The sequence below is a fragment of the Nonomuraea sp. K271 genome (assembly GCF_009908215.1).
Lineage (GTDB): Bacteria > Actinomycetota > Actinomycetes > Streptosporangiales > Streptosporangiaceae > Nonomuraea > Nonomuraea longispora.
Map to the genome: position 1 here is coordinate 1 of NZ_JAAAHR010000068.1, position 44,092 is coordinate 44,092.

Below are 44,092 nucleotides of genomic sequence, written 5' to 3' on the forward strand. Positions count from 1 at the left end.
GCCTCGACGTGTACGCCAAGGAGCCGTGCACCGACAGCCCGCTGTTCGAGCTCGACCAGGTGGTCGCCACGCCGCACCTGGGCGCCTCCACGCACGAGGCCCAGGAGAAGGCCGGCACCCAGGTCGCGCGGAGCGTGAAGCTGGCGCTGGCGGGCGAGTTCGTGCCCGACGCCGTCAACGTCCAGGGCGGCGTCGTGGCCGAGGACGTCAAGCCCGGCCTGCCGCTGGCCGAGAAGCTGGGCCGGGTGTTCACCGCGCTGGCCGGCGAGGTCGCCACCAAGCTCGACGTGGAGGTGCGCGGCGAGATCGCCGCCCAGGACGTACGCGTGATCGAGCTGGCCGCGCTGAAGGGCGTGTTCGCCGACGTGATCGAGGAGCAGGTCACCTACGTCAACGCGCCGCTGCTGGCCAAGGATCGCGGCATGACCGTCGAGCTGGTGACCAGCTCCGAGAGCCCCGACTGGCGCAACGTGGTGACCGTGCGGGGCGTGCTGGCCGACGGCCGTCACGTCTCGGTGTCGGGCACGCTCTCCGGCCCTCGCCAGATCACGAAGATCGTCGAGGTCAACGGCTACGAGATGGAGATCGAGCCGACGGCCCACCTGTCGTTCTTCACCTACACCGACCGTCCCGGCATCGTGGGCGTGGTCGGCCGCCTCCTCGGCGAGCACGGCATCAACATCGCCTCGATGCAGGTCGCCAGGTCCGTCAAGGGCGGCAAGGCGCTCATCGCGCTGACCGTCGACACCGCGATCCCGGCCGACGTGATCGAGCAGATCATCTCCGAGATCGGCGCGGAGAGCGGCCGCTCGGTCGACCTGGAGGACTGACGCCCTCCGCTCGTACGAGGCCGCCGTCCCGCCGGGGCGGCGGCCTTCCGTGTCTCAGCATGCAAGATAGTAGGACGTCCAACGAGACGGCTGAGGTACTGTGACGGAGATGCGCCAGGTGCTCGTACTTATTACCTGCCGCGGCGGGGCCTGTTAGGGCAGGTCGACGACTCGCCGCGGTGAGTGGCGCTGCGTCGGCCGTTAAGACCCTTTCCTCCGGTCCGTCACCCCGGACCACGAGAGCAGACCCGCCCGGATTCGTGACCGGAGTCCGGCCTTTCATCGGAACGTTTCCGCGAAATGAGATGAGTCACATGTACGAGATGTATGCCTGGAATGGTGCCGAGGAGCACGACGACGAGGCCGCCGAGGCCGTGCAGATCGCGCTGGACCGCAGGGACAATGGCGGCGTCCCGCAGAGTTCCACCCGCTGACGCCGGATGTGGCCTGGGGCACGACGTCCCCCGGCGTGCCCCAGGCCGTCGAAACGTCCGTAGTCTGAGATGATGTGTTCGTCAGCCGAGACGAGCCGGTAAGGTGACCACCCATGGACTCGCGTAACATCCGCTTGGCCGTCATCCCGGGTGACGGCATCGGCACCGAGGTCGTGGCCGAAGGGCTCAAGGTCCTGGAGGCCGTGGGCACGAAGCTCGAGCCCACCCACTACGACCTGGGGGCGGCCCGCTATCACCGCACCGGTGAGACCCTGCCCGACGCGGTGCTGGAGGAGTTGCGCGGCTACGACGCGATTCTGCTCGGCGCGGTCGGCGACCCCAGCGTCCCGCCCGGCGTCCTCGAGCGTGACCTGCTGCTGCGGCTCCGCTTCGCCTTCGACCACTACGTCAACCTCCGCCCGGTCAAGCTGTTCCCCGGGGTGCCGACGCCGCTGGCCGGCTCGTCGGCCGACGACATCGACATGATCGTCGTCCGTGAGGGCACCGAGGGCCTCTACGCCGGCACCGGCGGCGTCATGCGGCGCGGCACGCCCCACGAGATCGCCACGCAGGAGTCGCTCAACACCGCCCACGGCGTCGAGCGCGTGGTGCGCTACGCGTTCGAGAAGGCGCGGTCACGGCCGCGCAAGAAGCTCACCCTGGTCCACAAGACCAACGTGCTCACCTACGCCGGCGACCTGTGGCAGCGCACGGTCGACCGCGTGGCAGGCGAATACCCCGAGGTCACCACCGACTACACCCACATCGACGCGGCCTCGATGTTCTTCGTGAGCCGGCCCGAGCGGTTCGACGTGGTCGTCACCGACAACCTGTTCGGCGACATCATCACCGACCTCGGCGCGGCCATCGCCGGCGGCATCGGCCTGGCGGCCAGCGGCAACATCAATCCCGAGCGCACCGCGCCCAGCATGTTCGAGCCGGTGCACGGCAGCGCCCCCGACATCGCCGGGCAGGGCAAGGCCGACCCGACCGCGACCATCCTGTCCGTCGCCATGCTCCTCGACCACCTCGGCCTGCACGCCGAGGCGGCCAGGGTCGAGCAGGCGGTCGCCGCCGACATCGCCGAGCGGCGGAGCGGCCGCAGCACCCACGAGATCGGTGACGACATCACCGCGCGAGTATCCGGCTAGGACCGCCTAGCCCCGCGAGCGCCTGGCGATCCGACACGGACCGCCAGGCGCTTTTTGCGTGCCGACGGCCCAACCACGCCATCGGCCGCTTGCCATCCCATATAGCGAGACAATAGGAAGTACGGGCTGCCCTTCGCGGGCGGCTCCGCTCGACACCGCACCTGCGGCCACCCCCGGCCGCCGGCACGTTTCGCAGATTCGCAGAGAGAAGGACCGCCGTCATGACCATCGCTCAGAAGCTCAGCTTCGACGTGCAGCTATCCGACCACGCTCGCACCGCGGCCGAGCGGGAGCAGGTACTGGCGAACCCCGGTTTCGGGCAGACCTTCACCGACCACATGGTCTCGATCGACCACACCGAGGGCGAGGGCTGGCACGACGCCCGGCTCATGCCGTACGGGCCGCTCTCCCTCGACCCGGCCACGTCGGTCTTCCACTACGCCCAGGAGCTGTTCGAGGGGCTCAAGGCCTACCGGCAGGCCACGGGCTCGATCGTGACCTTCCGCCCGTACGCGAACGCGGGCCGCTTCAACCGCTCCGCGGCCCGCATGGCCATGCCCGAGCTGCCCGAGGAGACGTTCGTCGAATCGCTGGAGCTTCTCGTGCAGACCGACAGGGAGTGGGTGCCGACCACCGAGGGCCACAGCCTCTACCTGCGGCCCTTCATGATCGCCACGCAGGCGGGGCTCGGCGTCAACTACCCGTCCAAGACCTACAAGTACATGGTCATCGCCTCACCCGCGGCCTCCTACTTCACCGGCGGACTCAAGCCCGTCTCGGTCTGGCTCTCGACCGAGTACACCCGCGCCGCCCCCGGTGGCACCGGCTTCGCGAAGTGCGGCGGCAACTACGCGGCCGCGTTCGTGGCGCAGCGGCAGGCGGTCGAGAACGGCTGCGACCAGGTGGTGTGGCTGGACGCCCACGAGCACAGGTACGTCGAGGAGATGGGCGGGATGAACCTGTTCTTCGTCCTCGGCGGCAAGCTCGTCACCCCCGCCCTGACCGGCACCCTGCTGCCCGGCATCACCCGCGACTCGATCCTGCAGCTGGCCGGCGACCTCGGCCTGGAGACCGAGGAGCGGCTCGTCTCGGTCGACGAGTGGCAGGCGGGTTGCGAGTCGGGCGAGATCACGGAGGTGTTCGCGTGCGGGACCGCGGCCGTGGTGACGCCGGTTGGCACCGTCAAGGGCGCCGACCGCTCGTGGACGGTGGCCGACGGCGCCCCGGGGCCCGTCACGCTGCGGGTGCGCGACGAGCTGGTGGGCATCCAGTACGGCTCCCGCCCCGACTCCCACCACTGGGTGCACAAGATCGTGTGACCGGATGAGCCCCCGGGCGACGCGCTCCCGGGGTCACATCAGCCGGGCCGTGTCGACGGCGAGCCCCCACGGCGCGGGCAGCGGCAGCGGCTCTCCCGCGGCGACCACGACCTCCGTGGCGTAGCCGCCGCGCGAGGGGTCGCAGAAGAGCTTGACCGACCGCTGGAAGGGGTCGATCAGCAGGTAGAGCGGCACCCTCGCGGGGGCGTAGCCGCAGGGCTTGACGTAGTAGTCGTCGTAGCCGCTGCCCATCGAGACGACGTCGGCCAGCAGCAGCGTCGCGTCGCCGTGCACGGCGTGCTCCTCGTGCATCCTCGGCGAGGCCGGCACCACGGCCAGGTCGGGGACGTACCGGTCGGCGTGTTCGCCGAGGTGGACGGTGATGTTGGGCCAGATCTCCCAGCCCTGCCTGGCCGCCGTGCCGACCAGTTGCAGCAGCAGCCGGAAAAGGATCGTGTTGTGCTGCCAGGTGCCGGGCTCGTTCACCACGATGCGGTCCTGGACCGTCTCCACCCGGCACTCGGGAAACAAGTCGCGGGCCGTACGGAAACGCTCGTCGAGTGGCCTGACCATGCCGCCGTCCTCTTGTAGTCACGGGATCACCAAGCGTAAGGCCTGGCGCTCCCGCCGGGCGGCGATTCCGTGGTACGGCTATCTTTTCCTGATCATGGTCATCCCGTCCGCGACCGGCAGCATGTACACCGTCACCCGCGGGTCCTTGACCACCCGTTCGTTGAACCGGCGGATGTGCGCGGTCGTGGCCTCGTCATGCGCGGGGTCGGCGACGTGCCCCCGGCGCAGCGTGTTGTCCACGATGAGCAGCCCGCCGGGCCGCATGCGGCTGATGAGCAGCTCGTAGTAGCCGGGGTAGTTCTCCTTGTCGGCGTCGAGGAAGGCCAGGTCGATCGTCTCGTCGAAGGCGGCGAGCGTCTCCAGTGCGGGCCCGAGGGTGAGCGTCACCCGGTCGGCGACGCCGGCGTCCTGCCAGTAGCGGCGGGCCATCGACGTCCATTCCTCGCTCACGTCGAAGCAGTGCAGCCGTCCGCCGGACAACCCGCGGGCGATGCACACCGACGAGTAGCCGGTGAACGTCCCCACCTCGACGGCCACCGTGGGCGCCACGATCTGAGTGATCATGGTGAGGAAGCCGCCCTGGTCGGGCGAGATCTGCTTCGCGGCGTCCTCGCCGGTCGCCTCGGCCGACTCCTTCTCCAGCCTCTCCAGCAGAGGATCGGGCGGCGTGCTGTGCTCGAATACGTATCGCGCGATGACAGGGTCAAGCAGGTATGCCTTCATGCGGCCATTGTTTCGGTTTCCGATAGGGTCTGCGCGATCAACGAGGTGGAGTGGCTGATGGTGAAGCGGTTGGTGGCAGTGGCGGTCGCGTGCGCGGTGATCGCCGGTATCTCGGTGCTGGCCTTCGCCGAGCCGGGCGTGTCGTCCGGCGAGGTGCGGCTGACGCGGCAGGCGGACGGGTCGATGGTGCTGGCGGACCGGTCGAGCCAGGCGCCCGTGCTCGACGTGTACGAGGACTTCGACTGCCCAGTTTGCAAGAAGATGCACGACACCGTGGACGGCACGCTGCAGCGCCTGGCGAGGGAGGGCAAGGTGAAGATCGTCTTCCATTCGGTGACGGTCTTCGGGGACGAGCCCATGCGCTCCAACTCCATCCGCGCCGCCGCGGCCGCACGCTGCGTCCCCGAGGAGAACTGGCTGGCCTTCAGGGACCAGCTGTACGCCATGCAGCCCGCGCCGCACGGTGTGGCCTCGGGCTTCACCGTCGAGGAACTGACCGCGGCGGCCAGGAAGGCGGGGGCGGCGGTGGACGAGTGCGTCACGTCGCAGGCGTACGCGCAGGCACACCTGGAGCAGACGGCGAAGGCGCGCATCCAGGGCACGCCGACCGTGCTGCTCGACGGGCGGATGCTGGGCGACGAGGCGTTCGACCCGACCGCGCTCGAACGCGCCATCACCGGCGGCGACGGCGTCGTCGTGTGACCCTCCGGGCGCGACACGAGGTGTCCAGTCGGTGAGACCCGCGTGCCGGATGGTGAATGCGTATGGCAGACTGGTGAGCATCATGTTCTACGGTCTGCTCATTATCGGCAGGCGCGCTGGCTGACTAAGGACACCGCCAGCGCGCAGACCTCTCACGTCCGTGAGGGGTCTTTTTGTTTTCCGAGAAAGACCACATCCCAGCGCGAGCCTTCCGGAGAGAAGAGAACACCCATGGCCGACGACCGCTTCCACGTATACGACACGACGCTGCGTGACGGCGCGCAACAGGAGGGGCTCAACCTCACCGTCGCCGACAAGATCGCCGTCGCGCGGCACCTGGACGGCCTGGGCGTGGGCTTCATCGAAGGGGGCTGGCCGGGCGCCAACCCCAAGGACACAGAGTTCTTCAGGCGGGCTCGAACAGAGCTCGACCTGAAGCACGCGCAACTGGCCGCGTTCGGCGCGACCCGCCGGGCCGGTGTGAAGGCAGCCGACGACCCATTGGTAGCCGCTTTGCGCGAATCCGCCGCGCCGGTCGTGACCCTTGTCGCCAAGAGCCACGACCGGCACGTGGAGCTGGCCCTCCGCACGAGTCTCCAGGAGAACCTCGCGATGATCCGCGACACGGTCTCTCACCTTCGTGCGGAGGGACAGCGAGTCTTCCTCGACGCCGAGCACTTCTTCGACGGCTACACGTCCAATCCAGCCTACGCGCTGGAGGTCGTCAGGACCGCCGCCGAGGCCGGGGCCGACGTCATCGCCCTGTGCGACACCAACGGCGGCATGCTCCCCGACGAGCTCGCCGAGATCGTCCACGACGCCGTCCAGACCGGCGCACGCGTCGGCATCCACTGCCACGACGACACGGGCTGCGCCGTCGCCAACACCCTGGCCGCCGTCAAGGCCGGAGCCACCCACGTGCAGGGCTGCGCCAACGGCTACGGCGAACGCTCCGGCAACGCCAACCTCTTCACCGTCGTGGCCAACCTCCAGCTCAAACGTGGCTTCGACCTGGTGCCGCGGGGGGCGCTGGCCGACATGACCCGCATCGCCCACGCGATCACCGAGGTCACCAACGTCACGCCCAACTCCCACGCCCCCTACGTCGGCATGTCCGCCTTCGCCCACAAGGCCGGCCTGCACGCCAGCGCCATCAAGGTCGACCCCAACCTCTACCAGCACATCGACCCCGCCGCCGTCGGCAACGACATGCGCATGCTCGTCTCCGACATGGCGGGCCGGGCCTCGGTCGAGCTCAAGGGCAGGGAGCTCGGCTACGAGCTGACCCCCGACACCACCAAGACGCTCGTCGAGCGGGTCAAGGACCTCGAGTCCCAGGGCTTCACGTTCGAGGCCGCCGACGCCTCGTTCGAGCTGCTGCTGCGCGACACCCTGCACGGCTCGCGCAGGCGGCACTTCGAGGTCGAGTCCTGGCGCGTCATCGTCGAGCGCACGAAGGGCGGCGAGCTGGTCAGCGAGGCCACCGTCAAGCTGCACGCCAAGGGCGAGCGCATCGTCGCCACCGGCGAGGGCAACGGCCCCGTCAACGCCCTCGACAAGGCGGTGCGCCTGGGCCTGGAGCAGCTCTACCCCGAGCTGGCGAAGCTGGAGCTGGTCGACTACAAGGTCCGCATCCTCGAAGGCACCCACGGCACCGACGCCATCACCCGGGTCCTCATCACCTCCAGCGACGAGACCTCCGAGTGGGCCACGGTCGGGGTGGCGGAGAACATCATCGACGCCTCGTGGCAGGCGCTGGAGCAGGCGGTGACGTACGGCCTGCTCCGCGCGGGCAGGGAGGTCTCCTGACGGCCTGACGGGCGCAGGGGGCCGCGAAGCCCCCTGCGCGAGTCGCTAGAACAGGTCCGAGCGGAACGACACGCCCTCGACCGTGACCTTCCCGCCGGAACACGACACCTTCGGCGAGTCGGTGCCCGGCACGATCACCGTCAGCAGCGACTTCGCCGACGGCGACACGACGACGTTCGTGCGCTTCTTCGACAGGTACGTCGGCGACACCCAGCCCAGCTTGCCGCCACGCTGCACCTTCTGCCCGCCGACGCGGCCGCACGACGACAACTGCAGCAGCGTGGCCTTGAAGTCGCCGTCGCCCAGCACCACCTTGCCGCCGCCCTTCGACACCAGCTTCAGCGACGGGTCGAAACGCCACACGTTCCTGACCTTTTTGCCGCCGGAGGCGGTGTCCAGCACCGCCATCAGGTCGTCGCCGTGGTTCACGAGCACCGACCTGGTGCGGCTCGTGCCGTACGCCTTGTCGGTCAGCCTGAACGCCTGCCGGCCCTTGCCGTACGACGTCTTGACGAGCTTGCTCGGCGTGCGCGGCCGGAACTTGCCGCCGACCACCGTGGGCACGTTGTGCGCCTCGGGGGAGAGCGTCCAGTAGCGGTAGGCGGTCTTCTCGTACGAGTGGAAGCCGCCGTCCACCAGGATGTCGCGCCCCTTCGCGTAGTACGTCACGCCCAGGTGGTCCTCGTGGCCGTGGAACTTCATGCCCGGCCCGAACCGGATCGAGTAGTAGGCCGACTCCCGCTCGCCCCAGGCCGTGCGGCCGAACACGTACCCGGCGCGGTAGGTCCGCACCTCCTGCTTCGGCGTCCCCGCGTCCATCTTCGGCTCGGTGTCGGCGCTGCCGTCGCCGATGGGGACCATGTAGCCGTTGGGCATGGTCGAGTGGGCGATGAAGTCCTTCAGCGCCTCTGCCCGCCGGGTGATCTCACCGGGCACCTTGCGCTTGCACTCCTTCATGCCGGCCATCGCGACCTGCAGCCTGCCGTACACATAGACGGCGTAGCGAGGGGCCTGCTCCATGAGCGCGCCCTGACCGTCGACGTCGAGCTTCACGGTGCCGGTCAGCCGGCGGGAGGCCAGATTCGCCCAGTCCGTACGGCCGTACCTGCAGCCGATGCCCAGGAGCGCGATGTCCTGGTCGATGCCGTGGTTGTGGCCCTTCTTGTACAGCCGGGGGTCCGACAGGAGCTTGGCGTGCTCGGCCAGGCTGTCCTTCAGCCAGCCGGCGTTGACGTGCCGGCTGAGGCAGAGCAGCGGCTGCGTGCGCAGGGAGACCGGGTGGTCCTTCCACACGTACGGTTTCGTGCCGCGCGCCCCTCGTTTGTTCTCGGCCACCCAGTCCTTGGTGATCTCGGTGGCACGATCCAGGTAGTGCCGCTCGCCGCTGTTCTCGTACTCGACGACCAGTGTCCCCATCCAGCGCAGCGACTGGAACACGTACTCCCACGAACGGTTCCCGTACGGGCTGGCCGACCAGTTGATCTTCTTGCCGATCTTGTACGGCGGCAGGCCGACCAGCGAGATCTCACCTTTCATGACGTCGCCGGCCGTGGGGGAGCCGGGCAGCCAGTCGCCTTGGCACTCCGCCGTGCGGGCCACTTTGCCGGCCCGGGAGTCGGCCCGGGAGTCGGCGCTGGAGTCGGCGCGGGCGGGGCCGGTTAACCCGCTGAGAGTGAGCATGAGGGCAAGAGGTAACGCAAACCGGCGCACGCCAGTTCCTTCCGGGACAGAACAACGAGGGCGGCACATGCTTTCGCTCCCGCGATCACCGGGTCAAGCCGAGTGTCCGATTCGTTAGCCGCTCGATGTGGCGCCGGTGCCCCGGCTGGCGAGCCGGCCCCGAAGGAGGGGATGCTGGTGCCGTGAGAATCGACGACCTGACGATCCCCGATACGCCCGCCTGCCGCGGCGCGCTCGAAGTGGCCACCCGCTACCACACGCCCTCGCTGCTCAACCACTCGATCCGGGCCTACCTGTTCGCCGCCGCCTACGGGCAGGCGCGCTCCATCGCCTTCGACGCCGAGCTGCTGTACGTCGCGGCCATGCTGCACGACATCGGCCTGGTCGCCGAGTACGACAGTCACACGGTGCCGTACGAGGAGGCGGGCGGGCACGTCGCCTGGGCCTTCTGCGCCGGAGCCGGCTGGTCGCCGGAGCGCAGGGAACGCGCGGCCGAGGTGATCATCCGGCACATGTGGGCCGAGGTGCCGGTGGAGGACGACCCCGAGGGGCATCTGCTGGAGCTCTCGACCGGCATGGACATCTCGGGCAGGCGTACCGACGAGATCCCCGAAGGGGTGCGCGCCGAGGCGCTGGAGCGCCATCCGCGGCTGGAGATCGCCAAGGAGTTCAGCGCGTGCATCGCCGACCAGGGCGCGCGCAAGCCGTCGAGCTTCGCCGGCGGGTTCGTGCGTGACGGCATCGTCGACCGCATCGCGCGCAACCCGCTCGACGCCTGAGCGCTCAGCCCTTGGGGCCGGCGCTCTCCGCCACCTCGAACGACCACACTTCCGAGCCGGTCGCCGCGGGGCCCTGGCCGTGGCCGTGACCCTGCGCCGCCTGGGCGTGCCCGCGCTGGAACGCCTGGCCCTGCTGCCAGTTCTGGAAGTCCTCCTCGCTGCGCCAGCGGGTGTAGACGAGGTAACGTTCGGTGCCCTCCACCGGCCTGAGCAGCTCGAACCACTCGAACCCGTCGGCCGACTCCACCATCCCGGCCCGCTTCGAGAACCGTTGCTCCAGCTCGGCGCGCATGTCGGCGGGCACGGTCAGCACGTTGATCTTCACGACGGACACCACAGAACCCCTCTCGTCAGCGCACCACCCGGTGCGGCGAAGGTGAGGGCTCAAGGCTAACGCGGGCGATCGCCGGCACCTGATCCCGCTCCAGCGCGTCGCGTACGTGCCGCAGCACGACCGTGGACAGGTGCCGGCTGAGCTCGTGCAGCGGGGCCGACTCGTCGGCGACCACGCGCAGCCGTACGGAGGGGCCGCCACGCCCGTCCACGACGTCGGCGTGGGCGCTCAGCACGGCAGGGCTCGACGCGACGTCGTCGGCCACCGCCTGCGCCATCCCGGCGGGCGACACCTCGGTCACCCCGGTCGGCCCCGACTCGACGCGCAGGGGACCGCGCGGCTCCGCGCGCGCCTGCGCGAGCAGCCACCACAGCGCCACCAGCGCGACGGCGAGCGCCACGAGCGCCACCACCCACCAGATCCACGGGCTGGTACGCACGAAGAAGGCGCGCACGCCGCCGTCCACGACCGGCTCGCCGGCCGGGCCGAACGCGCCCAGGCCACGGGCCAGCGCGAGACCGCCCAGCGCCGTCAGCACCAGTCCCACGAGTGCCAGCCCCCACCGGTTGCCCCGGCCGATCCTCTCGCTCACCTGGTCTCCTTGACGTTCACGACCACCCGGTACGGCTCCACGGGCTCCATCGCCGCGAGCCGGGTCAGCACGGCGTCGCGCACCTCCGTACCGAAGCGTTCCTTGTCCCACCCGGACGTGGCCGCCGTGACGACGACCGTGCTCCCGCGCATCCTGGCGCGTGCCGCGTGCACGCCCGGCACCTCCTCGGCGGCATGCGCGAGGGCCCTGGCGACGGTCCTGGTCCGCAACCCGACGATCAGCCCGGGGTCGCCGCTGCGCACGGGCACCATGCCCGGCCGCCCCGGCACCAGCGCCGCGGCCAGCAGCGCCAGTCCGAGCAGCGTCACCACGGCCGAGGCGAGCAGGAACAGCGGGTTCGACCACAACGTCGCCGACGCCCACGCGAGCATCCCGTCGTAGGGCACCAGGCGCAGCGGGCGGCCGACCAGCCCGGAGATCGTCTCGGCGGCGACGAGCAGGCCGAGGAGCATGAGCAGGAGGCCGGCCACGATGGCGGGGATCCTGCGCCGGGGACGGAACGCCCGCACCGCCGCCCTGTCGGTGGCCCTGCCGGCTGGGCGGGCCCTCCGCGACGGCGCGGCCCGGTGCGAGCCTCCCTCGTCATCGGGAGGTACGGTGCACATCTCCTGCGTGCTCATCCCGGTTCACCGCCAGGTCCGTCGTTGTGCGTGGTCCTCATCGGGGCCCACCGTCGAGGTCGGTCACGATCACGTCGAGGCGGGTGACCTCCAGCCCGGTCTGGTCGGCGACGCGGCGGCGCACGTGCTCACGCAGCCGGGCGGCCACGGCTCGCAGAGGCGCGGGATAGGCGACGACGACGTGCAGGCGGATGGTGGCTCTGCCGCCCCGGACCTCGGCGCCCGACGAACGGCCCGGAGCCATGCCGCCGGACGTACGGCCCCACGGCCTCGTCGCACCCGGTGAGCGGCTCCAGGGCGCGGTCCTGACCCGTACCTCGTGTACCTCGGGAAGCTCCTCGGCCGCGACACACGCGATCTTGAGCACCACCTGGTCCGCCACCTCGGTACGGCCCCGCCCTTCCGGCGGCGGCTGCGGAGGACGGCGCTGCGCGGGCACCGCCACGGTGGCCGCGCCCTCGGCCGGCGAGACGTCGGTCATCTCCGCCTCGTGGACAGGCTCGACAGGTTCACCTCGCCCGTCTCGACGACCCGCCCGACGACGAAGCCGGCCGCGCCCAGCACGAGGACGAGCAGGAACGCGGTCAGCCCGCCGAACGCCGCCGTGAGACCGAGGATGATGCCGACGGCCAGGCCGATCAGTGTCGGCCAGTGGGCGTTGTTCATGGTTCCTCCATGATGTCGTCGATACGCACGTTGACCCGGCGGTCGCCCGCCAGGTCCGTCACGGCCCGCCGTACGTCGTCGGCGGTCTCCGGCAGTGGGCGGTCCATCCTGGCGACGACGGCGATCTCCACCTCGCGGTCGTTCACCGACACACCCAGGAGCCGCTCGCCCGGCATGTACGTGGCCACCGTCCCGAACGGCCCCCCGGACAGCCCGACCACCCCAGGACACGCCCGCACCCGCTCCGCGATCATCCGCGCCTCGCCGTCCCCCGTGCCAGGGCCGGCCGGGTCACCGCGTCCGGGCTCGGCGTCGGCCGGGCACTCGCGTCCTGGTCCGGCGTCGGCCGGGTCACCGGCTCCGGACGTGGTCACGGAGCCCGGTCTTTCGTCCTCCGGGGTGGTCATTGGACCCTGGGTTCCTGCTCCGCGTCCCGTTGCTCGCCCGTGTCCCGGTCCTTGCCCCGCTCCTGGCCGGGCAGGTGTACGTCGTCGACGCGGATGTTGACCTCGGTCACCTCCAGTCCGCACATCCGTTCGATCGCCGCGATGACGTTGCGCCGTACGGCCGCGGCCAGGTCGGGGATCGCGGTGCCGTACTCGGCCACCAGATCCATGTCCACGGCGGCCTGCCGCTCGCCCACCTCGACCGACACGCCCTGGGAGACGCTCGCGTCCCCGCCGACGATCCCCTTCATGCTGCCGAGGGCTCGTGCCGTGCCCGCCCCCATGGCATGCACGCCGGACACCTCGCGTGCCGCGAGACCTGCGATCTTGGCGACCACTCCGTCGTTGATGCTCGTGGTGCCCTTGTCGGTGACCAGCGAGGTGGCCGGGCCGCCCTCGGACGTTCGTGCCCGTGGCACCGCGCCCGTCTCTGTGTTGGACATCGTGTCCATCTCGTCACCCTCCGATGTGTCGCTATTGGGGGCAGCTAACCCGCAGCACACGACGGATACCCGTCAAAACGGACTTTTGGGGTATTCGACGGCGAATCCTGGCCTCCGCCTGGTGGCGGAGGCGCAGATGGGCGGACTCCTCCGACGGCGGCGATAGCCTTGTCGAGTGCGTATAGCGAGGTTCTCCACAGGCGAAGGCGTGTCGTTCGGCGTGGTCGAAGGCGGTCCGGGCGAGGAGTTCGTCTCCATGGTCGCCGGTCACCCGTTCGGCCAGGTGCAGTTCGCCGGCGAGCGGTTCCCCCTGTCCCAGGTGAAGCTGCTGTCCCCGATGCTGCCGAGCAAGGTGGTCGCCATCGGCAGAAACTACGCCGAGCACGCGTCCGAGCTGGGCAACGAGGTGCCCGACGAGCCGCTCATCTTCATGAAGCCGTCCACCTCCGTGATCGGCCACGGCGAGGACATCGCCTACCCGACGACGCTGTCCGACCGCGTCGACTACGAAGGCGAGCTGGCCGTGGTGATCGGCAGGCTCTGCCGCGAGGTGCCGGTCGAGCGGGTCAGGGACGTCGTCTTCGGCTACACGTGCGCCAACGACGTCACCGCCCGCGACCTGCAGAAGAAGGACGTGCAGTTCACCAGGGCCAAAAGCTTCGACACGTTCTGCCCGCTCGGGCCGTGGATCCAGACCGACCTCGACGCGAGCGACCTCGCGCTGACGACCTCGGTCAACGGCGAGATCCGGCAGAGCGGGCGCACCAGCCAGCTCATCCACGACATCCCGGCGCTGGTGGCCTACGTCAGCGCGGTCATGACCCTGATCCCCGGCGACATCATCCTGACCGGCACCCCGGCGGGCGTCGGCCCGCTCGAGATCGGCGACGAGGTCAGCGTCGGCATCGAAGGCATCGGCACACTCACGAACAAGGTGGTCTCCCGTGACTGACGTACGGGTGCGGTTCGCCCCTTCTCCTACCGGCATGTTCCACGTGGGCAGCGCCCGGGCCGCGCTGTTCAACTGGGCGGTCGCCGAACGCGCCCAGGGGCGGTTCATCCTGCGCATCGAGGACACCGACGCCTCCCGCAACCGGCCCGAGTGGACCGAGGGCATCATCGCGGCGCTCGACTGGATCGGCATCAACGGCACCAACCCGGTGTTCGAGGGCCCCTACTTCCAGTCGGCCAACGAGCCGCAGCACCGCGAGGCGGTGGCCAAGCTGCTGGCCGACGGCAAGGCCTACCACTGCGACTGCACCCGCGAGCAGGTCCAGGAGCGCACGGGCTCCAAGGACAAGGGTTACGACGGCCACTGCCGCGAGCGCGGGCTCACCGCCGGCGCGGTCCGCTTCCGCACCCCCGACGAGGGTGTCACGGTCGTCGACGACCTCGTCAGGGGCAGGGTCGAGTTCCCCAACAAGGCCCAGGAAGACTTCGTGATCGCGCGCAGCGACGGCTCGCCCCTCTACGTGCTGGCCAACGCCGTCGACGACATCACGCAGGCCATCACCCACGTCGCCCGCGGCGAGGAGCACCTGCCCAACGCGGCCAGGCAGGAACTGCTGTGGCCCGCGCTCGGCGCGACCACGCCCGTCTGGGCGCACCTGCCGGTCATCGTCAACGAGCAGCGCAAGAAGCTCTCGAAGCGCCGCGACAAGGTGGCCCTTGAGGACTACCGCCGTGAGGGCTACCTCGCCGAGGCCATGGTCAACTACCTCATGCTGCTCGGCTGGGGCCCGGGAGACGATCGCGAGATCATGCCGTGGACGGAGATGGCGCGGCTGTTCCGGCTGGAGGACGTCAACCCGTCCAACGCGTTCTTCGACGAGAAGAAGTTGCGGGCGTTCAACGGCGAATACATCCGTGCGCTGCCGCTGGAGGTCTTCGAGGAGCGCTGTGAGCCCTTCCTCGACCCGTCGTGGGACCGCGAGCTGTTCAGCAAGGTCGCCGCGCTGGCGCAGACGCGCATCGCGGTGTTGTCGGAGATCCGGCAGAACGTCGACTTCCTCTTTCTCGAAGAGCCGGTCTTCGATCAGGCGTCCTGGGACAAGGCGATGAAGAACTCCCCGCTGGAGATCCTCACCGGCTACCTCGACCGCATCGAGTCGATCAACTGGGACCCCGAGTCGCTGAAGCAGGCGCTGGAGGAGGTGGGCGCGGCCCAGGGGCTCAAGCTGGGCAAGGCCCAGGCCCCCGTGCGGGTGGCGGTCACGGGCCGTACGGTGGGTCTGCCGCTGTTCGAGTCGATCGAGGTGCTCGGCCGTGAGCGCACCCAGGAGCGTCTGCGCGCCGCGCTGGCCCGCCTGCGAGGCTGATCGCCCGGCGTCGAGCCCTGGCGGAACGGCCGCGGAGCCGCGGCCAGTGCGCAGCGGGCCGCCGAGACGGTCAGGCCCACTGCGCTCCTCGGCTAGGCCAGCCCGCGGCGGACGAGCAGCGGCTGGATGCTCGGCTCGCGGCCCCGGAAGTTGCGGAACGCGGTCAGCGGGTCGATGCTCCCGCCCCTGGAGAGCAGCTCGCGGCGGAAGCGGTCACCGTTCGCCCTGGTGAGCCCGCCGTTCTCCTTGAACCACTCGACGCTTTCCGCGTCGAGCACCTCGCTCCAGATGTAGGAGTAGTAACCGGCGCTGTAGCCGCCGGCGAAGATGTGCGCGAAGTAGTTCGTACGGTAGCGCGGCCTGATCTGCGGCATGGCGATCCTGGCGGCCTCCAGGGCGGCGGCCTCGAACGCCTCGGGGTCGTCGACCGTCTCTCCCGGCGCCAGCTTGTGCCACGCCCAGTCGAGCAGCGTGGCGGCCAGGTATTCGACGGTCTTGAAGCCCTGGTTGAACGTGGACGCGGCCGTCAGCTTCTCCACCAGCTCCGCGGGCATGGGCTCGCCCGTCTCATGGTGCTTGGCGTAGTTGGCCAGAATCTCGGGCCAGGTCACCCACATCTCGTTGACCTGCGACGGATATTCCACGAAGTCGCGGGGCACGCTCGTGCCGGACACCCGCGGGAAGCGCACCTGGGAGAACAGCCCGTGCAGCGCGTGACCGAACTCGTGGAAGGCCGTGTTGACCTCGTCGTACGTCAGCAGCGTCGGCCCGGAGGCGGGCTTGGTGACGTTGAGGTTGTTCATGACCACGGGGAGCAGCCCGAACAGGAACGACTGGTCGACCAGGTTGTTCATCCACGCGCCGCCGCGCTTGCCCGCTCTCGCGTACGGGTCGAGCACGAACAACCCCAGCCGGCTCCTGTCCTCGTCGAACACCTCGAAGACGGTCACGTCGGGGTGGTATCCGCTCAGGTCGGGCCGCTCGGTGAAGGTGATCCCGTACAGCTTGCCCGCGGCGAAGAAGATGCCGTCGCGGTAGACCCGGTCGAGCTCGAAGTAGGGCCGCATCGCGGCGCCGTCGAAGTCGTAGCGGGCCTGGCGGACCTTCTCCGCGTAGTAGGACCAGTCCCACGGCTCGATCGGGAACCCGGCCTGCTCGGCCAGCGCCTCCGCCTCCTTGCGCGCGTTGCGCACGGCGGGGCCGACGAGCTGGCCGAGCATCTCCTCGACCGCCTCGACCGTCTTGGCGGTCTGGTCGGCCACGGTGTAGGCGGCGTGGTTCGGGAAGCCGAGCAGCGCCGCCCGCTCGGCGCGCAGCGCCGCCATCCGGGCGGCCCGGTCGAAGTTGCCCGGCGCCCGGCCCACGCTCAGCTCGTAGAGTCTGCGGCGTACGTCACGGTTGGTGAGCTGGGCGAGGCCCGGCTGGTTGGTGTAGTTCAGCAGCGGCAGGGCGTACGTGCCGTCGTCCTTGCGCAGAGACTCGACCTTGGCCTCGTCGAGGCCGTCGAGCTCCTTGCGGTCCGTGACGACCAGCGCCGACTCGGTCGTCGCCTTCATCAGGCTCTGCGCGAACTCCGTGCTGAGCTTCGACAGCTCCTCGTTGAGCTCGCGCAGCCGGTCCTGCTGGCTCTCCGACAGGTCGGCGCCGGCCCTGATGAAGTCGTCGCGGTACTTCTCCAGCAGCCAGGACTCCTCCGCGTCGTCCGTGGAGACCTGCTTGATGCGCGCCCACAACGCCCGGTTGAGCCGGATGGCGTCGCCGTGCCTGGTCAGCTGAGGGGAGATCTGCTTCTCGATCTCCATGATGGCGTCGGTCGAGTTGGAGGACGCGATGCTGGAGAAGGCCGTGGCCGCACGGGTGAGAACCTGCCCCGATCGTTCGAGTGCGGCGATCGTGTTGTCGAAGGTGGGCGGCTCTGGGTTCTCGGCTATCGCGTCGACCTCGGCCAGCTGCTCGGCCATGCCGCGCTCGAAAGCGGGCACGTAGTGCTCCTCGCGGATGTCCGCGAACGGCGGCAGCTGGTAGGGCAGATCACTAGGGGCGAAGAACGGATTCTCGGCCAACGCTCGGGCTCCTCCACGTGGTGTTTTGTCCCCTTCAGCTTGGCATGACCGGGCGGGCGCCGCAGGCGGCGGAGGGCGGGTTGGCCGTTCGTTTTGGTCTTACCCCTCTGCCTGGGCTATTCTTTCGGACATCGCCGAAGCGAGCCCGAGAGGGTCCGCCCGGTGGGGTATGGTGTAATTGGCAGCACGACTGATTCTGGTTCAGTTAGTCTAGGTTCGAGTCCTGGTACCCCAGCATTTGATGGACGCCTCCCGGTGAGGCGTCCTTTTTTATTTCGCCAGCCGGTGCAGAATTTCCGTGATCTGCTGATACGCCTTCGTGGTCGGCGCGTGCGAGGTGTCGACAGTGAACACCTTGAACTTGTTCTTCGGCGTCGCGGCGTCCGCCTCCCTGATCATGCGGTCCTGCAGCGCGATCGGGATCACCCGGTCCCGCGCGTGCCTGATGTACACCCGCGGCACCCGTCCCCACTTGTCCTTGCGCCCCCGTCCGTCGGCGTACGACACCTGCATCGACTCGTCGGGCAGCAACGAGTTCAGCAAGGCGAGGAACTCGCCGTCGCTCGCTTCGGCCATGTAGGCCGCCTTGACGCCGTCCAGGAACTTCTTGTCGTTCGAGCGCCAGTTGACGCGGATCGCCTTGATCACGCGGGGGTCGGCGATCACGCCCGCCACCAGGTTGCCCGACAGGCTCGGCTTGCCCTCCGGAGTCTCCAGATACTCGGCCGGCGACTTCAGAGCGGTGCAGCAGTAGGCCGTGTCGTAGACGAGCCGGTCGATCAGGTCGGGCACCTCGTCGGCCGCCTTCGTGATCGCCGCGCCGCCCAAGCTCCCGCCGACCAGGATCACGGGACCGTACCGGGAGACCCTGCGGACGGTGTTCACCGTCGCTTCGACGTAGTCGTCCAGCGTCACGCCCGCGACCGGCGACGGCATCGTGGCCAGCTTGTTCAGGTCCTGCGGCGTCTGGTACGCGCGGCTGAACTGCTCGGCGGGGCCGTGCCCGGGCAGGCTCACGCCCACGGAACGGTGACCGCGCATCGTCAGCTCGTCATCGCCGCTGGCCGTGCCGTTCGCGCCGGTCACGAAGACAAACGTGGTCACCTCCTTGCGCTTGGGCGCGATCGAGGCGGAGGCCGTCGCGGTGGCGGCACTCGCGCCCGCGACCGCGGCGAACTGGAACATCTTTCGTCTGCTCGGTCTGTTCATGGAAACGATGCTCCCGGGAAGTGCCGGGCCCGCACATCGCCCGCCAGGCTCGACGTGCGGTCGATGCCTGGCATCCACCGATCGGTGGATGTCATGCCAGGCTTGACCCATGAGCCGGCTCGACGGGCGCGAACGCTGGGTGTATCTGGCGCTCGCCTACGCACTGCTCGCGATCTCCCCGATCGCGGCCGCCGTCATGGGCGGCGACACCCCCACCCCGGCGTGGACGCCCGGGTGGCCCGTCCTCGTGCCGGCCGCCGCCGTGTGGCTGGCGCCGATCGCCTGGCTCCACTCCCGACGCGACACGCACCGCGCGCTCGTCGTGGGCCACTACCTGGTGCTCATCGCCCTCGCCGGAGCGCTCACCGCCGAGCACACGGCCTTCATGCTGTTCGCCTCGGTCGGCTACCCGCTGGCCATCGGAATGTTGCCGGCCCGGCTGGTCATGCTGGGCGTGACGGTGACAGCCGTGGTCAGCGTGGCCGCCCAGTCGAGTCCCGGCGCTCGCGGTTCCCTGCTGAGCGTGATCGCCGCCGTGGCTTTGCCGCTGGCCATCGCCGGCTGGTACGTGTCCGCAGAGCACGACAAACGCCGCCGCCTGGTCGAACGGCTGCGCGCCGCCATGGAGGAGAACGCCGACCTGAACGCCCGCCTGCTCGACCAGGCCAGGAGCGCGGGCGTGCTGGACGAGCGGCACCGCATGGCCGGCGAGATCCACGACACGGTCGCCCAGGACCTCGTCGCGCTGATCGGCCGGCTCCACGCCGCCGCGCGCGTGTCCGACGGCCCGGCCCGCCGCCACCTCGACCAGGCCGCCGAACTGGCCCGCCGCAGCCTGTCCGAGGCCCGCAGGTCCGTACGCGCGCTACGGCCCGAGCCGCTGGAGGACGCCCGGCTGCCCGAGGCCGTCGACCGCATGGCCCGGTCCTGGTCCGAGTCGTCCGGCGTCGGCCTCGCCCTGGAAGTCACCGGCACCCCGGTCGCCCTGGCCGACGACGTGGAGGCGGCGCTGTTCCGCGTCGCCCAGGAGGCGCTGGCCAACGTCGCCAAGCACGCACGCGCCACCAGGACGGCCCTCACGCTCTCCTACACCGACGAATCCGTGCTTCTCGACATCCGGGACGACGGAGCCGGCTTCGACCCGCAGAAGCCCGCTGAAGGGTTCGGCCTGGACGGCATGCGCCAGCGGGTGCGCGGCGTGGGCGGCACCCTGGCCATCGAATCCGAACCCGGTCAGGGCACGGCCGTCGCCGTGTCCGTGCCCGCCATCCCTCCCGCGGGGCAGGATGATCCACGTTGACGGCGGACGACCACCTTCCGGAGGAAACTCGATGCTCCTGAGGCTGCTGATAGCCGACGATCACCCCATCGTGCGCGACGGCCTGCGCTCGGCCCTCGGCGGCGAGCCCGACATGGAAGTCGTCGGCGAGGCGTCCGACGGGGCACAGGCCGTGCGCCTGGCCGCCGAACTGCGGCCGAACGTCGTCCTCATGGACCTGCGCATGCCCGGCATGGACGGCGTCAGCGCCATCCGCGAGCTCTCCGGCACCGGGCCGCGGGTGCTGGTGCTCACCACGTTCGACACCGACGTCCTGCCCGCCATGGAAGCAGGGGCCAGCGGCTACCTGCTCAAGGACGCCCCGCCCGAGGAACTGGCGCGGGCCGTCCGCGCGACCCACGCGGGCGAGACCGTGCTCGCGCCCTCCGCGGCCGGCCGCCTGGCCAACGACCTGCGCAGGCCCACCCGGGGCAAACTGAGCAAACGCGAACTCGAGGTGCTGCGGCTGGTGGCAGGGGGAGCGACGAACAAGGGGGCGGCGGCCGCCCTGTTCATCAGCGAGGCCAGCGTCAAGACCCATCTGCTGCACGTCTACGCCAAACTCGACGTCCGCGACCGCGCCTCCGCCGTCGCCGAGGCCTACCGCCGCGGCATCCTCAACGACTGACCGTCGGCGAGCGACGTCACGGTGGGGCGGTGCGCGCGACGGCGGATTCCGTGCCCGGCCAGCGCGTCGATCAGTCGTTGACCCGCGGACGCGACAGCCCTGCCGGCGACGATGAGGCCGGACCATGATTCGACCAACGCGCCTTGGTAACCTCGTCCGACTTATGGAGGAATTTCGGATTAAGGCGGGAAGTTTCCCCCGCTTCGTCACCCCGTTCATCGCGCCCCTCATCCTCTTCTTCGTCGTCATCCTTCTGCTCGGGGCGATCTTCACCGGCAGCACCGCGCTCGGCGCCGTCATCGGCCTGCTGGCCACCGGCGCGCTGCTCGCCGTCCTCGCCGCCAAACACCGCCGTATGAGCTCCGGCACCGTCGTCCGCTTCACCGAGGAAGGCGTGGAACTGACCGACTCGCTCGGCTTCCGCGTGCACCTCCGCTGGCCCGACATCACCAGGATCGACGTCGTCGACACCCAACTCGCCAATCCGAGAAGAGTCGGCAGGCCGGGTGGGGTGCGGGTGCGCGCCCAGGCGCTGCGCTCGGTGGGGCTCATCGGCTGGGGCCTGCGCACGGTGCCGCCCCGCATCCCCGGCTGGATGCGTGACCGGCTGGCCCGCGTCCCCGTCGACCCGGCGACCGGCCGTCCCGAGGTGACCATCCCGCTCGGCGAGTTCGACCCGCTGTGGCAGCGCGGCCGGATGGGCGACTGGGTCCGCCACCACAGACCCGATCTGATGGGCCGGTAAGTGGTTTGGTTGTGGTCTCCGGGGTGCGGTAGAGTTACGCGCGTCGCCGGGGAAGCCCGGCACATCAGCTTGTGGACAGGGTCCCGTCGTCTAGTGGCCCAGGACGCCGCCCTCTCAAGGCGGTAGCGCCGGTTCGAATCCGGTCGGGACTACCACTGTCACAAGCTCACGAAGGTCCCGTCGTCTAGTGGCCCAGGACGCCGCCCTCTCAAGGCGGTAGCGCCGGTTCGAATCCGGTCGGGACTACGTCTACCCCACCAACTCCGGCGCCCCACGGCCCGGAGTTTCTCGTTCCCGCCGGTCGCCGCCCTTCTCGTGCGAGAGTCTGCCGCCGGTCGCCGGCTTCCTTGCACCGGATTCTTCACCGGTTGACGACTCTCACGCGATCGGCCCACAGCGCGCACGTCACGGCGCCCGGCCCCGTGAACTTCAGGAGCGTTTCCCTGGACGGGCCGGCCACGTGCGGCGGGTGGGGGCGTCCGCCGCCGGCGTAAAGGCTGGGACCGCCCAGCCACGCACGGCGCCGCAGCCCGATCGGCGCCCGGCGCGCGCCGGAGCGACGTCTGGCGCAGCAGCCGATCGTGCCGCCAGGTGTGCGCCGCACCGAGCGGCTCACACCTGGCGGATCACACAACGCCGTTCAGAACGTGCTGATCAATTGGGAGCGGGCGGTTACAGGCTGCGGGCTTTGAACAGGGCGCGCCGTGCGGTCTTGGCGACCTGTTTGTCGGGATGCACCTGGGAGATGAGATCCAGCAGTTCCTCCACATGCGCGTGCGGAATCTTCCAGATCACCTCCAGCAGGTTGCTGACCATGTCGGGCCCTATGTCCTGCAGGCTGCTGACGAACTCCGACCTCCCCAGCCCGGCCGAGATCGTCCACATGTCGAGGATGAGCCAGTGCGTGTCGTCCTGTGTCGGCTCGGGCGCGCCCTCGACTGCGAGCTGGCTGAGATGGGTGGCCGCGTACGGCCGCAGCGTGGGCTGCTTGAGCGCCTCCTGCCAGGCCGGGATGGCGGCCTCGCCGAGGGTGCCGACCACGCTGGCGGCCTGCACCCTGATCAGGGCGTCGCTTTCGTCCTCGCCTGCCGCCTCCAGCAGCTCTTCGGCCGCTCTGCCGGAGTCGCGTAGCCGCATCCAGGCGGCGAACTCGGCGTCGGCCTCCTCTTCCGGCAGTTCGGCGCTGAGCGCGAGCAGTTCGTGGGCGCTCATGGACTCGATCGCCGGCCGGGCGTCGACCTCGATGTCGGCGTCGTCGACGAGGTGGACGACCCCTTCGGTGCCGAGCGGCGTGAGTTTGAGCGTCTTGCCGTCGAGCTCGACCATGCCGTAGCCGATCAGCCAGTCGATCGGGGGCGCCAGCGGGTCGCCCGCCGCCTCCCACGCGTCCGAGCCGAGTTCGTCGAGGTCGGCGGCGGCCTCGGCCAGGTCCTGGCTCAGGTCGTCGAGGTCGCGTGAGCCGCCGGCGAGCAGCAGCCTGACCAGCAGGCCGCGGGTCAGGCCCGCCAGCGCCATCGTGAGATCGTCGTCGTCGAGCTCCGGGTCGCCGTAGTCGACGGAGTGCAGCCCGAGCATCCAGGCGTCGAGCACGTCCTCGTCGTCGTCGAACGGCCACTCGGACGTGTCGTCCTGGACCGCCACCGTGCTGGCGTCGCCCGGTTCGAGGAACTCCAGGTCGACGGCGAGGTTCCAGATGTTCCACAGGTAGGGGACGGCCTCGGCGACGGGGCCGTCGGTCTCCGGCCTGGGCACCCCGACGGCGGCCAGCGCCTCCTCCACCTCGGCGTCGCTGAGCAGGGTGTCCTCGCCCACGCGGCGGCCGGAACCCACCCACACGGCCAGGTCGCGGGCCTTGGCGATGAGCGGCGCCTCGCGGGCGGCCGCGGCCAGCTCGGAGTCGGGCCGCAGCCTGATCGTGTCGAGTTCGGCCAGCTCGTCGGCGAAGGCCTCGAAGTCGCCGAGGTCGCCGGTCTCCTCCTCGTCCTCCTCGCCGTCGGCGTCGTCGATCAGCTCCTCCATCAGGTCGACGAACTCGTCTTCGACGTCGTCGAGTTCGGCCTGCAGATCGGCGAGGGAGTCGGAGCCCTTGGCGAGCCTGCCGGTCTGGGAGAGGAACGTGAGGTACGCGTCCACGGCGGGGAGCATCCCGTCGGCGGCGGCGTCGGGATCCTCCACGACCTTGGGCATGCGGTCGAGCAGCAGGTTACGCAGGTCGGCACGCTTCCACGTGCCGAGGTCCTGCGAGAAGGCGAGACGGTGCCAGAGTGCGGCAGGCCCCACGAGCTCGGGGTCGCTTCCGGGCGCGTTCGCACGCGCCCACATGATGAACTCTTCGAGCAGGGGTCGCAGCTCAGTGGCGGCTACCTCGATGCGATCTGTCACGCACTCAGGCTAGTGTGCTCACGAGGCTGTCGGCCCCGGAAATACCTGGTTTCGCCGATCATGACGTGCGGCGCATCGCCTCGGTGATGCGTTCGGCCGCCGCCATGACGGGCACCGCGTGCAACCGTCCGGGGGCTCGCGTGAGCCGCTCGATGGGCCCGGAGACCGACACGGCCGCGATCACCTTGCCGCCGCTGCCCCTTATGGGGGCGGAGACGCTGGCCACTCCCTGCTCGCGCTCGCCGACGCTGTGGGCCCAGCCTCTGCGGCGCACGGACGCGAGCGTGGCGGCGGTGAACTTGGCGCCGCGCAGCCCGCGGTGCAGCCGGTCGGGCTCCTCCCAGGCGAGCAGGATCTGCGCCGCCGAGCCCGCCGTCATGGGCAGCGCCGAACCCACGGGAACCGTGTCGCGCAGGCCGCTGGCCCGTTCCGCCGCCGCGACGCAGACGCGTTCGTCTCCTTGGCGGCGGTAGAGTTGCGCGCTCTCCCCGGTCAGATCCCTGAGCTGCATCAGTACGGGGGAGGCCACCGCCAGCAGCCGGTCCTCGCCGGCCGCGGTGGACAACTCGGACAGCCGTGGACCCAGCACGAAACGGCCCTGCGTGTCGCGGCTCACGATGCGGTGGTGCTCAAGTGCGACGGCCAGCCGATGGGCCGTGGGACGGGCCAGACCGGTGGCCTGGACGAGCTGCGCCAGTGAAGCGGGTCCCGCTTCGAGGGCATTGAGTACAAGAACTGCCTTGTCGAGTACTCCGACTCCGCTAGAGTTGTCCATAGGACGATACTGCCGTCTCGACATATGAGAAGGCAAGTCACGAAGGTTCTCCCGCGAGGGACCGCCGATCTCTGAATCGAGAGCGCAGGGAACGGGGCGACCGGAGCGACGAGGGAAGAGACCGGGTCCGAGCGACTGAGCCGCGATGCGTCGCATCGCTCTAAGCAGGAGGAGATCACATGGGCCGCACACTGGCCGAGAAGGTCTGGGAGCAGCACGTCGTCAGGCGCGCCGACGGCGAGCCCGACCTGCTCTACATCGACCTGCACCTCATCCACGAGGTGACGAGTCCGCAGGCGTTCGACGGGCTCCGTCTCGCCGGCCGGAAGGTGCGGCGTCCCGATCTCACGATCGCCACCGAGGACCACAACGTGCCGACGGTGCTCGGCCCGATCGCCGACCCGGTGTCCAAGAAGCAGGTCGAGACGCTGCGCAAGAACGCCGCGGAGTTCGGCGTCAGGCTCCACCCGATGGGCGACGCCGGTCAGGGCGTGGTGCACATCATCGGCCCGCAGTTCGGCCTGACGCAGCCGGGCATGACGATCGTCTGCGGCGACTCCCACACCTCGACGCACGGCGCGTTCGGCGGCATCGCGTTCGGCATCGGCACCTCCGAGGTCGAGCACGTGCTGGCCACCCAGACGCTGCCCGCCTACCGGCCGAAGACGATGGCCATCGAGGTCTCGGGCGAGCTGCCCCCCGGCGTCACCGCCAAGGACCTGATCCTGGCCATCATCGCCAAGATCGGCACCGGCGGCGGCCAGGGCTACATCGTCGAATACCGCGGCGAGGCGGTGCGCAGGCTCTCCATGGAGGGCCGCATGACGGTGTGCAACATGTCGATCGAGGCGGGCGCCCGCGCCGGCATGATCGCCCCGGACGAGACCACGTTCGCCTACCTCAAGGGCCGCCCGCACGCGCCGCAGGGCGAGGCGTGGGACCAGGCCGTCGCACACTGGAAGTCGCTGCGCACCGACGACGACGCCGTGTTCGACAAGGTCGTGGAGATCGACGCCTCGACGCTGACCCCCTACGTCACGTGGGGCACCAACCCCGGCCAGGGGCTGCCGCTCGCCGAGTCCGTGCCGAGCCCCGACTCCTTCGACGACCCGGTCGCCCGCTCGGCCGCCGAACGCGCGCTCGACTACATGGGCCTGCGCGCGGGCACGCCGCTGCGCGAGATCGAGGTCGACACGGTGTTCGTCGGCTCGTGCACCAACGGCCGCATCGAGGACCTGCGCTCGGCCGCCGAGATCCTGCGCGGCCGCCAGGTGAGAACCCGCACGCTCATCGTCCCCGGCTCGATGCAGGTCAAGGTGCAGGCCGAGGAGGAGGGCCTGCACGAGGTGTTCAAGGCCGCGGGCGCCGAGTGGCGCGAGGCCGGCTGCTCGATGTGCCTCGGCATGAACCCCGACACGCTGAAGCCCGGCGAGCGCAGCGCCTCGACCTCCAACCGCAACTTCGAAGGCCGCCAGGGCAAGGGCGGCCGCACCCACCTGGTGTCGCCGCAGGTCGCCGCCGCGACCGCGGTGACCGGCCGCCTCACCGCTCCGGCCGACCTCTGACGCCGGGCGTCCCGCTCAGACCTCCAGCCCTGTAGACCCGTAAGGACAATCGATGGAAGCCTTCACCACCCACACCGGTACGGCGGTGCCGCTGCGCCGCAGCAACGTCGACACCGACCAGATCATCCCGGCCGTCTGGCTCAAGCAGGTCAGCCGCACCGGCTTCGAGAAAGGCCTGTTCGCCGCCTGGCGCGAGGACCCGGAGTTCGTCCTCAACGACGCCGCCTACGACGGCGCCTCGATCCTCGTCTCCGGCCCCGACTTCGGCACCGGCTCCTCGCGCGAACACGCGGTCTGGGCGCTCCAGCAGTACGGGTTCCGCGTCGTGATCGCGGCCAGGTTCGGCGACATCTTCCGCAACAACTCCACGAAGATGGGTTTGCTGCCGGTCGTCCTGCCCGGCGACAAGGTGGCGGACCTGCAGTCGGCCGTCGAGGCCGACCCGAAGCTCGAAGTCACCGTCGACCTGCGGGAACGCCAGGTCCGCTGGGCGGACGAGGTCATCGCTTTCGAGATCGACGACTACACCCGCTGGCGGCTCATGGAGGGCCTCGACGACATCGGGCTGACCCTCCGTCACGCCGACGAGGTGGCGGCATACGAGAATGGTCGGCAGCCATGGCTGCCGACGACCGTCTAGAAGACGACGAACTGGCGCGGCGGTTGCGCGAGGCGCACCGCCGCGTCCGCATGCTCCCCGCCGCCGACAAGGAACGGATAGCGCGCCGCTATCTGTCGATCTGCGACCTCGCGAAGCGGGACCCGAAAAGGGCCGCGCTCCGCCTCGACACGTTTCTAACCTCCCTTGACGAGCCCTCCGACACGCCACGAAGTGCGGAAAACACGCCCGGTGATTGAGTTCCCCTGCGATCCCGCCTACTTTCGAGCCCGTAAGGGGTTTCTCCGTCAAACACGTAAACTGGAGCCCCGAGCCGTAACTGGGGGAGCAGGACTTTCATGAACAAGCGTGAACTCGTCGAGGCCATCGCGGATCGGGTGGGCGACAGGAAGACGGCCACCGAGGCCGTGAACGCGGTCGTCGACGCCATCCAGAAGGCCGTGGCCAGCGGCGACAAGGTCTCGATCACGGGCTTCGGCGCGTTCGAGATGGTGAACAAGCCCGCCCGCACGGCGCGCAATCCGTCGACCGGCGCGGAAATCAACGTCGCGGAGAGCTGGGCGCCGAAGTTCCGTCCCGGCTCCGATTTCAAAGAGCTCGTGAACGAGGGCGGCAAGAAAATCGGCAAGAAAAAGTAAACTCAGCGGACCACGCCCGGGCCGTCCGGTCCGGGCGTCCGCATTTCATGCGCCGGGCACCGGGAAAGTGGAGAGCGTGATGTAAGTGATCGCGCCCCCGGACATCGCGAGATTGACCCGCTGCCCCGTGCGCAGCAACCGGAGCGGCCCCGCGTCGAAGGCGGGCGCGCCGAACTCCAGCACGGTCCCGTCGTCGAGGAACACCGTGCCCGAGCGAGTGGCCTCGTCGAAACTGCGCACCGTCGCCTGCACGAGGACCAGCGTAAGGCGGCCGCGCCGGGCGGTCCAATAACCGTCTGTCCCCAGCCCTGTGCCGTGGCCCTGGGGCTCGGCGCCGGCACGGTGTTCTTCGACATCGCCCCCATGAGCCTGCTTCCCGCCATCGTGTCCAAGGAGCGGCTCGAACGCGGCAACGGCGTACTGGACCGCACCCGCCGTCATGAGATCGGCCGCCGCTTCCTGACCGCCGCCCCGGTCACGTGTCCGGCCACAACTCACCCACCACCGCCGCCGTGTGCCTGCCGAGCCCGAGCGCGACGGCCGCGCGCAGGTCGTCGGGGGTGTCGACGTCGCGGCGTACGGAGTCGATCCCCGGCACGGCCAGTTCCTTGGCCCCGGCGGCCAGGTGCTTGGCCCGCGACTCCCCGCCGAACCTGGGCGTGAACGGCGTCCCTGGCCGCACGCCGTAGAAGGTGGTCCCCACGTCCGGCGCGTCGGGCACGAAGGCCTGGTCGAACTCGGCCGCCGCCTCCAGCGCCAGAGCCAGTTCGGCCGGCCGCAGGGCGGGCAGGTCGGCCTGCAGCGCGCCCACCGCGTCGCCGGGCGCGACGCGTACGGCATGGGCGGCCCCCTTGCGGAGCGCGGTGTTCAGCCCGCGATCGGGGTCGTGCACCACCTCGGCCCCGAGCCCCGCGAGAGGGCCCGCGGCGGCCGGGTCGGCGGTCACCACGATCACCCGCGCCACCCGTCGGCACGACAGCGCCGCCTCCACGGTGTCGCAGGCCACCGCGACGGCCAGTCTGGAGCGGTGGGGCCCGGTCGCCGCGGCGAGCCGGGTCTTCGCCGCGACCAGCGTCTTCACCGGTACCACCAGTGACCACCGGTTGCTCATCGGTTTCTCCTTCGCTGAAGACCGCGGGCTTCAGCCAGGGAAACCCTCGTCGTGCGGGCAGGCGACGGCTCGACGCCCCGAAGAACATCCTGACGGCAGGGCGTACCGTGAACGACGTCACCTCCCCTGGCGCCCAGGCGGCTGCGGAGCGGTGACCCCGACCTGTGAAGATGGAAATCCCCCGCACGCGGGGACCAAGCCGAACGCTCAAGCATCGCGCGCCTCGACATCCCGAGCGGCCAACCGGGAGACTTGGGGCGCATCCCGCAGGTGTTGGAGGAGACCATGAGCCGCCCCACGCGACCGTCGCGTTTCTGGGAAACCCTGGCAGTAGTCGTGGTGAAACCGCTGTCCCGGCTCCTGGTCAAGAAGGACTGGCGCGGCGGGGAGCGCATCCCCCGCACCGGCGGCGTGATCATCGCGACCAACCATCTCTCCTGGGCCGACCCTGTCCTGCTGTCGCACTTCCTCTACAACAACGGGCGCTGGCCGGTAATCCTCGCCAAGTCCGCGCTTTTCAAAGTGCCCTTCCTCGGCCGGGCCGTGACGGCGCTGCTGGCCATCCCGGTCGCCCGCGGCAGCAGGGAGGCGGCCCTGTCGCTGCAGATCTCGGCGGAGCGGCTCGCCGACGGTTGTGCGATCATGTTCTACCCGGAGGGCACCTGCACCCGTGACCCCGGCCTGTGGCCCATGGTGGGCAAGACGGGCGCGGCCCGGCTGGCGTTGCAGAGTGGCGCGCCGGTCATCCCGGTCGCCCACTGGGGCGCGCATGAGCTGCTCCCCTACGGGGAGAAGAAGCCCAGGCTGTTTCCGCGCAAGACGTTCCGCGTGAGCGTGGGGCCGCCGGTCGACCTGTCGAAATACGCGGACCGGCCACCGCACGCGGACGTGTTGCGCGAGGCGACGGCCGACATCATGGCGGCGATCACCGCGCAGCTCGCCGGGTTGCGCGGGGAGAAGGCGCCGGAAACTCCCTACGACCCCGCCGGACGGTGATGGCATGACGAAGGTGGCCGTTCTCGGCACGGGCTCGTGGGGCACGACGTTCGCCATGATCCTGGCGGAGGCCGGCAACGAGGTCTCGCTGTGGGGGCGCAGGCCGGAGCTGGTCGGGGCGATCGACCGTGATCACGCCAACCCCGACTACCTGCCGGGCATCGAGCTGCCGGCCTCGCTGCGCGCCACGACCGACCCCGCACGGGCGCTCGACGGCGCCGACTTCGTGGTGCTGGCCGTGCCGGCGCAGCGGCTGCGGGCCAACCTGGCCCGCTGGCGCGAGCACCTGCCGCCCCGCGCGGTGCTGGTCAGCCTGATGAAGGGCATCGAGCTGGGCACGACCAAGCGGATGAGTGAGGTGATCCGCGAGGTCGCCGAGGTGCCGGAGGAGCGTGTCGCCGTCGTCTCCGGGCCCAACCTGGCCAAGGAGATCGCCATGCGCCAGCCCGCCGCCACCGTCGTCGCCTGCGCCGACGAGTCCGTCGCCGCCCGCCTCCAGGCGGCCTGTCACCTGCCGCCGTGGTTCCGCCCGTACACCAACCCCGACGTCGTCGGCGTGGAGCTGGGCGGCGCGGTGAAGAACGTGATCGCGCTGGCCGTCGGCGTCTCCGCGGGCATGGGCATGGGCGACAACGTCAGCGCCATGCTCATCACCAGAGGGCTGGCCGAGATCTCCCGGCTGGGCGCGGCGCTCGGCGCCGACGCGCACACGTTCGCCGGGCTGGCCGGCATGGGCGACCTGGTGGCCACGTGCACCTCGCCGCTGTCGCGCAACCGTACGTTCGGCGAGAACCTCGGCAGGGGCATGACGCTGGACGAGGCCGTCGCGGCCACCAAGCAGACGGCGGAGGGCGTGAAGTCCTGCGAGTCCGTGCTGGAGCTGGCCAGGAAACACGACGTCGAGATGCCCATCACCGAAGTCGTCGTCGGAGTGGTGCACGACGGCATGTCCCCGGCGGAGGCGGGCATGTTGCTGATGTCACGCTCGCCCAAACCCGAGCGTTACGGCGTATAAGAGAAGGCCTGATTACGGCGTGCTCGGCTCGCTGTGACAGGGACACCCCGGTAGATTCGGACACCATGAGCAAGCCACGCGTCGCCGTCGTTTTCGGGGGTCGCAATTCGGAGCACGCCGTGTCCCTCATGGGCGCGGGCAGCGTTCTGGAAGCGATCGACAGGAGTAAATACGAGGTGATCCCCATCGGGATCGCCCAGGACGGCAGGTGGGTGCTGACCACGTCCGAGCAGCGGTTCGCCATCGAGTCGGGTGAGCTGCCGGTCGTCGACGGGGCGGGCGCGGCGCTGGCGCTCCCGTCGGGCGGCAACGCGCTGGTGGCCTACGACCCGGGCAGCATCCCGGTGGAACTGGGCTCGGTCGACGTGGTGTTCCCCGTGATGCACGGGCCGTTCGCCGAGGACGGCACGATCCAGGGCCTGCTGGAGATGGCCGGCGTGCGTTACGTCGGCTCGGGGGTGCTGGCCAGCGCCGTCGGCATGGACAAGGCCCACATGAAGACCGTGATGGCCGCCGCGGGGCTGCCCATCGGCCGCTATGTCGTCGTCCGCGACCGCGACTGGCGGCTCGACCGGGAGCGCGTGGTCAAGGAGGCCGAGGAGCTCGGTTTCCCGGTGTTCGTCAAGCCCGCCAGGGCCGGTTCCTCGCAGGGCATCTCCAAGGCGTCCGACCGGTCCCAGCTGGAGGCGGCGGTGGAGGCCGCCAGGCAGCACGACCCGAAGGTGCTCGTCGAGGCCGCCGTCGCCGGCCGCGAGATCGAGTGCGCGGTGCTGGAGTCGCCCGGCGACGAGCCGGCCGCGGCGTCGGTCCCCGGCGAGGTCAGGGTCGAGGGCGGGCAGGAGTTCTTCGACTTCGAGGCGAAGTACTATCCCGACCAGATGTCGCTCACCGTGCCCGCCGACATCCCGGCCGAGACGGCCGAGGAGCTCCGGGCGATGGCGGTGCGCGCGTTCGAGGCGCTCGACTGCGAGGGGCTCGCGCGGGTCGACTTCTTCTACACGCCCGAAGGCGGGCTCGTGTTCAACGAGATCAACACCATGCCCGGGTTCACGTCCTTGTCGGTGGCGCCGCAGCTCTGGGCCGCCTCGGGCCTGCCCTATCCGGCGCTGGTCGACCGGCTCATCCAGCTCGCGCTGACTCGGTCGGCGGGGCTGCGCTGAACGATCGGCCGGTCAGCGGCCCGCCATCCGGGCGATCGGTTCCGACAGGTCCGCGAGCACCTCGGCGGCCACGTGCTCGCCTCCAACGGTGACTTCGACGTACGCGGTGTCGGTCACCGCGGTGAACAACGTGGGCCTGTCGGGGTCGGCGAACCAGCCCACGCCGCCGATCTCCCGCAGCTGGTCGGTGGGCGCCATCCTGGCCGGCCGGCCCACTCCGCAGCGCAGCGCGATGGTTCCCTCGCCCCAGACGGCGACGTACGGCGACTCGGGCGTGGACGTGCCGCGCTCGTCACCGTCGAGGGTCTCGGGCAGCAGCCCGGCCAGCTTGTCGCACGCGGCCACCGCCTCGCCCTGCGGCGTGGGAGGATCGACCTGCACCGTGCCGCACCCGGCGAGGGTCAGCAGAGCGAGCAGGACAGTGGCGGCACGCATGCGGCGACTACCTTCAGATGTGGACGATCGGACACGTCAGGGTACGCGTGATCCCCTCCACCGCCTGAATCTGTGCGACGACGAGCTTGCCCAGCTCGTCGACGTTGTGGGCCTCCGCACGCACGATCACGTCGTAGGGCCCTGTCACGTCCTCCGCCTGGGTGACCCCCGGGATGCCGGAGATCTCGCGGGCCACGGCGGCGGCCTTGCCCACTTCGGTCTGAATAAGGATGTAGGCCTGCACCATTACGTCCTCCTGGGCGATTGGATCACGCCGATGGGTAACCGTACCCTGTGTGCGTCAGGAGGTGTGTCATCACAGTCGGAGATCTCGGCGAATTCGGTGTGGTAAATCGCATTACCGGACGCCTTCCCCAGGGTGCTGCCGTAATGCTCGGGCCGGGTGACGACGCGGCCGTGGTGGCCGCGCCCGACGGACGTGTCGTGGTCTCGACCGATCTGCTGCTGGAGGGCCGGCACTTCCGCCGTGACTGGTCAGGCGGCTATGACGTCGGACGCAAGGCCGCGGCCCAGAACCTCGCCGACGTGGCCGCCATGGGCGCCGTGCCCACCTCGATCGTGGTGGGGCTCGGCATCCCCGCCGACCTGCCCCTGACGTGGCTCGACGACCTGACCGGCGGGTTCCGCGACGAGTGCGCCGTGGTCGGCGCCAGTGTGGCCGGCGGTGACGTGACCCGGTGCGACCAGGTGGTCATCGGGGTGAGCGCGCTGGGCGACCTGGAGGGGCGCGCTCCCGTGCTGCGCTCCGGGGCCAGGCCGGGGCACGTGGTGGCGGTGACGGGCCGGCTGGGGTACGCCGCCGCCGGGTGGGCGGTGCTGGAGGAGGGCCTGGCGGCCGGCTCCCCGGCCTTGGAGGAGGTCGTGGCCGCGCATCGCAGGCCGTCGCCACCGTACCCGATGGGGCCGCAGGCGGCCGCCCTGGGCGCCGGCGCGATGCTCGACGTCAGCGACGGGCTGCTGCAGGACCTCGGCCACGTCGCCGAGGCCAGCGGGGTCGGGATCGAGCTGGATCCCCGGGCGTTCGCCGTGGGGGAGCCGGTCGCGGTGGCGGCGAAGGAGGTGGGGGCCGATCCACTGGAGTGGGTGCTCACGGGTGGTGAGGATCACGCGCTCGCGGCGGTGTTCCCCCCGGAGGTACGCCTGCCGGCATCGTGGCAGGTCGTGGGCCGCGTGGTCGAAGGCACCGGTGTCGTGGTGCGCGGCCGGAAGGTCGGACGGCGCGGCTGGGATCACTTTGAGTGACTTCTTGTCCCGATTTAAGTGAAAATTTCCGGATTTGTGGCGTGACTAACGGGATTGTTGTGACAGCGGCGTAGCGAAGGTGTTATGAAGATTGGCGGCCACTGTAACCGGGAGAAAGGGCAGCCATGGGCCGCCACGGCACAGGTGGATCCGAAGACGGGGACGAACGGGGGAACGGCAGCGCATTCTGGGGTCCTGACGAGGAGGCCGACCAGCCCGGCTGGCCTTCCCCACCGGACCAGCCCGAGGTGACGGGCCAGTGGGCTCCCATGCCACGGCGTACGGACGCGCCGCCGCCGCGCGCGCCGCAGTCCGAGCCGTTCGAGACCACCGGAGCCTTCGCGCTGCCCGCCGACGCCGCCAGCGGATTCTCACCGGCCAACGACCCCAGGAGCCCGTTCCAGCCGCCTCAGGGCCAGTGGGGCGAGGAGGCCGGGCCGATGGAGACGACGGGCGCGTTCGCCCGCCCGCCCGAGTGGGGCCCGCCCGCCGACCGCTCGTTCAACGGGCCCGACGCGGGCCCCGCTGACCAGACGGCCGTGTTCGGCGCTCCCGGCGGCATGCCGGCCCCTGGAACGCCGGGGTCGGGCCACGCAAGCGCTTTCAGCCGTCCCGCGGACGACGGCCGGTTCGGCGAACCGGCCGGCCGGCCGTACGGCGGAGGACCCGCTGATGCGGACGCGCAGGACGACAGGTCCGGGCCGTCCGGAGGACCGGATGACAGGTCAGGGCCGTTCGGAGGTCCCGACGAGCGGACTGCGTTCTTCGACGGCGCTCCGGATCGTTCCGGTTTCTTCGACGAGCCCGACGACCGTACGGCAGCATTCGACCCGCCCCCCGTGCACAGCAGCGGCCCGCCCGAGCCCGGCGACATCAAGGTCGCCGGCTCGCCCACCGCCGTGCAGGCGCCGGCCTGGGCCAACGCGGAGACCGGGTTCCTGGGCTCCGGCTGGTCGGCCGACTCCGGCCCCGGCGGCCCTCAGGAACCGCCCCGCGACCGTCGCGGCCGGCGCAAGGCGCGCCGCGACGACGAGCTGGTCTCCGGCGCCTCGTCGGGCGGCGGCAAGGGCAGGGTGGCCCTGCTGTCCGTCGCCGCCGTGGCCGTCGTGCTCGGCGGCACCGTGGCGGGCGTCAAGTTCATGAGCACCTCGGGCGGTACGGACAAGTGCGCGGACACCACCTGCGCGGCCGTGCAGGGCGCCACCAACCGGCCGGGACCGGAGGTCTCCCAGCCTCCAGTGGAGGAGACGGAGCCGGAGGAGGAGCCGTCGGACGAGCCGGTGGAGGACACCGGACCGGCCGAGACCCCGACGCCCACCGTCACGTACAACGCCCGCCCGCGCCACACGGAGCCGGCCAAGCCGACGCCCACCAGGACGAAGGTGAAGAAGTCGAAGGAGCCGGCCCAGGAGCCCGCGCAGGAGCCGGTGAACGATCCGGACGAGGAGAGCCTGCCCGAGGACACGCCGCTGGAGGAGCCCTCCTCGGTGGACGCCGATACCGGCGCCGCGCCGACGACCACCAGCATCCCCGAGCCCACCGACGACACCGGGTCCTTCGGTTCGCCGTCCGGCACCGGGTCGGTGAACGTCCAGCAGACCATCCGGCAACGGATGACCACGTACGCGGCCGACCTGCGGCTCTCCAACACCTCGCCGGAGACGCTGCAGAACCTCACGGTCACCGTCCCGGTCGAGGGCACGGTCGTGGACGTGCGGGGCGCCCAGTGGACGCAGGACGGTGACCTGCTGATCCTCGACGTGTCGGCGCAACTGGCCACGGGTGACACGGTCGAGGTCTCGTTCACCGCGACGGGCAGGGGCACACCGGCGGCCAACTGCGGGATGGTCCGCGGGGAGTGCGTCGTCAGCTGAGTGGTTGGATAGGGGACATGACGGAGCGATCACCGCAAAGCGCCCCTTCCGCCGCGGTTTCCACCCCGCCACGCGTACTGACCGTCGCCGGCTCCGACTCAGGGGGCGGCGCGGGGATCCAGGCCGACCTGAAGACCATGATGGCCCTGGGCGTGCACGGAATGAGCGTCATCGCCGCCGTGACCGCCCAGAACTCGCTGGGTGTCCAGGGCTACTGGGAGCTGCCGCCCGAGGCCGTACGCGCGCAGCTCGACTCCGTGCTCGGCGACATCGGCGCGCAGGCCGTGAAGACCGGCATGCTCGCCTCGCCGGTGCTGGTCGAGACGGTGGCCGACGTACTCGGGCGGTACGACGCGCCGCTGGTCGTGGACCCCGTCGGGGTGTCGAAGCACGGCAACTCACTGCTCGCTCCCGAGGCCGTCGAGACGGTGCGTACCCGCCTGCTGCCCGTGGCCACCGTGGCGACGCCGAACCTGTGGGAGGTGGAGCAGCTCACCTCAGTCAAGGTCGAGGTCGCGGACGGCCTGCGCGCGGCCGCCGACGCCATCCTGGAGCTCGGGCCCACCTGGGCGCTGATCAAGGGCGGCCACCTGCCCGGCGCCCCGGTCGACCTGCTCACCGACGGCACCCAGGAGTTCCGCTTCGCCGCCGAACGCCTCGACAACCGCCACACCCACGGCACGGGCTGCACGCTCGCCTCGGCCATCGCCTCCCACCTCGCGGTGGGCGACGACGTGCCCTCGGCGGTGGGCAAGGCGAAGGAGTACGTGACGGGGGCGATCGCCAAGGGCTTCCCCCTCGGCGACGGCATCGGCCCGGTCGACCACGCCTGGCGCTGGCGCTGACCAGCCCCGAGCACCCTCCCGATCACGCGGACACGCGGTCGTCCCACCACGACGACCGCTGAGGGGGAAGGACCGCCCGGTCCTACAAGGTGCTGAGCCGGTTCGACGTGGGTGCCTTGGACTGGCCCTGTGGCCGTACGCCGAGCTGCGGTCCGGCCATAGGGGTCGTGGCGTCGTCTCCGGCACCCCTGACCCGGCTAGCCGCCCCTCAGCGACGCGAAGGCGGCGTGCTCGGCGAGGAACCGCAAGGATGGGGACCCCAAAGGCGTGGGACCCGGCCCGGCGGCGCGAGAGAAACGGGGGCAGGTGCGGGTGACGGCGGAGGGGAGAAGCGGGAGCAGGGTGCGGGAGGGGCCGACCGGCGGCGCGGGAGGAAGGGCCAAGGGGCTGCGTAGAGCGAGGCCCGGAAGTGCGGGAGGAGCGGTCCCGGGATGAGCCCGTCAGGGGCGGGCATGACGAAAGCCCGCCGGATCCCTCAGAAACCGGACGGGCTTCGTGAACGTGCGGACTAGCGGGTGACCTTGCCCGCCTTGATGCACGAGGTGCACACGTTCAGCTTCTTCGGCGTGCCGCCGATGACCGCGCGGACCGTCTGGATGTTGGGGTTCCAACGACGGCGGGTGCGGCGGTGGGAGTGGGACACGTTGTTGCCGAACGTCGGCCCCTTGCGGCAGACATCGCAGACGGAAGCCACGGTATCGCTCCTTAAAACAGTCGATGTAGCCCTGTCCGCGGATGAGTTCCGGGCGGAGGGCACGCCGGGACGACCGGCCAACCAGACGAGAATATCCGATCCACCCCGATGGGCGCGAACCAGAGCACTGGACCGGGTCCGATGCGGCGATATTCTCCTCCACAACCGTAGCGCATCAGGGAGGTCGGAGGGCCCCCATGGAGATCCTCGACCCGCCGGCGGTGCGCCGCTGGGCCCGCCTGGCCGCCGACGCGCTCGGCCAGGCCAGGACGGAGATCGACGCGCTCAACGTGTTCCCCGTGGCCGACGGCGACACCGGCACCAACCTGCACCTGACCATGCTGTCGGCGGCGAGGCCGTCGAGTCCCTGCCCGACGCCATGGGCGACTCGCTGGTGGTGGTGGGCGGCGGCGAGCCGGGCGGCTGCCCGCTCCTCATCGGCGTGGAGTGACGGCGGGACAGTCGCGCGCGGACGGCCCAGATGGGGATTCCTGTCGGCCTCAAGCGGTAGAACTAAATGTCGTGAGCCGTTTCGACGAGCCTCTGACGAAGGCCCTCGACCCGAAGACCGCCAAGCTGCTGCACAGCGTGCTCGGCCTGGAGACGGTCGGTGACCTGCTGCGCCACTATCCGCGCCGCTATGCCGAGCGCGGCGAGCTGACCTCGCTCGACGCGCTGGAGGTCGACGAGCACGTCACGGTGGTCGGCGAGGTGACCAGGCTGATGCGCAAGCCCATGCGCAACCGGGGCGGCACCTGGCTGGAGGTCGAGATCGTCGACGGCAACGGCAACAGGCTCTATCTGTCGTTCTTCGGCAAGGGCTCCCATGTGGCCGAGTCCCGGCTGAAGCCGGGCCGGCGCGGGATGTTCGCCGGGAAGGTGGGGTTGTTCGGCGCGCGGGCCAAGCCGCGCTGGCAACTGGCTCATCCGGAGTTCGAGCTGTTCGAGGAGGGCGAGGCCAACGCGGAGGAGTTCGCGGCGGCGCCGGTGCCGATCTACGCGGCCGGCAAGGACCTGACGCCGTGGGCGATCAGGCGTGCGGTCGGCGTCGTGCTCGACACGCTGGGCCCGCTGGAGGATCCGCTGCCCGCCGAGTTGCGAGCCCGCCACGGTCTGCAGGATCTCGGTGAGGCGCTCGTGGCCATCCACCGGCCGAAGGACTTCGCCGACGTCGGCAGGGCGCGCAAGCGGCTGAAGTTCGACGAGGCGTTCGTGCTGCAGGCGGTGCTGCTCCAGAGGCGGCAGGCGGCCACCGCCTGGCCGGCGCGGCCCAGGCCGAGGCGGTCCGGAGGCATGCTGGCCGACTTCGACGCGCGGTTGCCGTTCTCGTTGACGGAGGGCCAGGCGGAGGTCGGCGAGGAGATCGCGGCAGACCTCGCGTTGGAGCATCCGATGCACAGGCTCCTGCAGGGAGAGGTCGGCGCGGGCAAGACGGTGGTGGCGCTGCGCGCGATGTTGCAGGTGGTCGACGCGGGCGGCCAGGCGGCGCTGCTGGCGCCCACCGAGGTGCTCGCCCAGCAGCACCACCGCTCGATCACCACCATGCTGGGCGATCTGGCGCAGGGAGGCATGTTCGGGGGGACGGCCGTCACCCTGCTGACCGGCTCGATGGGCGCCGCCGCCCGCCGTTCGGCGCTGCTCGACGCCGCCTCCGGCACGGCCGGCATCGTCGTCGGCACGCACGCGCTGCTGCAGGAGCACGTCCAGTTCGCCGACCTCGGGCTGGTCGTGGTCGACGAGCAGCACCGGTTCGGGGTCGAGCAGCGCGACGCGCTGCGCGAGAAGGCGGGCGGAACGCGCCCGCACGTCCTGGTGATGACGGCCACGCCGATCCCGCGCACGGTCGCGATGACGGTCTTCGGCGACCTGGAGGTCTCGACGTTGTCGCAGCTCCCATCGGGTCGCGCGCCCATCACCACCCATGTCGTCCCGGCCGCCGAGAAGCCCCACTACCTCGAACGCACCTGGGAGCGGGTCAGGGAGGAGGTGACGCTGGGGCGGCAGGCCTACATCGTGTGCCCACGCATCGGCGACCTGGAGGGCGACGAGGGCGATCTCGCGAGTCCGGCCGACGAGGAGCGCCGCCCGCCGCTCGCGGTGCTCGACGTGGCCAAGCTCCTGTCGGAGGGGCCCTTCCACGACCTGCGCGTCGGTACGCTGCACGGCAAACTGCCGCCGGAGGAGAAGGACGCCCTCATGCGAGCCTTCACGCGGGGCGAGCTCGACGTCCTGGTGGCGACCACGGTCATCGAGGTAGGGGTCGACGTGCCCAACGCCTCCGTCATGATCATCATGGACGCCGACCGCTTCGGCGTCTCCCAGCTGCACCAGTTGCGCGGCCGGGTCGGCCGGGGTGGCCTGCCCGGCCTGTGCCTCCTGGTCTCCGACTTCCCCGAGGGCACCCCGGCCCGCGCCCGCCTCGACGCGGTGGCCGCGACGCTCGACGGGTTCGAGCTCTCACGGGTCGACCTGGAGCAGCGGCGGGAGGGCGACGTCCTGGGCGCGGCGCAGTCGGGCAAGCGCTCCTCGCTGAAGTTGCTGCAACTGCTGCGCGACGAAGACGTGATCGCCACGGCCAGGGAGGAGGCCGGCGCGCTGCTGGCCAGGGACTCCGAGCTGGCCGCCCACGAGGGGCTGCGCGCGGAGATCGAGCGACTGCTGGCCGACGAGCGGGCGGACTACCTGGAGAAGACGTGACATGCCGCCGGCGCGGCGGCGTGAAGGATGGTCATGTAAAAGGCCCAGCCGCGGGGACGGCCTCCCCCCGAATGCCGTCCCCGGCTGGGCCCACCCTCGGGTCAGGTGCCGAGGGAACCGGCGTGCGGAAGGGCTCACGATCACGCCGGTCGGCCTTCATGTGGGTCACCTTGAAGGCCGCAGAACTCATCATGCGGGCCGATCCCCCCGATGTGAATCACCCTTGCGTACTCGAGGCAGACACTTGTGCACTCTTGACCTGCGCGAACATACGGAACAATGGGCGACATGACGCGGATCATCGCAGGCAGCGCGGGTGGCAGGCGGTTGGCCGTGCCTCCGGGGCGCGGGACGAGGCCGACCAGCGACAGGGCGCGAGAAGGGATCCTCTTGACGCTCGATTCACTCCACGGCATCCGCGACGCCCGGGTGATCGACCTGTACGCCGGTTCCGGGGCGGTCGGGCTGGAGACCCTGTCCAGGGGAGCGGCGGCGGCCCTGCTCGTCGAGTCCGACCCCAGGGCCGTGCGGACGATCAGGGCCAACGTCGAGTCGCTCGGCCTCGACGGCGCCCGCGTGGTTGCCGACAAGGTGGCGCGGGTGCTCGGGAAGGCGCCTGAGGAGCCGTACGACATCGTGTTCGCCGACCCGCCCTATGCCACGTCCGACGGCGAGGTGGAGCGGGTGCTGGAGTTGCTGCGCGACAACGGCTGGCTGGTTGACGGGGCGTTGGTGGCGTTCGAACGGGAAAGCAGGGGAAAGGCCCTTATGTGGCCAGAAGGCTACGTTGAGGAGAGGGTCCGTCGATATGGTGAAGCGTCCGTTTGGTACGGTCGCGCCGCCGGGAACCCGTAGACCTGGGAGGCGTCTTGCGCCGCGTAGTCTGCCCGGGGTCGTTCGACCCCATCACCAATGGCCACCTCGACATCATCGGCCGGTCCGCGCGGCTGTACGACGAGGTGACCGTGGCAGTCCTGATCAACGTCGAGAAAAGCAGCCTGTTCACGGTCGACGAACGGATCGACATCCTGCAGACCGTGACCAAGGACTATCCGAACGTCAAAGTCGAGAAGTTCCACGGCCTTCTGGTCGACTTCTGCAGGCAGCACGACATCCCCGCCATCGTCAAGGGCATCAGGGTGGTCAGCGACTTCGACTACGAGCTGCAGATGGCGCAGCTCAACTACCGCCTGTCGGGGGTGGAGACGCTGTTCATGCCCACCAACCCCGAATACTCGTTCCTCTCCTCCAGCAGGGTGAAGGAGATCGCCCGCTACGGTGGTGACGTGTCGGGCCTGGTGCCTGATCTGGTGCACAAACTGCTCATCGAACGCCTGAGAGGCTAGCCCCCACCGCGGTGCCGGACGTGCCTCCCACGTGGGGCGCTGTGCCCCTGGGGGGTCTGTGGGGGCGTGCCCCTCGCAGGGGCTGGTATTCTTTCTTTTCGGCCTTGTACGACGGCGACGGTTTTCGCCATGCCTAGCGAGAGCAGGATGACTCAGCACCTCGACCCCCGCTCCCCTTGGGTGATCTCCACCCACGACCTGGGAAAGCGGCCGGGCACGATGAGGCGGACGACCCTGTCGCTCCCGGCACCGGCAGATCTCGGCGTCGACATGATCGGTGTCCCCAAAGACGCCGAAGTCGAGCTGGATCTCAGGCTCGAAGCAGTGATGGAAGGCGTGCTCGTCTCTGGCACGGCGCATGCCCCGCTCGCCGGGGAGTGCGCGCGGTGCCTCGACCCTGTCACCTCGGACGTCGAGGTCAACTTGCAGGAGCTGTTCTTCTACTCCGACGAGGACGCCTCGGAGGAGGATTCGCTGCTCGACGGGGAGCTGCTCGACCTCGAGCCGACGTTCCGCGACGCGGTGGTGCTCGCACTGCCGTTGAGCCCGGTGTGCGGGGACGACTGCGAAGGGCTCTGCGCGGAGTGCGGGATCAAGCTGGCCGAGGCCGGCGCGGATCACCGGCACGAGAAGATCGACGCCCGCTGGGCGTCGTTGCAAGGTCTGATTTCCGAGAACGATAACGATCAGGAGAAGTGACGTGGCCGTCCCGAAGCGAAAGATGTCGCGGAGCAACACCCGCGCCCGTCGCTCCCAGTGGAAGACGACTGCTGTCGCCCTGGTGAGCTGCCCGCAGTGCCGTTCGCCGAAGCAGCCGCACATCGCGTGCCCCACCTGCGGCACCTACAACCGTCGTCAGGTCATCGAGCCGTCCGCCTGATTGACGTGATGCCGACCGGGTGCCATTGTGCCTCGGTCGGCGTTACCGTCTCAGATGCGTGCGGCGGCGGTTCGCCCGCGGCCGTGGTGGACGCCGGGGCTACGCGTTACCCCGACGCCCACCACGTTTTCGGGCATCTTCCGCAGTCGGCGCGCCATGTGAAGATGTCCGAGGAGGAAGCACGTGGGCGCAGGTCCTAAGCCGGTGGCCGTGGAGGTCGCCAGAGACGAGCTGGAGCGGGTCCTGGCGGTAGCCCTTGACCCCGCCATTCTCGAGCGGGCGCTGACGCACCGCTCCTACGCGTACGAGAACGGTGGCCTGCCCACCAACGAACGCCTGGAGTTCCTGGGCGACTCCGTGCTGGGCCTGGTGGTCACCGACACCCTCTACCGCAACCATCCCGACCTGCCCGAGGGCCAGCTGGCGAAGCTGCGCGCCGCGGTGGTCAACATGCGGGCCCTGGCCGACGTGGCCCGTGGTCTCGTGCTGGGCCGCTTCCTGCGGCTCGGCAGGGGCGAGGAGGGCACCGGCGGGCGCGACAAGTCGTCGATCCTGGCCGACACCCTGGAGGCGCTGATCGGCGCGGTCTACGTCGACAAGGGCCTCGACGAGGCGTTCCGGGTGGTGCACCTGCTGTTCGACCCGCTGATCGTGCGTTCGGCGTCGCTGGGCGCCGGGCTCGACTGGAAGACCTCGCTGCAGGAGCTGACCGCCTCCGAGGCGCTGGGCGTGCCCGAATACCATGTCGAGGAGAGCGGCCCCGACCACGCCAAGTCGTTCACGGCGATGGTGCGGGTCGGTGGCGAGTCCTACGGCTCGGGCACCGGCCGCAGCAAGAAGGAGGCCGAGCAGCAGGCGGCCGAGGCGGCGTGGACCCGCATCAGGGCCCGCAGGGAGCAGCGCGAGAGCCAGCCCGCGAGCTGACCCGGCGCCCTGAGGGTTGCCACAAGGTGATAGTTCAGCGTCCAGAGGGCGAGGTGCGTGATGCCCGAGTTGCCCGAGGTTGAGGTCGTCAGGCGCGGCCTCGCGCAATGGGTCATCGGCCGTGAGATCGCCTCCGCGGAGGTGCTGCACCCCCGCGCGATCAGGCGTCACATGCCCGGCCCCGACGAGTTCACCGCGCGGCTGAAGGGCCGCGCGCTGCTGTCGGCCGAGCGCCGCGGCAAATATCTGTGGTTGCCGCTGTCGGGCGCCGAGGAGGCGCTCATGGCGCATCTGGGGATGAGCGGCCAGCTGCTGGTGGTCGACGGTGACGCGCCGCCGGAGAAACATCTGCGCGTACGCGTCCGGTTCGAGGACGGCGGCCCCGACCTGCGCTTCGTCGATCAGCGTACGTTCGGCCACGTCATGCTCACCGCCCTGGCCGGCGGCGTGCCCGAGCCGATCGCCCACATCGCGCCCGACCCGTTCGAGGCGGTGTTCGACGACGACGAGTTCAGCCGCAGGCTGAGGGCCAGGCGCACAGAGGTCAAGCGGGCGCTGCTCGACCAGTCGCTGATCAGCGGCGTCGGCAACATCTACGCCGACGAGGCCCTGTGGATGGCCCGGCTCCACTGGGCCCGTCCCACGCAGACGCTCACCCGGCCCAAGATCGCCGAGCTTCTGGGCGCCGTACGCACGGTCATGGCAGCCGCCCTCCAGCAGGGCGGCACGTCGTTCGACAGCCTGTACGTCGACGTCAACGGCGACAGCGGCTACTTCGAGCGGTCCCTGGAGGTCTACGGCCGGCGCGACCTTCCGTGCTCCCGCTGCGGCACCCCGATCAGGCGTGAGGCGTTCATGAACCGCTCGTCCTACTTCTGCCCCAGATGCCAGCGACGAGCGCGCTCAGCGCGGCCAGGACCGCCGCCGGCCACATCACCGCAGTGATCGACACGCCGTCGGCCACCCGGCCACCGGCGAACGCGCCGAGCGCGATGGAGATGTTGAAGGCGCTGACGAACAGCGCCGTGCCGAGTTCGCCGCCGCCCTCCCGCATGATCCACAGCTGGAGCGCGACACCCACGCCGCCGTAGCCGAGGCCCCACACCACGAGCACGACCAGGGGGAGTCCCGTCACGGGCAGCGCCGCCGTGGCCAGGGCCATGAGGGCGGCCAGCGCCATCAGCACCGCCCTGGGGTTCCTCGCGGCCAGCGCGCCGGAGACGAAGTTGCCCGCCACGCCCGCGGCGCCGTACACCAGGAGCGCGGTGCTGATCAGGGCGGGACCGGCGTGCGCGACCTGTTCCAGGAACGGCCGGAGGTAGGTGTAGGCCGCGAAGTGGCCGGACACGATGAGGACGGTCAGCACGAGCGTGAGCTTGAGCGGCCCTGAGAGCCACGACGGCCTCCTGGAGGCCCTGGTTCCGCCCGGGGCCTCCTGGGCGCCGGGAAGGCCGCGCGGGTCTGTGAGAG

General features: G+C 70.3%; 48 protein-coding genes and 3 tRNA genes. 31 read left to right on the plus strand and 20 right to left on the minus strand.

Translation table 11 applies throughout. From position 1 onward, the window contains the following. From GUY59_RS23260 to GUY59_RS23270, 3 genes are all read left to right on the plus strand, one after another. Nucleotides 1–830, plus strand: an 830-nt coding sequence (locus GUY59_RS23260; RefSeq protein ID WP_161714655.1) for an ACT domain-containing protein, incomplete at its 5' end; no start/stop codon positions are given. A gap of 547 nt (nt 831–1,377) precedes the next feature. Further along, a complete protein-coding gene (locus GUY59_RS23265) occupies nt 1,378–2,415 on the plus strand; it encodes a 3-isopropylmalate dehydrogenase (RefSeq protein WP_132334476.1) in 1,038 nt (345 codons plus the stop codon). Nucleotides 2,416–2,636: 221 nt separating this feature from the next. Further along, a complete protein-coding gene (locus tag GUY59_RS23270) occupies nt 2,637–3,734 on the plus strand; it encodes a branched-chain amino acid aminotransferase (RefSeq protein ID WP_138199784.1) in 1,098 nt (365 codons plus the stop codon). Nucleotides 3,735–3,767: 33 nt separating this feature from the next. Here the strand turns inward: GUY59_RS23270 and GUY59_RS23275 are convergent, their stop codons facing one another. Then, nucleotides 3,768–4,307, minus strand: coding sequence for a Uma2 family endonuclease (locus GUY59_RS23275; RefSeq protein WP_138199785.1), 540 nt, complete (start codon nt 4,305–4,307; stop codon nt 3,768–3,770). A gap of 78 nt (nt 4,308–4,385) precedes the next feature. After that, nucleotides 4,386–5,030, minus strand: coding sequence for an O-methyltransferase (locus tag GUY59_RS23280; RefSeq protein WP_138199786.1), 645 nt, complete (start codon nt 5,028–5,030; stop codon nt 4,386–4,388). Nucleotides 5,031–5,087: 57 nt separating this feature from the next. On the opposite strand from GUY59_RS23280, the gene GUY59_RS23285 reads away from it, so the two are divergent. Beyond that, complete coding sequence (locus GUY59_RS23285) at nt 5,088–5,732, plus strand: DsbA family protein (protein ID WP_138199787.1); 645 nt, start codon at nt 5,088–5,090, stop codon at nt 5,730–5,732. A gap of 231 nt (nt 5,733–5,963) precedes the next feature. Next, the gene (gene cimA, locus GUY59_RS23290; RefSeq protein ID WP_138199788.1) at nt 5,964–7,541 is read left to right on the plus strand and encodes a citramalate synthase; all 1,578 of its coding nucleotides are present in this window, start codon (nt 5,964–5,966) and stop codon (nt 7,539–7,541) included. Nucleotides 7,542–7,586: 45 nt separating this feature from the next. On the opposite strand, the gene GUY59_RS23295 is transcribed toward cimA, so the two are convergent. Then, nucleotides 7,587–9,221, minus strand: coding sequence for a heparinase II/III family protein (locus GUY59_RS23295; protein ID WP_138199789.1), 1,635 nt, complete (start codon nt 9,219–9,221; stop codon nt 7,587–7,589). Between the two features lie 182 nt (nt 9,222–9,403). Between GUY59_RS23295 and GUY59_RS23300 the strand changes: the two genes are divergently transcribed. After that, nucleotides 9,404–10,000, plus strand: coding sequence for an HD domain-containing protein (locus GUY59_RS23300; RefSeq protein ID WP_138199790.1), 597 nt, complete (start codon nt 9,404–9,406; stop codon nt 9,998–10,000). A gap of 4 nt (nt 10,001–10,004) precedes the next feature. Here the strand turns inward: GUY59_RS23300 and GUY59_RS23305 are convergent, their stop codons facing one another. The 7 genes from GUY59_RS23305 to GUY59_RS23335 are packed head-to-tail and all read right to left on the minus strand — an operon-like array spanning nt 10,005 to nt 13,122. Beyond that, nucleotides 10,005–10,334 carry an antibiotic biosynthesis monooxygenase family protein gene (locus GUY59_RS23305; RefSeq protein ID WP_132334484.1) on the minus strand — a complete coding sequence of 110 codons (330 nt, stop codon included), beginning with the start codon at nt 10,332–10,334 and terminating at the stop codon, nt 10,005–10,007. Nucleotides 10,335–10,350: 16 nt separating this feature from the next. After that, nucleotides 10,351–10,926: a hypothetical protein gene (locus GUY59_RS23310; RefSeq protein ID WP_138199791.1), complete on the minus strand. Its 576-nt coding sequence runs from the start codon at nt 10,924–10,926 to the stop codon at nt 10,351–10,353. Further along, nucleotides 10,923–11,567, minus strand: coding sequence for a DUF6286 domain-containing protein (locus tag GUY59_RS23315; RefSeq protein ID WP_138199792.1), 645 nt, complete (start codon nt 11,565–11,567; stop codon nt 10,923–10,925). Before GUY59_RS23315 ends, GUY59_RS23310 begins: the two co-directional genes overlap by 4 nt. 37 nt (nt 11,568–11,604) lie before the next feature. Further along, nucleotides 11,605–12,048 (minus strand): Asp23/Gls24 family envelope stress response protein, encoded by a 444-nt coding sequence (locus GUY59_RS23320; RefSeq protein ID WP_138199793.1) that lies wholly within the window; start codon nt 12,046–12,048, stop codon nt 11,605–11,607. Beyond that, entirely contained in the window at nt 12,045–12,233 is a 189-nt protein-coding gene (locus GUY59_RS23325) for a DUF2273 domain-containing protein (protein ID WP_132334488.1), read from the minus strand. Before GUY59_RS23325 ends, GUY59_RS23320 begins: the two co-directional genes overlap by 4 nt. Beyond that, a complete protein-coding gene (locus GUY59_RS23330) occupies nt 12,230–12,607 on the minus strand; it encodes an Asp23/Gls24 family envelope stress response protein (protein ID WP_236667426.1) in 378 nt (125 codons plus the stop codon). Before GUY59_RS23330 ends, GUY59_RS23325 begins: the two co-directional genes overlap by 4 nt. Before the next feature lie 29 nt (nt 12,608–12,636). Then, a complete protein-coding gene (locus GUY59_RS23335) occupies nt 12,637–13,122 on the minus strand; it encodes an Asp23/Gls24 family envelope stress response protein (protein ID WP_138199794.1) in 486 nt (161 codons plus the stop codon). Nucleotides 13,123–13,297: 175 nt separating this feature from the next. On the opposite strand from GUY59_RS23335, the gene GUY59_RS23340 reads away from it, so the two are divergent. Together GUY59_RS23340 and gltX are read left to right on the plus strand one after the other, a co-directional pair. Beyond that, the gene (locus GUY59_RS23340) at nt 13,298–14,074 is read left to right on the plus strand and encodes a fumarylacetoacetate hydrolase family protein (protein ID WP_138199795.1); all 777 of its coding nucleotides are present in this window, start codon (nt 13,298–13,300) and stop codon (nt 14,072–14,074) included. 34 nt (nt 14,075–14,108) lie between these two features. Beyond that, a complete protein-coding gene (gene gltX, locus GUY59_RS23345) occupies nt 14,109–15,440 on the plus strand; it encodes a glutamate--tRNA ligase (RefSeq protein WP_201761243.1) in 1,332 nt (443 codons plus the stop codon). Nucleotides 15,441–15,532: 92 nt separating this feature from the next. Here gltX and GUY59_RS23350 read toward each other — a convergent pair whose 3' ends face one another. Further along, nucleotides 15,533–17,503: a M3 family metallopeptidase gene (locus GUY59_RS23350; protein ID WP_138199797.1), complete on the minus strand. Its 1,971-nt coding sequence runs from the start codon at nt 17,501–17,503 to the stop codon at nt 15,533–15,535. Nucleotides 17,504–17,666: 163 nt separating this feature from the next. Here GUY59_RS23350 and GUY59_RS23355 point away from each other — a divergent pair. Continuing rightward, nucleotides 17,667–17,738 (plus strand) — tRNA-Gln (locus GUY59_RS23355). Nucleotides 17,739–17,773: 35 nt separating this feature from the next. Here GUY59_RS23355 and GUY59_RS23360 read toward each other — a convergent pair. Further along, nucleotides 17,774–18,712 (minus strand): alpha/beta hydrolase, encoded by a 939-nt coding sequence (locus GUY59_RS23360; RefSeq protein ID WP_236667427.1) that lies wholly within the window; start codon nt 18,710–18,712, stop codon nt 17,774–17,776. A 109-nt stretch (nt 18,713–18,821) separates the two neighbouring features. Between GUY59_RS23360 and GUY59_RS23365 the strand changes: the two genes are divergently transcribed. From GUY59_RS23365 to GUY59_RS23385, 5 genes are all read left to right on the plus strand, one after another. Further along, nucleotides 18,822–20,012, plus strand: a complete 1,191-nt coding sequence (locus GUY59_RS23365) for a sensor histidine kinase (RefSeq protein ID WP_138199798.1) — start codon at nt 18,822–18,824, stop codon at nt 20,010–20,012. Between the two features lie 31 nt (nt 20,013–20,043). Next, nucleotides 20,044–20,658: a response regulator gene (locus GUY59_RS23370; RefSeq protein WP_138199799.1), complete on the plus strand. Its 615-nt coding sequence runs from the start codon at nt 20,044–20,046 to the stop codon at nt 20,656–20,658. 163 nt (nt 20,659–20,821) lie between these two features. Beyond that, nucleotides 20,822–21,403 (plus strand): hypothetical protein, encoded by a 582-nt coding sequence (locus GUY59_RS23375; RefSeq protein WP_138199800.1) that lies wholly within the window; start codon nt 20,822–20,824, stop codon nt 21,401–21,403. Nucleotides 21,404–21,482: 79 nt separating this feature from the next. Next, a tRNA-Glu gene (locus GUY59_RS23380) sits at nt 21,483–21,558 on the plus strand. Between the two features lie 18 nt (nt 21,559–21,576). Further along, nucleotides 21,577–21,649, plus strand: a tRNA-Glu gene (locus GUY59_RS23385). Nucleotides 21,650–22,075: 426 nt separating this feature from the next. On the opposite strand, the gene GUY59_RS23390 is transcribed toward GUY59_RS23385, so the two are convergent. Together GUY59_RS23390 and GUY59_RS23395 are read right to left on the minus strand one after the other, a co-directional pair. After that, entirely contained in the window at nt 22,076–23,785 is a 1,710-nt protein-coding gene (locus tag GUY59_RS23390) for a hypothetical protein (RefSeq protein WP_138199801.1), read from the minus strand. A 58-nt stretch (nt 23,786–23,843) separates the two neighbouring features. Continuing rightward, nucleotides 23,844–24,560 (minus strand): IclR family transcriptional regulator, encoded by a 717-nt coding sequence (locus GUY59_RS23395; protein WP_020543978.1) that lies wholly within the window; start codon nt 24,558–24,560, stop codon nt 23,844–23,846. Between the two features lie 179 nt (nt 24,561–24,739). Here GUY59_RS23395 and leuC point away from each other — a divergent pair, with 179 nt between their 5' ends. The 4 genes from leuC to GUY59_RS23415 all read left to right on the plus strand — a co-directional run bounded on the left by leuC (nt 24,740) and on the right by GUY59_RS23415 (nt 27,382). Then, a complete protein-coding gene (gene leuC / locus GUY59_RS23400; RefSeq protein WP_138199802.1) occupies nt 24,740–26,125 on the plus strand; it encodes a 3-isopropylmalate dehydratase large subunit in 1,386 nt (461 codons plus the stop codon). A gap of 52 nt (nt 26,126–26,177) precedes the next feature. Continuing rightward, on the plus strand, nt 26,178–26,765 hold the full coding sequence (leuD, locus tag GUY59_RS23405) for a 3-isopropylmalate dehydratase small subunit (RefSeq protein WP_138199803.1): 588 nt from the start codon (nt 26,178–26,180) through the stop codon (nt 26,763–26,765). Continuing rightward, nucleotides 26,744–26,983 (plus strand): hypothetical protein, encoded by a 240-nt coding sequence (locus GUY59_RS23410; RefSeq protein ID WP_138199804.1) that lies wholly within the window; start codon nt 26,744–26,746, stop codon nt 26,981–26,983. The genes leuD and GUY59_RS23410 overlap by 22 nt, the downstream gene beginning before the upstream one ends. Nucleotides 26,984–27,082: 99 nt before the next feature. Further along, nucleotides 27,083–27,382 carry an HU family DNA-binding protein gene (locus tag GUY59_RS23415; RefSeq protein ID WP_132334500.1) on the plus strand — a complete coding sequence of 100 codons (300 nt, stop codon included), beginning with the start codon at nt 27,083–27,085 and terminating at the stop codon, nt 27,380–27,382. A gap of 45 nt (nt 27,383–27,427) precedes the next feature. On the opposite strand, the gene GUY59_RS23420 is transcribed toward GUY59_RS23415, so the two are convergent. Further along, nucleotides 27,428–27,634 (minus strand): hypothetical protein, encoded by a 207-nt coding sequence (locus GUY59_RS23420; RefSeq protein WP_132628049.1) that lies wholly within the window; start codon nt 27,632–27,634, stop codon nt 27,428–27,430. Between the two features lie 223 nt (nt 27,635–27,857). Then, the gene (gene cofC / locus GUY59_RS23425) at nt 27,858–28,493 is read right to left on the minus strand and encodes a 2-phospho-L-lactate guanylyltransferase (protein ID WP_138199805.1); all 636 of its coding nucleotides are present in this window, start codon (nt 28,491–28,493) and stop codon (nt 27,858–27,860) included. 285 nt (nt 28,494–28,778) lie between these two features. Between cofC and GUY59_RS23430 the strand changes: the two genes are divergently transcribed. From GUY59_RS23430 to GUY59_RS23440, 3 genes are all read left to right on the plus strand, one after another. Then, nucleotides 28,779–29,489: a lysophospholipid acyltransferase family protein gene (locus tag GUY59_RS23430; protein WP_138199807.1), complete on the plus strand. Its 711-nt coding sequence runs from the start codon at nt 28,779–28,781 to the stop codon at nt 29,487–29,489. A 4-nt stretch (nt 29,490–29,493) separates the two neighbouring features. After that, nucleotides 29,494–30,504, plus strand: coding sequence for an NAD(P)H-dependent glycerol-3-phosphate dehydrogenase (locus tag GUY59_RS23435; protein ID WP_138199808.1), 1,011 nt, complete (start codon nt 29,494–29,496; stop codon nt 30,502–30,504). A gap of 65 nt (nt 30,505–30,569) precedes the next feature. After that, on the plus strand, nt 30,570–31,664 hold the full coding sequence (locus tag GUY59_RS23440; protein WP_138199809.1) for a D-alanine--D-alanine ligase family protein: 1,095 nt from the start codon (nt 30,570–30,572) through the stop codon (nt 31,662–31,664). A 12-nt stretch (nt 31,665–31,676) separates the two neighbouring features. Here the strand turns inward: GUY59_RS23440 and GUY59_RS23445 are convergent, their stop codons facing one another. Both GUY59_RS23445 and GUY59_RS23450 read right to left on the minus strand, forming a co-directional pair. Next, nucleotides 31,677–32,099 carry a DUF3515 family protein gene (locus tag GUY59_RS23445; RefSeq protein ID WP_138199810.1) on the minus strand — a complete coding sequence of 141 codons (423 nt, stop codon included), beginning with the start codon at nt 32,097–32,099 and terminating at the stop codon, nt 31,677–31,679. Nucleotides 32,100–32,112: 13 nt separating this feature from the next. Continuing rightward, complete coding sequence (locus tag GUY59_RS23450) at nt 32,113–32,346, minus strand: Lrp/AsnC family transcriptional regulator (protein WP_132334507.1); 234 nt, start codon at nt 32,344–32,346, stop codon at nt 32,113–32,115. A 47-nt stretch (nt 32,347–32,393) separates the two neighbouring features. Here GUY59_RS23450 and GUY59_RS23455 point away from each other — a divergent pair, with 47 nt between their 5' ends. From GUY59_RS23455 to thiD, 3 genes are all read left to right on the plus strand, one after another. Beyond that, nucleotides 32,394–33,362, plus strand: a complete 969-nt coding sequence (locus GUY59_RS23455; protein WP_289513410.1) for a thiamine-phosphate kinase — start codon at nt 32,394–32,396, stop codon at nt 33,360–33,362. Nucleotides 33,363–33,631: 269 nt separating this feature from the next. Then, nucleotides 33,632–35,236, plus strand: a complete 1,605-nt coding sequence (locus GUY59_RS23460; RefSeq protein ID WP_161714656.1) for a hypothetical protein — start codon at nt 33,632–33,634, stop codon at nt 35,234–35,236. Nucleotides 35,237–35,253: 17 nt separating this feature from the next. Beyond that, nucleotides 35,254–36,081, plus strand: a complete 828-nt coding sequence (gene thiD, locus GUY59_RS23465) for a bifunctional hydroxymethylpyrimidine kinase/phosphomethylpyrimidine kinase (RefSeq protein WP_138208806.1) — start codon at nt 35,254–35,256, stop codon at nt 36,079–36,081. Nucleotides 36,082–36,589: 508 nt separating this feature from the next. On the opposite strand, the gene rpmB is transcribed toward thiD, so the two are convergent. Then, the gene (gene rpmB, locus GUY59_RS23470; RefSeq protein ID WP_049556934.1) at nt 36,590–36,775 is read right to left on the minus strand and encodes a 50S ribosomal protein L28; all 186 of its coding nucleotides are present in this window, start codon (nt 36,773–36,775) and stop codon (nt 36,590–36,592) included. Between the two features lie 522 nt (nt 36,776–37,297). Here rpmB and recG point away from each other — a divergent pair. From recG to mutM, 7 genes are all read left to right on the plus strand, one after another. Continuing rightward, nucleotides 37,298–39,472: an ATP-dependent DNA helicase RecG gene (gene recG, locus GUY59_RS23475; protein WP_138208383.1), complete on the plus strand. Its 2,175-nt coding sequence runs from the start codon at nt 37,298–37,300 to the stop codon at nt 39,470–39,472. A gap of 288 nt (nt 39,473–39,760) precedes the next feature. After that, nucleotides 39,761–40,327: a 16S rRNA (guanine(966)-N(2))-methyltransferase RsmD gene (gene rsmD / locus GUY59_RS23480; protein WP_132340967.1), complete on the plus strand. Its 567-nt coding sequence runs from the start codon at nt 39,761–39,763 to the stop codon at nt 40,325–40,327. Nucleotides 40,328–40,341: 14 nt separating this feature from the next. Then, nucleotides 40,342–40,818 (plus strand): pantetheine-phosphate adenylyltransferase, encoded by a 477-nt coding sequence (gene coaD / locus GUY59_RS23485; RefSeq protein WP_132503575.1) that lies wholly within the window; start codon nt 40,342–40,344, stop codon nt 40,816–40,818. A 147-nt stretch (nt 40,819–40,965) separates the two neighbouring features. Next, entirely contained in the window at nt 40,966–41,517 is a 552-nt protein-coding gene (locus GUY59_RS23490; RefSeq protein ID WP_138208384.1) for a YceD family protein, read from the plus strand. A gap of 1 nt (nt 41,518) precedes the next feature. Further along, nucleotides 41,519–41,698 (plus strand): 50S ribosomal protein L32, encoded by a 180-nt coding sequence (rpmF, locus tag GUY59_RS23495; protein ID WP_033409409.1) that lies wholly within the window; start codon nt 41,519–41,521, stop codon nt 41,696–41,698. Between the two features lie 204 nt (nt 41,699–41,902). Beyond that, nucleotides 41,903–42,622, plus strand: coding sequence for a ribonuclease III (gene rnc / locus GUY59_RS23500; protein ID WP_132340976.1), 720 nt, complete (start codon nt 41,903–41,905; stop codon nt 42,620–42,622). A gap of 60 nt (nt 42,623–42,682) precedes the next feature. Further along, entirely contained in the window at nt 42,683–43,567 is an 885-nt protein-coding gene (mutM, locus tag GUY59_RS23505; RefSeq protein ID WP_138208385.1) for a bifunctional DNA-formamidopyrimidine glycosylase/DNA-(apurinic or apyrimidinic site) lyase, read from the plus strand. Here mutM and GUY59_RS23510 read toward each other — a convergent pair. After that, nucleotides 43,476–44,092, minus strand: a 617-nt coding sequence (locus tag GUY59_RS23510; protein WP_330849196.1) for an MFS transporter, incomplete at its 5' end; no start/stop codon positions are given. The genes mutM and GUY59_RS23510 overlap by 92 nt on opposite strands.

Coding starts and splice junctions, on each gene's coding strand:
- GUY59_RS23265 (WP_132334476.1), top strand. CDS start 1,378: ATGGACTCGCGTAACATCCGCTTGGCCGTCATCCCGGGTGACGGCATC.
- GUY59_RS23270 (WP_138199784.1), top strand. CDS start 2,637: ATGACCATCGCTCAGAAGCTCAGCTTCGACGTGCAGCTATCCGACCAC.
- GUY59_RS23275 (WP_138199785.1), bottom strand. CDS start 4,307: ATGGTCAGGCCACTCGACGAGCGTTTCCGTACGGCCCGCGACTTGTTT.
- GUY59_RS23280 (WP_138199786.1), bottom strand. CDS start 5,030: ATGAAGGCATACCTGCTTGACCCTGTCATCGCGCGATACGTATTCGAG.
- GUY59_RS23285 (WP_138199787.1), top strand. CDS start 5,088: ATGGTGAAGCGGTTGGTGGCAGTGGCGGTCGCGTGCGCGGTGATCGCC.
- cimA (WP_138199788.1), top strand. CDS start 5,964: ATGGCCGACGACCGCTTCCACGTATACGACACGACGCTGCGTGACGGC.
- GUY59_RS23295 (WP_138199789.1), bottom strand. CDS start 9,221: ATGCTCACTCTCAGCGGGTTAACCGGCCCCGCCCGCGCCGACTCCAGC.
- GUY59_RS23315 (WP_138199792.1), bottom strand. CDS start 11,567: ATGAGCACGCAGGAGATGTGCACCGTACCTCCCGATGACGAGGGAGGC.
- GUY59_RS23320 (WP_138199793.1), bottom strand. CDS start 12,048: ATGACCGACGTCTCGCCGGCCGAGGGCGCGGCCACCGTGGCGGTGCCC.
- GUY59_RS23325 (WP_132334488.1), bottom strand. CDS start 12,233: ATGAACAACGCCCACTGGCCGACACTGATCGGCCTGGCCGTCGGCATC.
- GUY59_RS23335 (WP_138199794.1), bottom strand. CDS start 13,122: ATGTCCAACACAGAGACGGGCGCGGTGCCACGGGCACGAACGTCCGAG.
- gltX (WP_201761243.1), top strand. CDS start 14,109: ATGTTCCACGTGGGCAGCGCCCGGGCCGCGCTGTTCAACTGGGCGGTC.
- GUY59_RS23360 (WP_236667427.1), bottom strand. CDS start 18,712: ATGAACAGACCGAGCAGACGAAAGATGTTCCAGTTCGCCGCGGTCGCG.
- GUY59_RS23365 (WP_138199798.1), top strand. CDS start 18,822: ATGAGCCGGCTCGACGGGCGCGAACGCTGGGTGTATCTGGCGCTCGCC.
- GUY59_RS23370 (WP_138199799.1), top strand. CDS start 20,044: ATGCTCCTGAGGCTGCTGATAGCCGACGATCACCCCATCGTGCGCGAC.
- GUY59_RS23375 (WP_138199800.1), top strand. CDS start 20,822: ATGGAGGAATTTCGGATTAAGGCGGGAAGTTTCCCCCGCTTCGTCACC.
- GUY59_RS23395 (WP_020543978.1), bottom strand. CDS start 24,560: ATGGACAACTCTAGCGGAGTCGGAGTACTCGACAAGGCAGTTCTTGTA.
- leuC (WP_138199802.1), top strand. CDS start 24,740: ATGGGCCGCACACTGGCCGAGAAGGTCTGGGAGCAGCACGTCGTCAGG.
- leuD (WP_138199803.1), top strand. CDS start 26,178: ATGGAAGCCTTCACCACCCACACCGGTACGGCGGTGCCGCTGCGCCGC.
- GUY59_RS23410 (WP_138199804.1), top strand. CDS start 26,744: ATGGCTGCCGACGACCGTCTAGAAGACGACGAACTGGCGCGGCGGTTG.
- GUY59_RS23415 (WP_132334500.1), top strand. CDS start 27,083: ATGAACAAGCGTGAACTCGTCGAGGCCATCGCGGATCGGGTGGGCGAC.
- cofC (WP_138199805.1), bottom strand. CDS start 28,493: ATGAGCAACCGGTGGTCACTGGTGGTACCGGTGAAGACGCTGGTCGCG.
- GUY59_RS23430 (WP_138199807.1), top strand. CDS start 28,779: ATGAGCCGCCCCACGCGACCGTCGCGTTTCTGGGAAACCCTGGCAGTA.
- GUY59_RS23435 (WP_138199808.1), top strand. CDS start 29,494: ATGACGAAGGTGGCCGTTCTCGGCACGGGCTCGTGGGGCACGACGTTC.
- GUY59_RS23440 (WP_138199809.1), top strand. CDS start 30,570: ATGAGCAAGCCACGCGTCGCCGTCGTTTTCGGGGGTCGCAATTCGGAG.
- GUY59_RS23445 (WP_138199810.1), bottom strand. CDS start 32,099: ATGCGTGCCGCCACTGTCCTGCTCGCTCTGCTGACCCTCGCCGGGTGC.
- GUY59_RS23450 (WP_132334507.1), bottom strand. CDS start 32,346: ATGGTGCAGGCCTACATCCTTATTCAGACCGAAGTGGGCAAGGCCGCC.
- GUY59_RS23460 (WP_161714656.1), top strand. CDS start 33,632: ATGCCACGGCGTACGGACGCGCCGCCGCCGCGCGCGCCGCAGTCCGAG.
- thiD (WP_138208806.1), top strand. CDS start 35,254: ATGACGGAGCGATCACCGCAAAGCGCCCCTTCCGCCGCGGTTTCCACC.
- rsmD (WP_132340967.1), top strand. CDS start 39,761: ATGACGCGGATCATCGCAGGCAGCGCGGGTGGCAGGCGGTTGGCCGTG.
- GUY59_RS23490 (WP_138208384.1), top strand. CDS start 40,966: ATGACTCAGCACCTCGACCCCCGCTCCCCTTGGGTGATCTCCACCCAC.
- mutM (WP_138208385.1), top strand. CDS start 42,683: ATGCCCGAGTTGCCCGAGGTTGAGGTCGTCAGGCGCGGCCTCGCGCAA.